The 57,671-nt window shown below is 72.6% G+C and carries 49 protein-coding genes and 1 riboswitch (1 of these 50 running past the window's edge); of the genes, 33 read left to right on the plus strand and 16 right to left on the minus strand.

Annotation, left to right across the window (positions count from 1 at the left end):
• Nucleotides 1-85: 85 nt before the first annotated feature.
• The 3 genes from ADK60_RS08965 to ADK60_RS08975 form a co-directional block, all read right to left on the minus strand.
• Nucleotides 86-1,576, minus strand: a complete 1,491-nt coding sequence (locus ADK60_RS08965; RefSeq protein ID WP_053644689.1) for a maltokinase N-terminal cap-like domain-containing protein — start codon at nt 1,574-1,576, stop codon at nt 86-88.
• Nucleotides 1,577-1,817: 241 nt separating this feature from the next.
• Entirely contained in the window at nt 1,818-3,542 is a 1,725-nt protein-coding gene (gene treS / locus ADK60_RS08970; protein WP_045938969.1) for a maltose alpha-D-glucosyltransferase, read from the minus strand.
• Complete coding sequence (locus ADK60_RS08975) at nt 3,539-5,494, minus strand: alpha-1,4-glucan--maltose-1-phosphate maltosyltransferase (protein WP_053644750.1); 1,956 nt, start codon at nt 5,492-5,494, stop codon at nt 3,539-3,541. Before ADK60_RS08975 ends, treS begins: the two co-directional genes overlap by 4 nt.
• Nucleotides 5,495-6,531: 1,037 nt before the next feature.
• On the opposite strand from ADK60_RS08975, the gene glgP reads away from it, so the two are divergent.
• Entirely contained in the window at nt 6,532-9,195 is a 2,664-nt protein-coding gene (gene glgP, locus ADK60_RS08980; protein WP_053644691.1) for an alpha-glucan family phosphorylase, read from the plus strand.
• An 88-nt stretch (nt 9,196-9,283) separates the two neighbouring features.
• On the opposite strand, the gene ADK60_RS08985 is transcribed toward glgP, so the two are convergent.
• The 4 genes from ADK60_RS08985 to glgX all read right to left on the minus strand — a co-directional run bounded on the left by ADK60_RS08985 (nt 9,284) and on the right by glgX (nt 16,245).
• Nucleotides 9,284-10,036, minus strand: coding sequence for a class I SAM-dependent methyltransferase (locus ADK60_RS08985; RefSeq protein WP_045938967.1), 753 nt, complete (start codon nt 10,034-10,036; stop codon nt 9,284-9,286).
• Between the two features lie 127 nt (nt 10,037-10,163).
• A complete protein-coding gene (locus tag ADK60_RS08990) occupies nt 10,164-12,017 on the minus strand; it encodes an ABC transporter ATP-binding protein (protein WP_053644693.1) in 1,854 nt (617 codons plus the stop codon).
• Nucleotides 12,014-13,873, minus strand: a complete 1,860-nt coding sequence (locus tag ADK60_RS08995) for an ABC transporter ATP-binding protein (protein WP_078896317.1) — start codon at nt 13,871-13,873, stop codon at nt 12,014-12,016. Before ADK60_RS08995 ends, ADK60_RS08990 begins: the two co-directional genes overlap by 4 nt.
• 116 nt (nt 13,874-13,989) lie before the next feature.
• Nucleotides 13,990-16,245 carry a glycogen debranching protein GlgX gene (glgX, locus tag ADK60_RS09000; protein WP_053644695.1) on the minus strand — a complete coding sequence of 752 codons (2,256 nt, stop codon included), beginning with the start codon at nt 16,243-16,245 and terminating at the stop codon, nt 13,990-13,992.
• A gap of 221 nt (nt 16,246-16,466) precedes the next feature.
• On the opposite strand from glgX, the gene ADK60_RS09005 reads away from it, so the two are divergent.
• The 6 genes from ADK60_RS09005 to ADK60_RS09030 all read left to right on the plus strand — a co-directional run bounded on the left by ADK60_RS09005 (nt 16,467) and on the right by ADK60_RS09030 (nt 23,036).
• Nucleotides 16,467-17,924, plus strand: a complete 1,458-nt coding sequence (locus tag ADK60_RS09005) for a L,D-transpeptidase (RefSeq protein ID WP_079008177.1) — start codon at nt 16,467-16,469, stop codon at nt 17,922-17,924.
• 176 nt (nt 17,925-18,100) lie between these two features.
• The gene (locus tag ADK60_RS09010) at nt 18,101-19,390 is read left to right on the plus strand and encodes a L,D-transpeptidase (protein ID WP_234370997.1); all 1,290 of its coding nucleotides are present in this window, start codon (nt 18,101-18,103) and stop codon (nt 19,388-19,390) included.
• Between the two features lie 176 nt (nt 19,391-19,566).
• The gene (locus ADK60_RS09015; protein ID WP_053644699.1) at nt 19,567-20,847 is read left to right on the plus strand and encodes a L,D-transpeptidase; all 1,281 of its coding nucleotides are present in this window, start codon (nt 19,567-19,569) and stop codon (nt 20,845-20,847) included.
• Nucleotides 20,848-21,025: 178 nt separating this feature from the next.
• Nucleotides 21,026-21,523: an ATP-binding protein gene (locus ADK60_RS09020; RefSeq protein WP_233290167.1), complete on the plus strand. Its 498-nt coding sequence runs from the start codon at nt 21,026-21,028 to the stop codon at nt 21,521-21,523.
• 302 nt (nt 21,524-21,825) lie between these two features.
• On the plus strand, nt 21,826-22,290 hold the full coding sequence (locus ADK60_RS09025; protein ID WP_053644701.1) for an AAA family ATPase: 465 nt from the start codon (nt 21,826-21,828) through the stop codon (nt 22,288-22,290).
• Nucleotides 22,287-23,036: an HNH endonuclease family protein gene (locus ADK60_RS09030; RefSeq protein ID WP_053644703.1), complete on the plus strand. Its 750-nt coding sequence runs from the start codon at nt 22,287-22,289 to the stop codon at nt 23,034-23,036. Before ADK60_RS09025 ends, ADK60_RS09030 begins: the two co-directional genes overlap by 4 nt.
• Nucleotides 23,037-23,053: 17 nt before the next feature.
• Here the strand turns inward: ADK60_RS09030 and ADK60_RS09035 are convergent, their stop codons facing one another.
• The gene (locus tag ADK60_RS09035) at nt 23,054-24,421 is read right to left on the minus strand and encodes a helix-turn-helix domain-containing protein (RefSeq protein WP_053644705.1); all 1,368 of its coding nucleotides are present in this window, start codon (nt 24,419-24,421) and stop codon (nt 23,054-23,056) included.
• 210 nt (nt 24,422-24,631) lie between these two features.
• Between ADK60_RS09035 and ADK60_RS09040 the strand changes: the two genes are divergently transcribed.
• From ADK60_RS09040 to ADK60_RS09060, 5 genes are all read left to right on the plus strand, one after another.
• Nucleotides 24,632-25,360 carry a hypothetical protein gene (locus ADK60_RS09040; protein WP_053644707.1) on the plus strand — a complete coding sequence of 243 codons (729 nt, stop codon included), beginning with the start codon at nt 24,632-24,634 and terminating at the stop codon, nt 25,358-25,360.
• A 74-nt stretch (nt 25,361-25,434) separates the two neighbouring features.
• Nucleotides 25,435-26,214: a S1 family peptidase gene (locus ADK60_RS09045; RefSeq protein ID WP_053644709.1), complete on the plus strand. Its 780-nt coding sequence runs from the start codon at nt 25,435-25,437 to the stop codon at nt 26,212-26,214.
• A 145-nt stretch (nt 26,215-26,359) separates the two neighbouring features.
• Nucleotides 26,360-26,782 (plus strand): VOC family protein, encoded by a 423-nt coding sequence (locus ADK60_RS09050; RefSeq protein ID WP_234370998.1) that lies wholly within the window; start codon nt 26,360-26,362, stop codon nt 26,780-26,782.
• 293 nt (nt 26,783-27,075) lie between these two features.
• The gene (locus ADK60_RS09055; protein WP_053644711.1) at nt 27,076-27,345 is read left to right on the plus strand and encodes a hypothetical protein; all 270 of its coding nucleotides are present in this window, start codon (nt 27,076-27,078) and stop codon (nt 27,343-27,345) included.
• Nucleotides 27,342-27,671 carry a hypothetical protein gene (locus ADK60_RS09060; protein WP_053644713.1) on the plus strand — a complete coding sequence of 110 codons (330 nt, stop codon included), beginning with the start codon at nt 27,342-27,344 and terminating at the stop codon, nt 27,669-27,671. Before ADK60_RS09055 ends, ADK60_RS09060 begins: the two co-directional genes overlap by 4 nt.
• A 72-nt stretch (nt 27,672-27,743) precedes the next feature.
• Here the strand turns inward: ADK60_RS09060 and ADK60_RS09065 are convergent, their stop codons facing one another.
• The 4 genes from ADK60_RS09065 to gcvT all read right to left on the minus strand — a co-directional run bounded on the left by ADK60_RS09065 (nt 27,744) and on the right by gcvT (nt 32,242).
• Complete coding sequence (locus ADK60_RS09065) at nt 27,744-29,111, minus strand: L-serine ammonia-lyase (protein ID WP_053644715.1); 1,368 nt, start codon at nt 29,109-29,111, stop codon at nt 27,744-27,746.
• A 190-nt stretch (nt 29,112-29,301) separates the two neighbouring features.
• Entirely contained in the window at nt 29,302-30,570 is a 1,269-nt protein-coding gene (gene glyA / locus ADK60_RS09070) for a serine hydroxymethyltransferase (RefSeq protein WP_045938962.1), read from the minus strand.
• Nucleotides 30,571-30,649: 79 nt separating this feature from the next.
• On the minus strand, nt 30,650-31,033 hold the full coding sequence (gcvH, locus tag ADK60_RS09075; protein WP_045938961.1) for a glycine cleavage system protein GcvH: 384 nt from the start codon (nt 31,031-31,033) through the stop codon (nt 30,650-30,652).
• Between the two features lie 87 nt (nt 31,034-31,120).
• The gene (gene gcvT / locus ADK60_RS09080) at nt 31,121-32,242 is read right to left on the minus strand and encodes a glycine cleavage system aminomethyltransferase GcvT (protein WP_045938960.1); all 1,122 of its coding nucleotides are present in this window, start codon (nt 32,240-32,242) and stop codon (nt 31,121-31,123) included.
• Nucleotides 32,243-32,457: 215 nt separating this feature from the next.
• Nucleotides 32,458-32,564, minus strand: a riboswitch (glycine riboswitch).
• 216 nt (nt 32,565-32,780) lie between these two features.
• On the opposite strand from gcvT, the gene ADK60_RS09085 reads away from it, so the two are divergent.
• From ADK60_RS09085 to ADK60_RS09120, 8 genes are all read left to right on the plus strand, one after another.
• A complete protein-coding gene (locus tag ADK60_RS09085) occupies nt 32,781-33,575 on the plus strand; it encodes an enhanced serine sensitivity protein SseB C-terminal domain-containing protein (RefSeq protein ID WP_053644717.1) in 795 nt (264 codons plus the stop codon).
• A gap of 174 nt (nt 33,576-33,749) precedes the next feature.
• Entirely contained in the window at nt 33,750-34,697 is a 948-nt protein-coding gene (locus ADK60_RS09090; RefSeq protein ID WP_052708929.1) for an enhanced serine sensitivity protein SseB, read from the plus strand.
• A gap of 475 nt (nt 34,698-35,172) precedes the next feature.
• A complete protein-coding gene (locus ADK60_RS09095) occupies nt 35,173-36,162 on the plus strand; it encodes an ABC transporter permease (protein WP_045938975.1) in 990 nt (329 codons plus the stop codon).
• A gap of 56 nt (nt 36,163-36,218) precedes the next feature.
• A complete protein-coding gene (locus ADK60_RS09100; RefSeq protein WP_045938958.1) occupies nt 36,219-38,000 on the plus strand; it encodes an ABC transporter substrate-binding protein in 1,782 nt (593 codons plus the stop codon).
• Nucleotides 38,001-38,100: 100 nt separating this feature from the next.
• The gene (locus tag ADK60_RS09105; RefSeq protein ID WP_030392717.1) at nt 38,101-39,111 is read left to right on the plus strand and encodes an ABC transporter permease; all 1,011 of its coding nucleotides are present in this window, start codon (nt 38,101-38,103) and stop codon (nt 39,109-39,111) included.
• On the plus strand, nt 39,108-40,178 hold the full coding sequence (locus ADK60_RS09110) for an ABC transporter ATP-binding protein (protein ID WP_045938956.1): 1,071 nt from the start codon (nt 39,108-39,110) through the stop codon (nt 40,176-40,178). Before ADK60_RS09105 ends, ADK60_RS09110 begins: the two co-directional genes overlap by 4 nt.
• Nucleotides 40,179-40,212: 34 nt before the next feature.
• Nucleotides 40,213-41,277, plus strand: coding sequence for an ABC transporter ATP-binding protein (locus tag ADK60_RS09115; protein WP_045938955.1), 1,065 nt, complete (start codon nt 40,213-40,215; stop codon nt 41,275-41,277).
• A 43-nt stretch (nt 41,278-41,320) separates the two neighbouring features.
• The gene (locus ADK60_RS09120; protein WP_045938954.1) at nt 41,321-41,980 is read left to right on the plus strand and encodes a trimeric intracellular cation channel family protein; all 660 of its coding nucleotides are present in this window, start codon (nt 41,321-41,323) and stop codon (nt 41,978-41,980) included.
• Here the strand turns inward: ADK60_RS09120 and ADK60_RS09125 are convergent.
• Nucleotides 41,916-42,716, minus strand: a complete 801-nt coding sequence (locus tag ADK60_RS09125) for an IclR family transcriptional regulator (protein WP_053644719.1) — start codon at nt 42,714-42,716, stop codon at nt 41,916-41,918. The genes ADK60_RS09120 and ADK60_RS09125 overlap by 65 nt on opposite strands.
• A gap of 293 nt (nt 42,717-43,009) precedes the next feature.
• On the opposite strand from ADK60_RS09125, the gene ADK60_RS09130 reads away from it, so the two are divergent.
• Nucleotides 43,010-44,191, plus strand: a complete 1,182-nt coding sequence (locus ADK60_RS09130) for a cysteine desulfurase family protein (RefSeq protein ID WP_045938952.1) — start codon at nt 43,010-43,012, stop codon at nt 44,189-44,191.
• Nucleotides 44,192-44,288: 97 nt separating this feature from the next.
• Nucleotides 44,289-45,428, plus strand: a complete 1,140-nt coding sequence (mnmA, locus tag ADK60_RS09135) for a tRNA 2-thiouridine(34) synthase MnmA (protein ID WP_053644721.1) — start codon at nt 44,289-44,291, stop codon at nt 45,426-45,428.
• Here mnmA and ADK60_RS09140 read toward each other — a convergent pair.
• From ADK60_RS09140 to ADK60_RS09145, 3 genes are all read right to left on the minus strand, one after another.
• Nucleotides 45,418-46,593 (minus strand): methyltransferase domain-containing protein, encoded by a 1,176-nt coding sequence (locus ADK60_RS09140; protein WP_053644723.1) that lies wholly within the window; start codon nt 46,591-46,593, stop codon nt 45,418-45,420. The two genes, mnmA and ADK60_RS09140, sit on opposite strands and share 11 nt — an antisense overlap.
• Entirely contained in the window at nt 46,590-46,730 is a 141-nt protein-coding gene (locus ADK60_RS45640) for a hypothetical protein (RefSeq protein ID WP_199839623.1), read from the minus strand. The genes ADK60_RS09140 and ADK60_RS45640 overlap by 4 nt, the downstream gene beginning before the upstream one ends.
• Nucleotides 46,731-46,956: 226 nt before the next feature.
• Nucleotides 46,957-47,538, minus strand: a complete 582-nt coding sequence (locus ADK60_RS09145; RefSeq protein ID WP_053644725.1) for an ATP-binding protein — start codon at nt 47,536-47,538, stop codon at nt 46,957-46,959.
• 175 nt (nt 47,539-47,713) lie between these two features.
• Between ADK60_RS09145 and ADK60_RS09150 the strand changes: the two genes are divergently transcribed.
• The 11 genes from ADK60_RS09150 to ADK60_RS09195 form a co-directional block, all read left to right on the plus strand.
• Nucleotides 47,714-48,835 (plus strand): helix-turn-helix domain-containing protein, encoded by a 1,122-nt coding sequence (locus tag ADK60_RS09150; RefSeq protein WP_053644727.1) that lies wholly within the window; start codon nt 47,714-47,716, stop codon nt 48,833-48,835.
• 13 nt (nt 48,836-48,848) lie between these two features.
• On the plus strand, nt 48,849-49,421 hold the full coding sequence (locus ADK60_RS09155) for an HD domain-containing protein (protein ID WP_053644729.1): 573 nt from the start codon (nt 48,849-48,851) through the stop codon (nt 49,419-49,421).
• Nucleotides 49,422-49,563: 142 nt separating this feature from the next.
• The gene (locus ADK60_RS09160; protein ID WP_234370999.1) at nt 49,564-50,136 is read left to right on the plus strand and encodes a GNAT family N-acetyltransferase; all 573 of its coding nucleotides are present in this window, start codon (nt 49,564-49,566) and stop codon (nt 50,134-50,136) included.
• Nucleotides 50,137-50,209: 73 nt separating this feature from the next.
• Entirely contained in the window at nt 50,210-50,548 is a 339-nt protein-coding gene (locus ADK60_RS43190) for a hypothetical protein (protein ID WP_159400362.1), read from the plus strand.
• Complete coding sequence (locus ADK60_RS09165; RefSeq protein WP_107094556.1) at nt 50,541-50,993, plus strand: NUDIX hydrolase; 453 nt, start codon at nt 50,541-50,543, stop codon at nt 50,991-50,993. Before ADK60_RS43190 ends, ADK60_RS09165 begins: the two co-directional genes overlap by 8 nt.
• Nucleotides 50,994-51,021: 28 nt before the next feature.
• The gene (locus ADK60_RS09170) at nt 51,022-51,225 is read left to right on the plus strand and encodes a Uma2 family endonuclease (RefSeq protein ID WP_053644737.1); all 204 of its coding nucleotides are present in this window, start codon (nt 51,022-51,024) and stop codon (nt 51,223-51,225) included.
• Nucleotides 51,226-51,282: 57 nt separating this feature from the next.
• Complete coding sequence (locus ADK60_RS09175) at nt 51,283-51,807, plus strand: LOG family protein (RefSeq protein WP_045938950.1); 525 nt, start codon at nt 51,283-51,285, stop codon at nt 51,805-51,807.
• A 13-nt stretch (nt 51,808-51,820) separates the two neighbouring features.
• Nucleotides 51,821-52,510, plus strand: coding sequence for an SDR family oxidoreductase (locus tag ADK60_RS09180; RefSeq protein WP_045938949.1), 690 nt, complete (start codon nt 51,821-51,823; stop codon nt 52,508-52,510).
• A 162-nt stretch (nt 52,511-52,672) separates the two neighbouring features.
• Nucleotides 52,673-54,955 (plus strand): right-handed parallel beta-helix repeat-containing protein, encoded by a 2,283-nt coding sequence (locus ADK60_RS09185; RefSeq protein WP_159400363.1) that lies wholly within the window; start codon nt 52,673-52,675, stop codon nt 54,953-54,955.
• 204 nt (nt 54,956-55,159) lie between these two features.
• Entirely contained in the window at nt 55,160-57,487 is a 2,328-nt protein-coding gene (locus tag ADK60_RS41140; protein WP_063783098.1) for a right-handed parallel beta-helix repeat-containing protein, read from the plus strand.
• Between the two features lie 94 nt (nt 57,488-57,581).
• Nucleotides 57,582-57,671: the start of a methionine synthase gene (locus ADK60_RS09195; protein WP_107094557.1), read on the plus strand. 939 nt of this gene lie beyond the right edge of the window; the window shows 90 of its 1,029 coding nt (coding positions 1-90); the start codon lies at nt 57,582-57,584; its stop codon lies beyond the right edge, outside the window.

The following is a 57,671-nucleotide window of genomic DNA, read 5'->3' on the forward strand; positions in this document are numbered from 1 at the left end:
GCGGTGCAACGGGAGAGGGGGAGGAGGGAGGGGGTGGCCCCCGGTGGGGCGGGGGCCGGACCGGCCGGCGAGGGGGCGCGGCGGGTCAGACGGTGAGGGCGAGCCGGTTGATGGCGGCCAGCGGGATCGGCAGCCAGCTCGGCCGGTGCCTGGCCTCGTAGACCACCTCGTACACCGCCTTGTCGATCTCCAGCGCGCGCATCAGCTCCGGCGAGGCCGCCGGGTCGGTGCCGCCGCCCGCGGTGTAGCCGGCGCAGAAGGCGGTGCGGTTGCGCTGCGCCCAGGCGGCGGCGAGGTGCGCGAGTTCCGGGTCGGGCGGTCCGCCGGCCAGTAGGTGGGCGGCGGCGTAGTCGAAGGAGCGGAGCATCGCGGCGACGTCCCGCAGCGCGGTCTGCGGTTCGCGCCGTTCGGCGACCGACTTGGCCGGCTCGCCCTCGAAGTCCAGCAGGACCCAGCCGTGCGGGGTGCGCATGGCCTGGCCGAGGTGCAGGTCGCCGTGGATCCGCTGGACCGCCAGGCCGTCCGGATGGGCGTCGGCCATCTGGCCGAAGGCCGAGCGGAGGGCGCCCCGGTAGCGCATCAGCCCCGGGACGGCGGCGACCGCGCTGTCCAGCCGGTCGGCCATCGCGGTGGCCAGCTGCCGGGTCTGCCCCCGGTCCAGCCGGGCGACCGGCATCGACCGGGCGAGCACCCGGTGGACCTCGGCGGTGGCCCGGCCGAGCCGGTGCGCCTCGATCGCGAAGTTGCCGGGGGAGGGGTCGCCCTTCAGCCGGCCGACCTGGTCGAGGGCGAGCTCCCAACCGTCCTCGGCCTCCGGGAGGTAGCGCTGGAGCAGCCCGAGGGTGGCCGGCTCGGCGCGCTCCAGCCGGCTCTCGAACCAGGCGGCGACCCGGGGGATGCGGGTCGAACCGGCCCGGGAGAGCGCGAGCGAGAGTTCCAGGTCGGGGTTGGTGCCGGGGTGGACGCGGCGGAACAGCTTCAGGATGTAGGAGGTGCCGTAGATGACGGAGCTGTTGGACTGCTCGGCGGTGGAGGCGCGCCCGGGCAGGTTGGTGGGCAGTCCGGAGCCGGGGGTGCGGCGGAACGACAGCGCGCCGAACCGGTCGCCGGTGGCCAGGTGCTCCAGCAGCCGCCCGGTCAGCTCCGGATCGTGCACCGCGTCGAAGAGCGTCGCCCCGTCGTACGGGCCCTGGGTGAGCCGGCCGAGGACGGCGGTCGGCTCGATGCCGGCCGGGCCCTGGGAGCGGATGCCGAGCAGCAGTTGGTACAGGTCGCCGTGCGGCACACCGGTGGTGGCGGCGTGCTCGACCCGGAGCAGCAGGTGCAGCAGGGCGGGGTCGCCGACCTGGAGGGGGGTGCCGACCACGGGGGTGAGGCCGGTGATCGGCCGCCCCTTCCCGGCGTACCAGCGCTGGGTGGGTAGCCACTCGGCGATCAGCGGCAGCGCCGCCTGGACGAGTTCGCTCACCCCCAGGGCGGTCCTCCGGACCCCGGTACCCCGCGGGACGGCCGGCGCGGCGGAGCCGGCGGGGGCGTCCTGGTGCAGGGGGACTTGCGAACGGGAGGTTTCGGACATGACTCCCTTTCCCCGGAGGAGCTGGGCGGATCGCCCGACGGGTCTGGCCGGGTCCGTCAGTCTTCCGGATTGCGGCGGCGCGGCGGCGCGGCACGCGAGCGCTGGGCCCGGGTGTCACGCCTTCGTGTGGGTGGCCGTTGGGCTGTTCTCCGTACGCGGTGGTGCAGAGACGACCGGGGGCGCGGGGTACGAACTCGCGCCCCCGGAGGGTTCGGTGGGATCCGCGGCGGCTGCCGGATCGTTACTTCGGCCGCACGGTTCCGCTCGGCCGGGCGGGCCGACGGAGCTGGAACCAGTAGAAGCCGTGCCCGGCCAGGGTGAGCAGGTACGGCCACTCGCCGATCGAGGGGAAGCGCACCCCGCCGATCAGCTCGACCGGATTCCGTCCGCCGTACCGCCGCAGGTCCAGTTCGGTCGGTTGCGCGAACCGCGAGAAGTTGTTCACGCACATGACCAGGTCTCCCTCGTACTCACGGACGAAGGCCAGCACCGCGGGGTTGCTGGAGGGCAGTTCGGTGTAGCTGCCGAGGCCGAACGCCGGGTTGAGCTTGCGGATCTCGATCATGCGACGCGTCCAGTGCAGCAGCGAGCTCGAACTGCTTTGCTGCGCTTCGACGTTGGTCACCTGGTAGCCGTACACCGGATCCATGATGGGCGGCAGACTGAGCCTGCCCGGGTCGGCGGATGAGAAACCCGCGTTGCGGTCCGGGGTCCACTGCATCGGGGTCCGGACGCCGTCCCGGTCGCCCAGCCAGATGTTGTCCCCCATGCCGATCTCGTCGCCGTAGTAGAGCACCGGCGAACCGGGCAGGGAGAGCAGCAGGGCGGTGAAGAGCTCGATCTGGTTGCGGTCGTTCTCCAGCAGCGGGGCGAGCCGTCGGCGGATGCCCACGTTGGCGCGCATCCGCGGGTCCTTGGCGTACTCCGCGTACATGTAGTCGCGCTCCTCGTCGGTGACCATCTCCAGGGTCAGCTCGTCGTGGTTGCGCAGGAAGATCCCCCACTGGCAGCCGTGCGGGATGTTGGGCGTCTTGGCGAGGATCTCCGAGACGGGGTAGCGGGACTCCCGGCGGACCGCCATGAAGATCCGCGGCATCACCGGGAAGTGGAACGCCATGTGGCACTCGTCGCCGCCGGAGGCGAAGTCGCCGAAGTAGTCGACGACGTCCTCCGGCCACTGGTTGGCCTCGGCGAGCAGCACGGTGTCCGGGTAGTCGGCGTCGATCTCCTTGCGGACCCGCTGGAGGAACTCGTGGGTCTCCGGGAGGTTCTCGCAGTTGGTGCCCTCCCGGGCGAACAGGTACGGCACCGCGTCCAGCCGGAACCCGTCGATGCCGAGGTCCAGCCAGAACCGCAGCCCGGCGATCATCTCGTCCTGGACCCGGGGGTTGTCGTAGTTGAGGTCGGGCTGGTGGGAGAAGAACCGGTGCCAGAAGTACTGCTTGCGCACCGGGTCGTAGGTCCAGTTGGAGGTCTCGGTGTCGACGAAGATGATCCGGGCGTCCGGGTACTGCTTGTCGTCGTCGGCCCACATGTAGAAGTCGCCGTACGGGCCGTCCGGGTCCTCCCGGGAGGCCTGGAACCACGGGTGCTGGTCGCTGGTGTGGTTCATGACGAAGTCGATGACCACGCGCATGCCGCGGGCGTGCGCGGCGTCGACGAACTCCATGAAGTCGGCGAGGTCGCCGAACTCCGGCAGCACCGACTTGTAGTCGGACACGTCATAGCCGCCGTCGCGCAGCGGCGAGGCGAAGAACGGCGGCAGCCAGAGGCAGTCGACCCCGAGCCACTGCAGGTAGTCGAGTTTGGCGGTGAGCCCCTTGAGGTCTCCGACCCCGTCGCCGTTGCTGTCCTGGAAGGACCGCACCAGCACCTCGTAGAAGACCGCACGCTTGAACCACTCCGGGTCCAGGTTCTTCTTCGAGGTCTCGGGGAAGGTGTCGGGGACGGGCTCGTTGACTGTCACGCTGGGTTCCTCCGAACCGTGAGGAGGTGGGCCGGCTCGGCTGAGGGGTCGAGCCGGACATAGTTGTGCCGGCCCCAGGTGTAGGCGGCACCGGTGAGCTCGTCGTGGACCGCGTACGGCCCGTCCCCGTCCAGGGTGACGGTGGCCTCCTGGGTGTGGTGCGGATCCAGGTTGACCACGGTGATGAGGTGGTCGGTGAGGCCGTCGGGCGTCGGGGCGGTCTTGGAGTAGGCGAGCACCTGGTCGTTGTCGGTGGGGTGGAAGCGCAGTGAACGCAGCTGCTGGAGGGCCGGGTGACGGCGGCGCAGCCGGTTCAGGACGGTGAGCAGCGGGGCGAGGGTGTCGGTGCGGCTCCAGTCCCGGGGGCGCAGTTCGTACTTCTCCGAGTGCAGGTACTCCTCGGAACCGGGGTGGGCCGGCTCGTTCTCGTAGAGCTCGTAGCCGGCGTACACGCCGTAGCTGGGGGAGAGGGTGGCCGCCAGGACGGCGCGGATCGCGAACGCGGCCCGGCCGCCGTCCTGGAGGTAGGCGTGCAGGATGTCCGGGGTGCTGGCGAAGAAGTTGGGGCGCATGTAGGCGGCCGCGTCACCGGTGAGCTCGGTGAGGTACTCGGTGAGTTCGGCCTTGGTGTTGCGCCAGGTGAAGTACGTGTACGACTGGTGGAAGCCGATCTTCCCCAGGGTGTGCATCATCGCCGGGCGGGTGAAGGCCTCGGCGAGGAAGACCACGTCCGGGTCGGTGCGGGCGATGTCGGCGAGCACCCGCTCCCAGAAGACCACCGGTTTGGTGTGCGGGTTGTCGACCCGGAAGATCCGCACCCCGTGCGTCATCCAGAACCGGAGGACCCGGATCGTCTCCTTGACGATTCCGTCCATGTCCTGGTCGAAGTTGATCGGATAAATATCCTGATATTTCTTCGGGGGATTCTCGGCGTAGGCGATGGTGCCGTCCGCCCGGTGACTGAACCATTCCGGATGCTTGTTCACCCAGGGGTGGTCCGGCGAACACTGGAGCGCGAAGTCCAGCGCCACCTCCAGGTGCAGCGCGGTGGCCTCGGCGACGAAGTGGTCGAAGTCCTCGATCGTGCCGAGGTCCGGGTGGACGGCGTCGTGGCCGCCCTCCGGGGAGCCGATCGCCCAGGGCGAGCCGACGTCGTGCGGGCCGGCCGTCAGGCTGTTGTCCGGGCCCTTGCGGAAGGCACGGCCGATCGGGTGGACCGGCGGCAGGTAGACCACGTCGAAGCCCATCGCGGCGACCGCCGGCAGCCGCTCGGCGGCGGTCCGCAGGGTGCCCGAGCGCGGCGGCTCCACCCCGGACGGGTCGACCACCGCCCCCTCGGAGCGGGGGAAGAACTCGTACCAGGAGCCGAACAGCGCCCGCTCCCGGTCCACCTGGAGCGGCACCGGCCGGGAGGCGCTCACCAGTTCGCGCAGCGGGAAGCGGCCCAGCAGCTCCTGCACCTCGGGGGCGAGCGCGGCGGCCAGCCGGGACAGCGGCGGCAGGGCCGGGTCGCGCAGTGCCTCGGCGGCGGCCAGCACCAGCGCCCGGCCCTCCTTCTTCGGGACCCCGGCGGCGGCGCGTTCCAGCAGCTGCGCGCCCTCCTCCAGGACGAGCGCGGTGTCGATCCCGGCCGGCAGCTTGATCGCCGCGGCCTTGCGCCAGGTGGCCACCGGGTCGGACCAGGCCTCGACCAGGTACGACCAGCGGCCGGGGGCGGTCGGGGTGACCTGCGCGCCCCAGCGGTCGGAGCCCTCGGCCAGCTCGCGCATCGGTGTCCAGGGGCCGCCGCGGCCGCGCGGGTCGCGCAGCACCACATTGGCGGCGACCGCGTCGTGCCCCTCGCGGAACACGGTCGCGGAGACCGGGAAGGACTCGCCGACCACGGCCTTGGCCGGGCGGCGGCCGGCGTCCACGAGGGGACTGACGTCCAGGACGGGGATGCGGCCGATCACGGTGTCGCTCTCTCTCGTCGTGCGGGCGGTCTTGCGGGTGGTGGCGGGCTTCGCGCGGGCCCGGCCGGCGGCGGGGCGCGCGGCGGGCGCCCCGGCCGGTGCGGCGCCCCCGGCCCGGCCGGTGGCGGGTTCGGAGGCGCTCGCGCCGCGGGCGGTGGTGCGCCCGCGCGAGGTCGCGGCCCTGGTCGGGCCGGGGGCGGTCGGGCTGTCCTCGGCCCCGGGTTGTCGGGCCGGCTCGTCCGGCCGCTCCCTACGGTCTGCCCCGGCGCCCCGGGGCGCCGGCATCGCCGTGTCCGTCCGAGCGTCAGAATCCATCCGTCCGGCGGATTCCGCGACCGCTGCGTCGAGGGTGTCCGCCACCGGTGTGGACTGGTCCCGCGTGTCGCCGTGCATGCCAAGCTCCTGCCCGAGATCGGCGGCAGCTCCCGCGGGCCGGCTCGGCCAGGGGAGTACCGGGAGGACTGCTGGGTGGGGAGGACCTGCGACCGGAAGCCTGCCCGCGCCGCCGTTCCGGGCAACCTGCCCCGCTCCCGCCGAGCCCGTGGCGGAGGGCCCGAGAGCCCGCGCGCGTCCCGGCGCACGCCTCCCGGAGCGCGCCCCTGGAGACCCGACCCACCCGTGAACGAGCGGGATGATCGCGAGGACACGCGGCGGTCGGCGATGGGCGCCGAATGGACCAATCAGGATGACGAACGATCAACACGAAAAGGATTCGGACGTGCTGCTTCGCGGGGGAACGCCACCCGTCTCCGCACTCCCCGCAGCATCGACGACCGCGGTTCATCCTCGCACCCGCGGCGCCGATTCCGCACCGGTCCGGCCGGAGTTTCGGAGGTGATCGGGCGCGGGCCCGCCGGCGGAAATGGATCTGTTCCGCGGTGTTCACGTATTGGTGGCGCGGCGCCCCGGAAAGTGCGCCTCGTGCGCCCCCCGTGCAGTCCAATGCGCCGAATGCGATCTCATCAATAGGCCGAACGGATGCCGAATAGCCCAACTGACGCACCATCATGCCATCGGGCGAGGCTACGCTTCACGCCGTGAAGGCAATCCGCAGATTCACCGTCCGCACCGTCCTGCCCGAACAACTCCAGCCGTTGCACGAGCTGGCTCTCAACCTGCGCTGGTCCTGGCACCCCGAGACCCGGGACCTCTTCCGGTCCGTGGACCCGGACGTGTGGGCCGCGACGGGCGAGGACCCGGTGCGGCTGCTCGGGGAGGTCCCGGCCGCCCGGCTCGCCGCGCTCGCCGCCGACCGCAGGTTCCTGCGCCGGCTCGGCGACCTCGCCGACGACCTGCGGGAGTACCTGGCCGGCCCGCGCTGGTACCAGACGGCGGGACAGCAGGCCGCCGCGCCGCCCCCCGCCGCCATCGCCTACTTCTCGCCCGAGTACGGCATCGCCGCCGCGCTGCCCCAGTACTCCGGCGGCCTCGGCATCCTCGCCGGCGACCACCTCAAGGCCGCCAGCGACCTCGGCGTCCCGATCATCGGCGTCGGTCTCTTCTACCGGCACGGCTACTTCCGGCAGTCCCTCGACCGGGACGGCTGGCAGCAGGAGCGCTACCCGCTGCTCGACCCGGACGAGCTGGCCGTCACCCTGCTGCGCGAACCGGACGGCACGCCCAGCCGGGTCGACCTCGCCCTGCCCGGCGGCCGCACCCTGGCCGCGCACATCTGGAAGGCCCAGGTCGGCCGGGTCCCGCTGCTGCTGCTGGACTCCGGCATCGAGGCCAACTCGCCCGCCGAGCGCGACGTCACCGACCGCCTCTACGGCGGCGGCAGCGAGCACCGGCTGCTGCAGGAGATGCTGCTCGGCGTCGGCGGCGTCCGGGCCGTGCGCGCCTACCAGCGGCTCACCGGCCACCCCGCGCCCGAGGTCTTCCACACCAACGAGGGCCATGCCGGCTTCCTCGGCGTCGAGCGGATCCGCGAACTGGTCGCGGACGCCGGGCTCGACTTCGCGGCCGCCCTGGAGTCGGTCCGGGCCGGCACCCTCTTCACCACCCACACGCCCGTCCCGGCCGGCATCGACCGGTTCGACCGCGAGCTGGTGGCCCGGCACTTCGGCGGCGAGACCGCGCTCCCCGGCGTCCCGGTCGAGCAGGTGCTCGCGCTCGGCGCCGAGACCTGGCGCGGCGGCGACCCGAAGCTGTTCAACATGGCCGCCATGGGCCTGCGGCTGGCCCAGCGCGCCAACGGCGTCTCCACCCTGCACGGCGAGGTCAGCCGCTCGATGTTCAACGGCCTCTGGCCGGGCTTCGACGCCGCGGACGTGCCGATCACCTCGGTCACCAACGGCGTCCACGCGGCCACCTGGATCGACCCGGCGGTCGTCCGGCTCGGCGCCGCCGAGATCGGCGCCGACCGCGCCGAGGAGGCCATGACCACCGGCGAGACCAAGCGCTGGACCGGTCTGGAGCGGATCGGCAACACCGAGGTCTGGGACCTCCGCCGCACCCTGCGCGCCCAGCTGGTCGACGAGGTCCGCCGCCGGCTGCGCGCCTCCTGGCACCAGCGCGGGGCCGGCGAGGCCGAACTCGGCTGGGTCTCCTCGGTGCTCGACCCGGACGTGCTCACCATCGGTTTCGCCCGCCGGGTGCCCTCCTACAAGCGCCTCACCCTGATGCTCCGCGACCCGGAGCGGCTGCGCGCGCTGCTGCTGCACCCGACCAGGCCGGTGCAGATCGTGGTGGCCGGCAAGGCCCACCCGGCCGACGACGGCGGCAAGCGGCTGATCCAGCAGATGGTGGCCTTCGCCGACGACCCCGCCGTCCGGCACCGGATCGTCTTCCTGCCGGACTACGACATGGCGATGGCCCGGCACCTCTACCCGGGCTGCGACGTCTGGCTGAACAACCCGCTCCGCCCGCTGGAGGCCTGCGGCACCTCCGGGATGAAGGCCGCGCTCAACGGCTGCCTCAACCTGTCGGTGCTGGACGGCTGGTGGGACGAGTGGTTCGACGGCCAGAACGGCTGGGCGATCCCCACCGCCGACACCGGCGACGGCGTGCTCGACCCGGACAGCCGGGAGGCCGAGCGGCGCGACGACATCGAGGCCGCCGCGCTCTACGACCTGATCGAGGAGCAGGTCGCCACCCGCTTCTACGACCGGGGTTCGGACGGCCTGCCGCACCGGTGGATCGCGATGGTCCGGCACACCCTGGTCACCCTCGGGCCCAAGGTGCTGGCGGGCCGGATGGTCCGCGAGTACGTCGAACGGCTCTACGCCCCGGCCGCGCAGGCCCAGCGGGAGCTGGCCGGCAGCGGGGCGCACCGCGCCGCCCGGGAGCTGGCCGGGTGGAAGGCCCGGGTGCGCGAGGCCTGGCCGGCCGTCCGGGTGGAGCACGTCGAGGCGGACTGCCCGGACGAGGCGCAGGAGCTGGGCAGCGCCCTGGCGCTGCGGGTGCAGGTGACCCTCGGCCCGCTGGAGCCGGCCGACGTCGAGGTCCAGGTGGTCTCCGGCCGGGTGGACGAGTCGGACCGGATCTCGGACGCCTGCCTGCTCGCCCTCAAGCCGGTCGGCGGGCCCGACCTGGACGGGCGGACCAGGTACGAGGGCTCGCTGGAGCTCGGCCGCACGGGGCCGTTCGGCTACACGGTGCGGGTCCTGCCCGCGCACCCCCGGCTGGCCTCGCCCGCCGAGCTGGGTCTGGTGGCGCTGCCGCCGGAGGTTCCGGGCATGGACGCGGTGCTGCTGCGCTGAGCGCACCGGGCGGGGTGCCGGCCGGACCGGCGCCCCGCCCGGTGGACCGCCCCGCCCGGTGGACCGCCCCGTTGGGTGGACGGCCTGTTCAGCGGACGGCCGCCACCATGGCGTCGGTGACCGAGCGCCAGGCCACCCCGGCCTCGGCGAAGCCGGACGCCACCAGCCGCTCGGTGTGCCAGCCGGCCGGGTGGGACTCGCCGTCGGCGTGCGAGCCGTACAGCGCGTTGCGGGCGGCCACCTGGTCGGCGAGCAGCGGGTCGGCCGCGGCGGCGAGCCACCAGGACTCCCAGTCGAGGACGCCCTCGGCCTTCTCGCGCTCCTGCCGCCCGTGCCGCTGGGCCCGCTCGGCGGCGTTGAGCAGCGGGACCTCCGGGTCCGGCATGTGGTCGGCGTTGAGGAACACCCCGCCGGGGCGGAGCAGTCCGGCCAGGTCCGTGTAGAGCCGGGCCAGGGCGGTGGCGGGCAGCCAGTGCAGGGCGGTGGCGGTCACCACCGCGTCGAACGGTCCCGGCGGGAGGGCGCTTGCCCACTGCGGGTCCTTGAGGTCGGCGGTCACCAGGGTGAACCGCTCGTCCTCGCCGAGCACGCCCCGGGCGATGGTCATCAGCGCCGGGTCCTGGTCCACGCCCACACTGGTGGCGCCGGGCAGCCGGGCGAACAGCCGCTCGGTGATGCTGCCGGTACCGCAGGCGAGGTCGAGGACACGCGGGGCCGGGCCGGTCACGGCCCCGACGAGGTCGATCATCACCCGGAACCGCTCCTCGCGGTCGGGCAGGTACCACTCCTGCTGCCGGTCCCAGCTGCGCTGCCACTGCTCCCAGTGCTGACGGTCGACCATGCTCGTTCCCCTTCGCAGACCCGGAGGCGGTAGGCCCCGGAGATGACCATAGACCCTTTCGGTAATAGACGAAAGGGTCTATGGACTATTACCCGTGCGGGCGTGCGGCAGGGTCGCGAGCGGGGTGTCAGACCAGGCTGTCCCGCCAGGCCCGGTGCAGCCGGGCGAAGCGCCCGGCGCCGTCGATCAGCTCGCGCGGGCTGCCGTCCTCCACGATCCGGCCCTGCTCCATCACCAGCACCCGGTCGGCGATCTCCACGGTGGAGAGGCGGTGGGCGATGATCACGGCCGTCCGTCCGGCCAGCACCGTGCGCATCGCCCGCTGCACCGCCTGCTCGCCGGGAACGTCCAGCGAGCTGGTGGCCTCGTCGAGGATCAGCACCGCCGGGTCGGCGAGCAGCGCGCGGGCGAAGGCCACCAGCTGCCGCTGGCCGGCCGAGATCCGCCCGCCGCGCTTGCGCACATCGGTGTCGTAGCCGTCCGGCAGCTCGGCGATGAAGGCGTGCGCCCCGATCGCCCGGGCGGCCGCCTCGACCTCGGCCCGGGTGGCGCCCGGCCGGCCGATCGCGATGTTCTCGGCGACGGTGCCGGAGAACAGGAAGGACTCCTGGGTCACCATCACCACCCCGCGCCGCAGCTCGGGACCGGCGAGGTCGCGCAGGTCCACCCCGTCCAGGGTGATCCGGCCCTCGGTCGGGTCGTAGAACCGGGCCAGCAGCTTGGCCACCGTCGACTTGCCGGCCCCGGTCGCACCGACCACCGCGACGGTCTGCCCGGCCGGCAGCACCAGGTCGAACGGCGGCAGCACCTCCTTGCCGGTGCGGTACGCGAACCTGGTCCTCTCGAAGCCGACCTCCCGGCCGGTCACGGACGTGGCCGGCAGCTCCTTCGGCTCCGTCGGCTCGGCGACGGTCGGCTCGTGGGCCAGCAGGCCGGCGATCTTCTCCAGGGCGGCGGCGGCCGACTGGTAGCTGTTGAGGAACATCGCCAGCTGGTCGATCGGGTCGAACAGCCGGCGCAGGTAGAGCACGAAGGCGGTCAGCACGCCCAGTTCGACGGCGCCGTCGGTGACCAGCCAGGCGCCGAGCACCAGCACGCCGGTGGTCCACACATTGGCCGTGCCCCGGGAGAGGCCGACGTACCGGGCGATCTCCAGCAGGCCGTCCGCGGTGGCGGTGGCCGACTGCCGGTTCACCACGCCGAACGCCGCGTCGTTGGCCCGCTCGCGGCGGAAGGCCTTGACCGGGCGGATGCCGTTCATGGTCTCGGTGAAGCGGACGATCAGCGAGGCGGCGGCGGTGCGCGAACGCCGGTAGACCCGGCGCGAGCGGCGCCGGAACGAGCGGGCGATCAGCCACAGCGGCAGGAAGGAGGCCAGCGAGGCCAGGCCGAGCCGCCAGTCCAGCACCAGCAGGATGACCGAGATGGAGCAGACCGAGAGGAAGACCGTCAGCAGCTCCTGGAGGCCCTCGGAGAGCAGCTCGCGCAGCGCGTCCACGTCGCTGGTGGCGCGGGAGATGATCCGGCCCGAGGTGTAGCGCTCGTGGAAGTCCAGGCTGAGCCGCTGGGCGTGCCGGAAGATCCGCCCGCGCAGGTCCAGCAGGATGTCCTGGTTGACCCGGGCGCTGATCTTGATGAACGCCCACTGGAGCAGGGTGCCGAGCAGCGCGCAGCCCAGGTAGGCGACCACCACCGCGACCAGCGGTCCGGAGTCGTGCTCGCGCAGGGCGGGGATGCCCCGGTCCATCGCGAAGGCGACCAGCAGCGGACCGGCCTGCAGCGCGGCCTGCTGGAGCAGGATCACCGCCATGGCGGTGGCGATCCGGCCCCGGTGCGGGCCGAGCAGCGAGCGCAGCAGGGCGCGCGGGGCGTCGGGCGGGACGGGGATGTCCTCCTCGTCGGCCGGCGGGGCCGGCAGCTCCTCCTCGTCCGGCGCGGCCGGGTCGGTGCGCGCGGCGGCGGGTTCGACGGTGGTGGTCATCGGGCGGTGCTCCCCTCGGGGACGAGGGCGGCCTCGCCCGACATCAGTTCGCGGTAGCGCGCCGAGTCGCGCAGCAGCTCCTGGTGGGTGCCGACGGCCTCGATCCGGCCCTCGGCGAGGACGGCGACCCGGTCGGCGAGCAGCACGGTGCTCGGCCGGTGCGCGACCACCAGGGCGGTGGTGGCGGCGAGGACCTGGCGCAGGGCGCGCTCGACCAGCGCCTCGGTGTGCACGTCCAGCGCCGACAGCGGGTCGTCGAGCACCAGGAAGGCCGGGTCGCCGACCACGGCGCGGGCCAGCGCGAGCCGCTGGCGCTGGCCGCCGGACAGGCTGAGGCCCTGCTCGCCGACCTCGGTGGCGACGCCCTCCGGCAGCTTCTCGACGAAGCCGGCCTGGGCGGTGGCGAGCGCGGTGAGCAGTCGCTCCTCGTCCGCGCCGGGGGCGCCCATCAGCACGTTCTCCCGGACGGTGGCGGAGAACAGGGTGGGCTCCTCGAAGGCGACCGCGACCAGCTCGCGCAGCCGGGTGCGGTCGAACTCGCGGATGTCCCGGCCGTCGAGGGTGATGCTGCCGCCGGTGGCCTCGTAGAGGCGGGGGAGCAGGGCGGTGAGGGTGGTCTTGCCGCTGCCGGTGGCGCCGACCAGGGCCATCGTCTCGCCGCTGCGGATGTGCAGATCGACGCCGCGGAGCAGGTCGGGGGTGTCGGCCGGGGCGTCGGGGTAGCGGAAGCGGACGCCGGTGAGCCGGATGCCGTCCTGGGCGTCGGTGGAGCCGGCGGGGATGCCCGCGGGGGCCTCGGCGGCCTCCGCCTCGGGCTCGTCCAGCACCTCGAAGAAGCGGTCGGTGGCGGTGGCGGCCTCGTTGGCGTAGGCGAGCAGCCAGCCCAGCGACTCGACCGGCCAGCGCAGTGAGAGCGCGGTGGACAGGAAGGCGACCAGGGTGCCGGCGGACATCTGGTCCTGGGCGACCAGGTGGACGCCGACCGCGAGGGCGCAGCCGAGGGCCAGCTCGGGCAGGCCGACGATGACCGACCACAGGTTGGCGAGCAGGCCGGCCTTCCGCAGCTCGGTGCGGCGCAGCTGCCGGGAGTGCTCGCGGAAACGTTCCGCCATCGAGCGGTGGCGGCCGAAGGCCTTGAGGATCCGGATGCCGAGCACGGACTCCTCGACCACGGTGGCGAGGTCGCCGTTCTGGTCCTGGGCGCGGCGGGCGGCGCCCGAGTAGCCGGCCTCGAAGCGGCGGGTGAGCATCAGCAGCGGGACGGCCGGGCCGAGCACGATCAGTGCCAGCCGCCAGTCCTGGGTGAACATCAGCGCGGTGCCGACCAGGAAGGTCACCGTGTTGACGATCAGGAAGACCAGCGGGAAGGCCAGGAACAGCCGCATGGTGTACATGTCGGAGGTGGCGCGGGAGAGCAGCTGGCCGGAGCCCCAGCGGTCGTGGAAGGACACCGGCAGCCGCTGGAGTTTGGCGAAGAGGTCGCCGCGCATCGCCGTCTCGACGCCGGCCAGCGGCCGGGCCAGCACCACCCGGCGGGTGAAGAACAGGGCGGCCTCGGCGAGGCCGAGCAGGAGCAGCAGGGCCGCCGGGGCCCAGAGGCCGCCGAGGTCGCGCTCGGCGATCGGGCCGTCCACGATCCGGCCGAGGACGGTCGGGACCAGCAGGGCGCTGAGCGAGGCGAGCATCGCGGCGGTGACCGAGACGGCCAGCCGGGTGCGGATCGGGCGGACGTAGGGCCACAGGCGCAGCAGCGAGCGCACCGTCGACCGGCGGGGGGCGGGCGGCTCGCTGCCGGGCTCGGGGTCGGAGCCGGTCTCGGAGTCGGGGGCGGTGTCGGGGGCTTGGTTCTCGGCCATCGCGGTGAGGGTAGGCCGGGTACGTGTCATTTCTCATCCGGTTTTTCGGACCTGTCGTCGAGAACCGGCCAACCGGGGCCGCCCGTGGGGGACGGCCCGAGCAGGGGACGGCCGGGTCAGGGGACGGCCCGGAGCAGGTGCAGGGCGCGGGCGCCGAGCGGGACCGGGTCGCCGGGGAGGTGCCGCCCTGCAGGGCCGCCGTCCGCCGCCGCCGTGTCGACCACGGTCTCGTAGCCGGTGCCGTCGGCCGCCCGAGGAGTGCCGGGCAGGACGAAGGGGACCGGTTCGGGGCCGGCGTTGAGCAGCAGCAGGAAGCTGTCGTCGAGCAGCGGGCGGCCGCGTGCGTCCCGTTCCGACATCGCGGTGCCGGCTAGCAGCATGCCCACGGCGGCGGTCGGCGCGAACCAGTCGGCCTCGGTCATCTCCTTGCCGAGCGGGGTGAACCAGGCCAGGTCGGGCCGGCCGCCGGGGGCGGTGGCGCGGCCGGAGAAGAACGCCCGCTGCCGCAGTACCGGGTGCTCGCGGCGGAGCCGGACCAGCCGGGCGGTGAAGTCGTACAGGCTCCGCCAGGCCGGGTCGTCGAGCAGCGACCAGTCCAGCCAGCTCACCTCGTTGTCCTGGCAGTAGGCGTTGTTGTTGCCGCCCTGGGTGCGGCCGAACTCGTCCCCCGCGGTGATCATCGGGACCCCGGCGGAGAGCAGCAGGGTGGCGGTGAGGTTGCGCAGCTGGCGCCGGCGCAGGGCGGTGACGGCGGGGTCGGCGCTCTCCCCCTCGGCGCCGTGGTTCCAGGAGCGGTTGTCGTCGGTGCCGTCCCGGTTGGCCTCGCCGTTGGCCTCGTTGTGCTTGCGGTCGTAGGAGACGAGGTCGCGCAGCGTGAAGCCGTCGTGCGCGGTCACGTAGTTGACGGAGGCGTACGGGCGCCGGCCGTCCCGCTGGTAGAGGTCGGAGGAGCCGGAGAGCCGGTAGCCGAGCTCCCGGACGTCCGGGCGGGCGCCGCGCCAGAAGTCCCGCACGGTGTCGCGGTAGCGGTCGTTCCACTCGGCCCAGGGCGGCGGGAACCCGCCCACCTGGTAGCCGCCCGGCCCGACGTCCCAGGGCTCGGCGATCAGCTTCACCCGGCTGAGCAGCGGGTCCTGGGCGACGGCCGAGAGCAGCGGGTGCTCCATCGTGACCCCGCCGTCGGCGCCGCGGGCGAGGGTGGCGGCGAGGTCGAAGCGGAAGCCGTCCACGCCCATCTCGTGCACCCAGTAGCGCAGCGAGTCGGTGATCAGCCGGACGACCTGGGGGCGTCGGGTGTCGAGGCTGTTGCCGCAGCCGGTGTAGTCGGCGTAGCCGCGCGGGCGGTTGGGCGGCAGCCGGTAGTAGCCGGCGTTGTCGATGCCGCGCAGGAGCAGCGCGGGGCCGAGTTCGGCGCCGTCGGCGGTGTGGTTGTAGACGACGTCGAGGATCACCTCGATGCCGGCGGCGTGCAGGGCCCGGACCATCCGCTTGAACTCGCCGACCTGGCCGCCGCGCGAGCCGGCGGCGGAGTAGCCGGCGTGCGGGGCGAAGTAGCCGACGGTGTTGTAGCCCCAGTAGTTGACGAGGCCGCGGGCCTGGAGGTGGTCCTCGCTGACGTGGTGGTGGACCGGGAGCAGCTCGACCGCGGTGACGCCCAGGCCGGTGAGGTGGGCGATCGCGGCGGGGTGGGCGAGTCCGGCGTAGGTGCCGCGCAGCTCCGGCGGGACCTCGGGGTGGCGGCGGGTGAAGCCGCGCACGTGCAGCTCGTAGAGGACGGTCTCGGCCCACGGGGTCTTCGGCCGGTGGTCGTCGGACCAGTCGTCGTCGTCCCGGACGACCACGGCTCTGGGCACGTACGGGGCCGAGTCGCGGTTGTCCCGGACGGTGTCGGCGACCTCGGCCTCGGGCCAGTTGCGGACGGCGGAGCAGACCGCGTCGTGCGCGGTGTAGCCGCCGTCGACCGCCCGGGCGTAGGGGTCGAGCAGCAGTTTGGCCGGGTTCCACCGGGCGCCGGTCCACGGGTCCCAGCGGCCGTGCACCCGGTAGCCGTACCGGGTGCCGGGCAGGACCCCGGGGACGAAGCCGTGCCAGGTGTGGGCGTCCTGCTCGGTGAGGCGCAGCCGGCTCTCCCGGCCGTCCTCGTCGAAGAGGCAGAGGTCGACGGCCTCGGCGCCGCCGGCCCAGAGCGCGAAGTTGGTGCCGGGGCGGCCGTCCGGGCCGGGGTGGAAGCGTGCGCCGAGCGGCAGCCGGCTGCCCGGCCAGGGCGGTTCGCCGTCCGGCCGCTCGCCGGGGTGTCCGTGCGCGCGGTGCCCGTTGACGGCCGTGGGGGCGTGCGCGCGCACGGCGGCCGCCGACTCCTGCCCTGACGCCATGGCGGTGCCCTCCCTGACGGGGTGTCCCGGACCCCGTGCGGTGTCTCATTCCCTGATCGCACCGGACGGAAGCGGCTTAACACCGTGTTACCGGCGGATGGCGCCCGGGCGCGGCCGCGTTGCTGGGCCGTCGGAGTGGGTGCTTCCGGCGTGTCGGCGTGTCCTGCCGGGACCGCCCTCGTTGTGCGGGGTATCGGACGGCTACGGCGGGAGGTCCCGGGATGCGGCCCCGAGGACGGATGTGGGCACGGCGGCTGGCGGCGGTGGGCTGCTGCCTGGCCGTGCTGGCCGGGTGCTCCGGCGGTGGCGGCGAGCCGGGGAGCACGAGCGCGGACGCCGTCCGGGCGGAGCCGTCCGGTCCGCCGCCGGCCTCCAGGGCGTCGATCACCGCGCTGCCGGCCGACGACACCCAGAACCTGCCGCCCGAGGGCCCGGTCCGGGTGACCGTCGCCCAGGGCCGGCTGGTGTCCGTGCGGCTGGCCGACAGCAGGGGCGGCGAGGTGCCCGGCTCGCTCTCCGCCGACGGCACCGGCTGGGCGCCGGACGGCCCGCTGCCGCTGGGCACGAAGTTCACCCTGGACGCGGTGGCCGAGGACGACCAGGGGCAGCGGGCGGTCCAGCACGCCGACTTCTCGACCATGGCCCGGGCGCACACCTTCGTCGCCTTCTTCACCCCCGAGGACGGCTCCACGGTCGGGGTGGGGATGCCGGTCTCGCTGCGGTTCAGCCGCCCGGTCACCGACCGGGCGGCGGTGGAGCGGGCGATCGCGGTGACCGCCGACCCGCCGGTGGAGGTGGCCGCGCACTGGTTCGGCGGCCAGCGGCTGGACTTCCGCCCCCGGGCGTACTGGGCGCCGGGCACCAAGGTGGCGGTCGCGCTGCGGCTCAAGGACGTCCAGGGCGCCCCGGGCGAGTTCGGCACCCAGAACAAGGACGTCCGGTTCACCGTCGGCCGGTCCCAGGTCTCCACCGTCGACCTGGACGCCCACACCCTCACCGTCCGGGCCGGCCAGGGCGGCCGGGTGGTGCGCACCCTCAAGGTGTCCGGCGGGGACGCCAAGCACACGACCTACCGGGGCGTGCTCGTGGTGTCCGAGAAGTACCGGGTGACCAGGATGAACTCGCAGACCGTCGGGATGGGCGACGAGTACGACATCAAGGACGTGCCGCACGCGATGCGGCTGACCAACTCCGGCACCTTCGTGCACGGCAACTACTGGGCCAACCCGTCGGTGTTCGGCACCGCCAACACCAGCCACGGCTGCATCGGGCTGGCCGACGCCAAGGGCGGGGCGAGCGGGGAGACGCCGGCGGGCTGGCTGTTCGAGCACACCATCCCGGGGGACGTGCTGGAGGTCAGGGCTTCGACGGGGGACGCGGTGCCGCCGAGCAACGGGCTGAACGGCTGGAACCTGCCCTGGGCGCAGTGGGTGGCCGGGAGCGCCCTCCAGCCCGCCGCGAGCCCCTCCGGCGCTCCGGCCGCCGGGCCGTCCGCCGGTTCGTCCCCGAGTGCGCCGCCGGGCGCGTCCCCGGGTACCCCGCCGAGCGTGTCGCCGGGCGCGTCCCCCGGTGCCCCGTCGAGCGTGTCGCCGAGTCCGGTGCCGAGTCCCTCCCCGGGCCTCCCGCCGGGTGTTCCCCCGGCCGTTCCGCCGGCTCCGTCGCCGGGGGCCAGGCCCTGACCGCCATGTGCGGATGATCTTCACTCTCGTTCACCGGTAGCCCTCCCAGGATTCACCCGATCGGCCCAGCTATCCTGCTTGCCGCGCCGAAGCCCGGCGCGGAAGATCGCCGGTCCGGTGCAACCCGTTCGGGCACCAGCGCGTCCACAGTGATGGACACCGGGAGGGGAGAGACCGTGAAGCCGGTTAGGGCGGCCGACGCCGCGATACGTACCACTGTCACCAGCCGCCGTCTGCGCCAGAGCGCGGTGGCGTTGGCGATGGGTGGGGTGCTGCTGCTCACTGCGGCCTGCAACAGCGGGGGTGACGACAAGGCCGCCGGCGGGGGTGACGCGACGGCCGGCGCGGGCGCCTCGGACGCTGGAGCCGCGGGCAACGGCGGGACGCCGACTCCCGGCCAGAGCTCCGCCACGCCGAAGACCTCGGCCGCCGTGGTGAACGTCGAGCCCAAGGACGGCGCCCAGGACGTCGCCCCGGACGGCGCGCTGAAGGTCGGGGTGACCGGCGGCAAGCTCACCACGGTCGAGGTGACCGACAAGGAGGGCAAGCCGGTCACGGGTGCCATCACCGCGGACGGCAGCGGCTGGAAGCCCAGCGCCCCGCTGGCCGTCGGCATGGCGTACAAGGTGAACGCCCAGGCCACCGACGCCGAGGGCCTGGTGGCCGCGTCGACCACCTCGTTCACCACGCTGACCCCGGCGAAGAAGATCTCCACCAACGACAACATCGCCGACAACGCCACCTACGGCGTCGGCATGATCGTCTCGGTGGTCTTCAACAAGGACGTCAAGAACAAGGACGCGGTCGTCCAGGGCATCACCTTCGAGGCCAGCGACGGCACCACCGTGAAGGGCCACTGGTTCGGCACCAAGCGGCTGGACTTCCGCCCCGAGAAGTACTGGGCCCCGGGCACCAAGGTCGTCATCAAGTACCGCCTGAAGAACGTCGAGGTCTCCCCGGGCGTCTACGGCGACATCGACAAGGACGAGCCGTTCACCATCGGCCGCTCCCAGGTCTCGGTCGCCGACTCGGCCACCCACCAGATGACGGTGACCCGTGGCGGCGACAGCCGCACCGTGCCGGTGACCCTGGGCGACGAGAAGAACCCCTCCTGGAACGGCACCATGGTGGTGATGTCCAAGGAGAAGGTCACCCGGATGAACTCGCAGACCGTCGGCCTCGGCGGCGAGTACGACATCCCGGACGTGCCGCACGCGATGCGGCTGACCAACTCGGGCACCTTCGTGCACGGCAACTACTGGGCCAACCCGTTCGGCAAGTCCAACGCCAGCCACGGCTGCATCTCGATGCAGGACGAGAAGGGCGGCAGCGACGCCTCGGTGGCCGGCAAGTTCTTCAACGATTCGATGATCGGTGACGTCATCACCATCAAGAACTCCAAGGAGAAGGTCGTCGCCCCCGACAACGGCCTGAGCGGCTGGAACATCGCCTGGGCGAACTGGTAGTCGTACCCGCCAGTAGCCCCCGTTAGTCACGGAACTGCCACGACCGGCCCGATCCTCACTCGTTGGGGTCGGGCCGGTCGCGTTTTCGGGGCCGATGCCCCCCCGAACGGCGCAACCTTTCCGGGACACGGCGCGTGTAAATGTCGAACACCGTGACACGAACGAGGGGGACGACGGTGAAGTCGATACGCAAGGTGGTGGCCGCGGGGCTGGTCGGCGGAGCGCTGGTGCTGACCAGCGCCTGCGGGGGGAGCGGCGGGTCCGGGGGCGGGACGGCGGCCAAGGCCGAGCTGGGGGCCGGCGGGACCGCGGGGGTCCCGTCGTCCGCCGCCCCGGCCGGCGGGCAGGCTTCCGGGGCCCCGGCCCCGGCCCCGGCCGCGGGTGCCGCCACCGCCGCCGCGCCCAAGGTCTCGCAGGCCGTGGTGGACATCCAGCCGAAGAGCGGCGCCGTGGACGTCGCCCCGGACGGTTCGCTCAAGGTCGCGGTGTCCGGCGGGAAGCTCACCACGGTCAAGGTGAGCGACCGGACCGGCAAGGAGGTGGCCGGCACCCTCGCCGCCGACGGCGCGAGCTGGAGCCCGTCCGGCCCGCTGGCGGTCGGCACCGCGTACCAGGTGAGCGCGCTGGCGGCGGACGCCGGCGGCGTGGTCGCCTCGGCCGACAGCAGCTTCACCACGCTGACGCCCGAGCGGGAGGCGAAGGCCAGCGACAACATCCAGGACAACGCCACCTACGGCGTCGGCATGATCGTCTCGGTCGCCTTCGACAAGGACGTGAAGAACAAGGACGCCGTGGCCCGCGGCATCTCCTTCGAGACCAGCGACGGCACCGTGCTGAAGGGCCACTGGTTCGGCAACCGCCGGCTGGACTTCCGCCCGGAGAAGTACTGGACCCCGGGCACCAAGGTCACCGCGAAGTACCGGCTGAAGAGCGTGGAGATCGCGCCGGGCGTCTACGGGGGTGTGGACCGGGACGAGCCCTTCACTATCGGGCGATCCCAGGTTTCGACTGTTGACGCCAAGACGCACCGGATGACGGTGGTCCGGGACGGGCAGAGCTCGGAGGTGGAGATCACCTCCGGCTCGGCCGAGCACCCGACCTGGAACGGCACCATGGTGGTGATGTCCAAGGAGGGCGTGGTGCGGATGCAGTCCAGCACCCTGCCCGGGATGACCGGCGCCCCCTACGACCTGCAGGTTCCGCACTCCATGCGGCTGACCGACACCGGCACCTATGTGCACGGCAACTACTGGAGCAACGCCTTCGGCGAGGACAACGTCAGCCACGGCTGCGTGGGCCTGAAGGACGTCAAGGGCGGCGGAGCGGCCACCTCGGCGGGTCAGTTCTACGACGGTTCGATCATCGGGGACGTCGTCACGGTGCGGAACTCCACCCGCGGGCAGGTCGCGCCGGACAACGGCCTCAGCGGCTGGAACGTGGACTGGAGCGCCTGGTAGACCCTCGGCGGGCCGGCGGCCCGGGCCTTGCGAACGTAGGTTCGGGTTGCACCCGGCATATGCCGAAAGAGTAGTGATCGTTTGTTCATTGTCCGTACGCGGCCGCTTGCGTTCCGCAATGATGGGGCGCATGGCGGGTTGGGGCGAAACAGATCAGTCATCGATTCCGGGTTCCAGCTTGGTCGCCGAAGCGTCGTGGGGGTCGTTCCAGGACTCCCTGGCGGCGCTGGAACGGCTCAGCTGCGACGAGCTGGAGCGGCTGTACGCCGGCAGGCTGTGCGACCGGACGACGCCGGGTGAGGTGCGGCTCCCGTCCCGGCCGGAGACCGGACCGGTGGCGCGCCGACTGGTGCTCGCGGTCCTGGGTGCCTGGGAGCTGCACCAGCACCTGGAGGTGTGCGAGTTACTCACCAGCGAGCTGGTCGCCAACGCCGTGCGGCATGCCGCGGGGCGGACGATCGGGCTCCAGGTGGTGCGGAAACCGGGCTGGCTCCGGGTCGAGGTGCGGGACTCCTCGCGGGCGCTGCCCTGCATGATCCTGGCCGAGCCGCTGCCGGTCACCGAGCGCGGGCGCGGGCTCCAGGTGGTCGACGACCTGGCGGACCGCTGGGGCGCCGACCTGCTGCCGCGCGGCAAGGGCGTCTGGTTCGAGCTGAAGGTCCGCGAGCGGGTCTGAGTCCGGCCGGGAAACACGCAGGGCCCCCGATGTCGCCGTGGTCCGGCGGGCTGGGGGCCCTTGCAGGTCATCGCGCGGCCAAGGGGGTGCGTGCCGTGCGATGGGCGTCGGCCGTGCCAGGTCGGGCGGGCCGAGGATCAACTGTCCGCGAGGCGGTGGGCCAGCTGGTGGCAGCCGCCGTCGGACAGGTCGACTATCGCATGGATCTCAGCATGTGGGCAAACCGGGTGGCTTCGAATGGAAGGTTTGTAACTTAGTTCACCTTCGGAATTTGCATAGGTTCACGTCAGCGCCTGAGATTATTGCTGATCGACGAGGTGGACGCCCACCTGCACGTCTCCTGGCAGCAGCGCATCGGTGAATGGCTGAAGCAGCACTTCCCGCAGGTGCAGTTCATCGTCACCACGCACAGCCCCTACATCTGCCAGGCGGCCGACCAGAACGGCCTGATCAGGCTCCCCGGCCCGAGCGAGGAATCGGCGCCGTGCGTGGTGGAGCCGGACCTCTACCGCCGGGTCGTCCACGGCACGGGGGACGATGCCGTCATCTCCGACCTGTTCGGCCTGGACACGCCCTACTCGCCCGAGTCCCAGGAACTCAGGCGGAGGCTCGTGGCCCTGGAGCGGGAACTCGTCCTGGGCCGGGCCACCGAGGAGGACAGGCGGAATCTGCGGGCCCTCAAGACGCGGCTTTCGAGTTCGCCGGTCACCAGAGTGGACGAGATCTCGGCGAGGCTCCTCGGTGACGGTGACGGTGACGCGCCGTGATTCCGGTGCAGAGATCGGTGCTGCCCGAGGACGTGGAGGCGCGGCTCGCGGCCCTCACCGAGGAGGTGGCGGACGGCGCCGACAGTCTGCAGGTCGCCAAGCGGGCATGGAAGCGGCACTACTTCCGCCGTGACACCTACCCGCCCGTCCTCTCGCACTTGAAGGAGATGGCGCCCGGGATCGACTGCTGCATGTACTGCGGGCAGGGGTTGGCCGACACCGTGGACCACTACGTGCCGATGGACGCCGACCCGGTCAGGGCCTTCTCCTGGTCGGACTACCTGCTGGCCTGCAGCGCCTGCAACAGCAGGTTCAAGCGTCAGCTCCACGCTGTCGACGCGCTGGGTGCTCCCCTGCTGATCGACCCCACGGTCGACGACCCGTTCCGCCACATCCACCTGGTGCTGAACACCGGGGAGTACCTCGGAATCACCGACCGGGGCGACTGCACCATCGCCACGGTGGGGCTCAACGAGGACAAACGGCCCGAGGCCCGGCGGCAGGCCCTGTCCGTGATGGCCCTGGTGATCGAGAAGTGGTGGAGCGCCACCTCGTCCGGGAACCGGGCGGGCGTCGCCACCGCCGTCAGCGTCCTCCGGGACCAGCCGTTCGCCGGGGTGTTCCAGGCGATGCTCCGGCAGGCCGTCCGGGAGGAGGCGGACCTCTTCTTCGAAGGGATCGAGGACGGCGTCAGGCTGCTGGAGCTGTTGCGGAGGCCCGAGCTCAGGGCGGGGCTCTCGGCCTGAACCGGCAGGCGCCGGGGTCAGCCGTCGGTGGGGGTGCGGGTCCAGCCCCGGGTGTCGTCCGCCCAGAAGTAGCCGGGGGTGCCGCGCAGGCCGACGGTGCGGAAGGGCTTGCCGTGGTCGTTGACCAGGAAGGTGCCCTGGCGGTCGCCACTGCTCCACACCACCTCCAGGTACCAGCTGACGTCCTGGCCGGCCGTCGAGGCGTCGACGTTCAGCACCTGCGGATCGGTGGAGGAGACCCGGAACGGGAAGTCCGACGTCCGGCCCTTCCTGTTGCCCTCCATCGCCGGGACGGGCACGGGCCGGGGCGCGGTCGCGTCCAGGTCGACGGCGAAGGCCGCCGGGGTGAGGGCGCCGCCGCAGCCCGAGCCCATCATGTAGGCGTTCGACTTGGGCGCCGGGCGGGTGCTGACCACCTGGACGTAGAGGGCGTGCAGGACGACGGGCTTGTCCTCGGCCCCCTGCGCGGTCAGCTGCAGCCGAAGGTGCCCGCCGGGGACGGCGTGCTGGGCGGCGGCCCAGGCGTCCGTCCGCCGGCCCGTCGGGGGCGCGGGCGTCGTGCCGGGCGGCTGGGCGGACACCAGCCACTGGCCGCAGGAGCTGCCCCAGTTGTCGGTCAGGACGTTCACGTGGAACGGCGCCGCGTCGTCGGCGGCCGGGGGCGTGGGGGTCGGCACGGGGGTCGGGTCGGCGGTGGCGGCGGGCGGCGCGGCGGGGGCAGGGGTCGTGGTCGGCTCGGTCGGCGGACCGGTCGGGCCCGCCGGGTCGGGCGCGGCGGAGACGGGGGCCGTGACGGAGGCCGACGCCGACGCCGAGGCCGAGGGGCCGGGCCCGGCGGCCCGGGTTCCGGAGCGTCCGGACAGGACCACGACCGGGACCAGCGCGGCGACCACGGCCACGGCGGCGGCGCTGAGCAGGATCCGGGTGGTGCGCCGCCTGCGGTGGGGCTCCTCCACCGGCTGCTCCACCGGCTGCTCCTCCGGCTCCTCGCCGGTCGGGGCGGGCGGCCGTTCGACGCTCGGGGGGCTCGGTGAGTCGGCTGCCACGGACACGACCGGGGGCTCGGGCTCGGGCTCGGTGGCGGTGGTACTGGGCGTGTTCTCGGCCGCCGGGGGAGCGGGCGGCGCGGCCGACTCACGGCGGCGGGACGCGTCCGCGAGGATCCACCGGCGGTGCAGCTCGACCAGCTCGTCGGCGCTCGCCCCGCAGGCCCGGGCCAGCCGCTCGACCGGCGCGTACTCGTTGGGGACGGCCGCGCCGTTGCAGTAGCGGTGCAGGGTGGACGTGCTGACGTGCAGCCGGGCGGCGAGCACGCCGTAGCTCCGCCCCGAACGGTCCTTCAGCGCACGCAGCAGCTCGGCGAAATTTGCTGTCTCGACACTCATCCAGGCGCCCCCTCGTCCCGCAGCGGCGTTCCAGGCTCCGCCGAATCCGCAGCTCAGAGTACCTGTAGGCGTTCCAGCGTCCCGAATCGGCCGGGAGACCTGGCGGCCGGGACAGGACCCGGGCGAGTCTTCGGTCCGGCGGCAGAACGCACCCCGGCCGGGGAGCCGCCCGACCGGCCGGGGCCCTCCAGCGGAGAAGAGGACCCACCCATGACGATCCACCGGATCCTGATCCCCAGCACGTTCCTCGTCCTCGGCGCCGCCGCCCTGGCCGGATGCTCCGGCAGCCCGGCGGGCGGCGCCGCGGCCGGGGCGGCGGCCCTGCCGGCTGCGGTGGTCACGTCCGCCGCTCCGGCTCCGCCCTCGGGCGGAGCCGTCGACGGGGCGGCTGCCGCTCCGGCTGCCGCTCCGGCCGCAGGTGGTGCGGGAGGGGCGGGCGCGGCGGGTGGTGCGCCCCGCCCGACCTCCTCTGCGCCGGGCACGCCCGCAGCCGCCGCCCCGCGCCCCGCATCCCCGGCGGCCCGGCACCCGGGGCCCGCAGCCGTGCCCGACCGGGCGCCGTCCTGCACGCCCGGGCAGCTCGCCGTCACGGCGAAGCCCGTGTCCCGCCCGGCGGGGCGCCTGCTGCTGACCGCCCGGAACACCGGTACCGCCCCGTGCGACCTGGGGCTCGTCGGCACCGTCACCTTCACGGGCAGCGTCGAGGCGACCATCCCCGAGGGGATCGGCGGCGGCCCGAATGTCCTGATGCCGGGACAGGCCAACCACGAGGCGGTCACGCTGGTCCGTGGTGGCGCCCCGGGCAGCGGCACCACCACGACGGAACTCACCGTCGCCCTCGACAGCGGCGCCACGGTGACCGTCCGCACCACGTCCTTCGTCCACGCCCCCTCGGTCGGCCTGTGGCGGTCGACCGAGGCCGAAGCCCTCCGGCAGTGACCGGTACGGCGAACGAACCCGGCAGAGAGCCCAGCAGTACTCAGCTGATCCCAGAGGAAAGAGGAACACCCACCATGCGCATCCCGAACCGTCGCCCGAACCGCACCGCCCGCCGCCCGCTCGCCGTCCTGGCGGCCGCCGCCGGCCTGGTCGCGGTGGCCGCCGGGCCCGCCGCCGCCGTCCACGGCGGGTCGGACACGACGACCAGGGCCAACCCGTTCGTCATCGCCCTGCAGACGGCGGACGGCCAGCAGTGGTGCACCGGCGCGCTGATCGCCCCCACCAAGGTCCTCACCGCCGGCCACTGCGTCACCGAGGCCGACGACCCGACCACCCTGCGGGCGATCGCGGGCCGGACCGACCTCACCGGCACCGGCGGCCAGGAGCGTCGGGTGAAGAGCTTCAAGGTCGACCCCCGCTTCACGACCGGCCTGGACCACGACTCGGCGGTGCTCACCCTCGACCGGCCGCTCCCGCAGCGGACGGTCCGGGTGGCGGGGAAGGGCGACGAGAAGCTCTACCGCTACGGCCGCACGGCCACCGTGTACGGCTACGGGCGGACCGGGGACACCCCCGGCCCGGGCACGCACCTGAAGCAGGCGGTGCTCACCCTCGCGGCACCGGCCGGCTGCGAGCCGTTCGTGGAGCCGGACGCCTCGCCGCTGCTGAAGGTCTGCGGCCTGCCGGGGGCCGGGACGACCGACAGCATCTGCAAGGGCGACTCCGGCGGTCCGCTGGTCGTGGACGGTGTGGTGATCGGCGTCGTCTCGACCGGCAACAAGTACTGCGACACCCAGTTCCCGGTCTCGGTCTTCACCCGGGCCACCGACATCCCCCGGTCGATCCTCAAGTAGCCGCCGGGCCCCGGCGGCGGGTGGTCCTCGCGGGTGTCCCGACCGCGAGGACCACCCGGCCTTGACCTGAAGCCGACTTCAATTCCTGCCTCGGTCCCGAGGCCGCCGGGCGCACCGCCGGCGGCGACATCGAGGGGGACCCGCCATGACTGCTGCCACCACCGCCGCCACCGACGCCGTCGTGCCCGACCGCTACCGCTACGCCGTCGTCCCGCACATCATGGTCGACTGCACCGCGGCGGCGATCGACTTCTACCGGCGGGCCTTCGGCGCCCGGCAGGACTTCCGGCTCGACGCCCCCGGCGGCGGGATCCTGCACGCGGAGATCAGCATCGGGGCGTCGGTCCTGATGCTGGGCGACACCGGCGCGGACGCGGCGCCCTTCACCGTCCCGACGGCCCTCGGCGGCACCAGCGTCGCCCTGCACGTCTTCGTCCCGGACGCCGAGGCCCTGGCCGCGCGGGCCGAAGCCGCCGGCGCGGAGATCCTCCAGTCCCGACCGACATGTTCCACGGCGACCGCACCGTCATCCTCAAGGACCCCTTGGGTCACCTGTGGGTCTTCCTGACCGACCTGGAGCGCCTCACCTCCGAAGAAGTCCACCACCGCACCCCCACCGCCTGAGGCACCAAGGCCGGCCGTCCTGCACCGCCGGGCCTGCCCACAACCGGGGAGGAAAACGCCCGCGCCCCCGCCGGGTGGGCGGGGGCGCGGGCCTGAGCGGGGGGTTGTCAGCACTCGACGGCCGGGTTCTGCGGGCGTTCGGGAGAGGCCCCGACGTCGGGTGCTCCTCGCTAGAGTGGAACCGGTCGGCGAGTGCACATGGCGCGGATGTCGGCCGCAGTGCAGGAGGAGGATGCGATGTCCGCACAACCGGTCGAGCCGCACCGCCCGCATCCTCGGACCCAGGACGAGATCGGCGCCGCGCTGCCGCCGTCGCAGCGGATGGCCTTCTACCGCGACATGGGATCGGCGGACGAGCACGAGATCGCCGGTGTGCTGCGCCGCTGGCGGCTGCGGCTGGAGCTCTACAACGATCCCGCCACCGCGCGCACGCACGCCGAGGTCCAGCAGGGCGTCGCGCCGGGCCGGGCCCTCTCCGCCGTCCTGCGGGAGCTCGACCGACCGTGAGCGACTGGGACGATCCGTACGACGGCGACGAGGAGCACGATCCGATCGTGCTGTCCCCCCAGGTCGAGGCCGTGTTCGACTTCGCGGTGACGCCGCCGGACGTCGTGTCGGCGATCGCCGCGTTCCTGGTGGGCCTGCGCGAGGTGCTCGACGGCGGCCCGCACCCGGACCACACGGAGGCCATCCCCGGACTACCGGGCGCCTACTCGGCTCCGTTGGCCCGTGACCTCGGACTGGTCCAGTACCACGCGACCGAGACCCCGTACGGGCCCGGCTTCTACGTCGCCCGGGTCGTGTGGACGGACGGCTTCGCCAGGGAGTCCTGAGGGAGCGCCGAGGGAGAGAACGCCCGCGCCCCCGCCGGGTGGGCGGGGGCGCGGGCGTGAGTGGGGCCGGTGTCAGCACTCGATGACGTTGACGGCGAGGCCGCCGCGCGAGGTCTCCTTGTACTTGATCTTCATGTCGGCGCCGGTCTCCTTCATGGTCTTGATCGCCTTGTCGAGGGAGACGTGGTGGCGGCCGTCGCCGCGCAGGGCCATCCGGGCGGCCGTGACGGCCTTGACCGAGGCCATGCCGTTGCGCTCGATGCAGGGGATCTGGACCAGGCCGCCGACCGGGTCGCAGGTGAGGCCGAGGTTGTGCTCGATGCCGATCTCGGCGGCGTTCTCGACCTGCTCGGGCGAGCCGCCGAGGACCTCCGCGAGGCCGCCGGCCGCCATCGAGCAGGCCGAGCCGACCTCGCCCTGGCAGCCGACCTCGGCGCCGGAGATGGAGGCGTTCTCCTTGAAGAGCATGCCGATCGCGCCCGCGGCGAGCAGGAAGCGGACGATGCCGTCCTCGTCCGCGCCGGGGATGAAGTTCAGGTAGTAGTGCAGGACGGCGGGGATGATGCCGGCCGCGCCGTTGGTCGGGGCGGTGACCACCCGGCGGCCGGAGGCGTTCTCCTCGTTGACCGCCATCGCGTAGAGGGTCACCCACTCCATCGCGTTGGCCGGGCCGATGCCCTCGGCGCGCAGCGCGCGGGCGCCCGAGGCGGCGCGGCGGCGCACCTTGAGGCCGCCGGGGAGTATGCCCTCGCGGGACATGCCCGCCCGGACGCACTCCTGCATGACCTGCCAGATCTCCAGCAGCCCGGTCCGGATCTCCTCCTCGCTGCGCCAGGCCTTCTCGTTCTCCAGCATCAGGCCGGAGATGGACAGGCCGGTCTCCCGGCTGAGCCGGAGCAGCTCGTCGCCGGTGCGGAAGGGGTACTTGAGCGAGGTGTCGTCGGGCTTGACCCGGTCCGCGCCGATCGCGTCCTCGTCCACGACGAAGCCGCCGCCGACCGAGTAGTAGGTCTTCTCCAGCACGGTGGAGCCGTCGGCCCGGAAGGCCCACAGGGTCATGCCGTTGGCGTGGTACGGCAGCGAGCGCCGCCGGTGCAGCACCAGCTGGGTGTCGCGGTCGAAGTCGATGGGGTGCGTGCCGAGCAGGTTGAGCCGCTTCTCGGCGGTGATCCGCTCGACGTCGAGGTCGGCCCGGTCGACGTCCACGGTGCGCGGGGAGTAGCCCTCCAGGCCCAGCAGGACGGCCTTCGGCGTGCCGTGGCCGTGGCCGGTGGCGCCCAGCGAGCCGAACAGCTCGGCCCGGACGGCGGTCACCTCGTCCAGCAGGGCCTCGGACTTCAGGCGGCGGGCGAACATCCGGGCGGCGCGCATCGGGCCGACGGTGTGGGAACTGGACGGGCCGATGCCGATGGAGAAGAGGTCGAAGACGCTGATGGCCACGGAGTGACGTCCTTGTCTGGTCTCGTGGGTGGTGCCGGCGGGGAGGGAGGGACGGCAGTGGCGGAGGTGGTGGGTCGGGCGACCGACACGGGTCGGGGCACCGCGCGCACCTTCCAGTGTGCGCGGTGCCCCGGAATCCCCGGTGTCCGGGCGGCGTGAGCCCGGTCACCCGCGGCCGAACAGGAGGGACCTACAGGTTCGGGTACAGCGGGTACTTCTCGGCGAGGGCGGTGACCCGGGCCTTCAGGGCGGCGGCGACGGTCTCGTCGTAGGCCGGCTTCAGGGCCTCGGCGATGATGTCGGCGACCTCGCGGAAGTCCTCGGCGCCGAAGCCGCGGGTGGCGAGCGCCGGGGTGCCGATCCGCAGGCCGGAGGTGACCATCGGCGGGCGCGGGTCGTTCGGGATCGCGTTGCGGTTGACGGTGATGCCGACCTCGTGCAGCCGGTCCTCGGCCTGCTGGCCGTCGAGCTGGCTGTTGCGCAGGTCGACCAGGACCAGGTGGACGTCGGTGCCGCCGGACAGCACCGAGACGCCGGCCTCGGTGACGTCGGCCTGGAGCAGGCGCTCGGCCAGGATCCGGGCGCCGTCCAGGGTGCGCTGCTGGCGCTCCTTGAACTCCTCGGAGGCGGCGACCTTGAAGGCGACGGCCTTGCCGGCGATGACGTGCTCCAGCGGGCCGCCCTGCTGGCCGGGGAAGACCGCGGAGTTGATCTTCTTGGCGTGCTCGGCCTTGGAGAGGATGACGCCGCCGCGCGGGCCGCCCAGGGTCTTGTGGGTGGTGGTGGTGACCACGTCCGCGTACGGCACCGGGTTGGGGTGCAGACCCGCGGCGACCAGGCCGGCGAAGTGGGCCATGTCGACCATCAGCAGCGCGCCGGTCTCGTCGGCGATCCGGCGGAACTCGGCGAAGTCGAGCTGGCGCGGGTAGGCGGACCAGCCGGCGATGATCAGCTGCGGGCGGTGCTCCTTGGCCAGCCGCTCGACCTCGGCCATGTCGACCTGGCCGGACTTCTCCTCCACGTGGTACGGCACCACGTTGTAGAGCTTGCCGGAGAAGTTGATCTTCATGCCGTGGGTCAGGTGACCGCCGTGGGCCAGGTTCAGGCCCAGGATGGTGTCGCCCGGCTTGATCAGCGCGAACATCGCGGCGGCGTTGGCCTGCGCGCCCGAGTGCGGCTGGACGTTGGCGTGCTCGGCGCCGAACAGGGCCTTGATCCGGTCGATCGCGATCTGCTCGACCACGTCGACGTGCTCGCAGCCGCCGTAGTAGCGGCGACCGGGGTAGCCCTCGGCGTACTTGTTGGTCAGGACCGAGCCCTGGGCCTCCATGACCGCCACCGGGGCGAAGTTCTCGGAGGCGATCATCTCCAGGGTGGTCTGCTGGCGGTGCAGCTCGGCGTCGACCGCGGCGGCGATCTCCGGGTCGAGGGAGTGCAGGGACTGGTTCAGAACCGTCATGGTGGAGTCTTCCCGGAAGTGAGAGGGAGGAGGGCCGGCGGGCGGGGCGGCCGCTGCGGGCGGGCCGCCCCGGCGGGGCTCAGGCCGAGGGGTTGGTGAGCGCGGTGTACTCGTCGGCGGTCAGCACCTTGCCGGTCGCCTCGACGCGGACCTTGAACAGCCAGCCGCCGTTGAAGGGGTCGCTGTTGACCAGGGTGTTGTCGTTCTTGACGTCCTCGTTGACCTCGGTGATCTCACCGGTCACCGGCGAGTACAGGTCGCTGACCGACTTGGTCGACTCCAGCTCGCCACAGGTCTCGCCGGCCGTCACGGTGGCGCCGACCTCGGGCAGCTCGACGTAGACGATGTCACCGAGGGCGTCGGCGGCGTGCTGGGTGATGCCGATCGTGGACACACCGTCGGCGTCGGCGGCGGTCAGCCACTCGTGCTCCTCGGTGTACTGCAGGTGCTGGGGGTTGCTCATGGCGTCATTCTCCAGGATGGGAAGCGGGTACGGCGAAGCGGCCCGAGGGGCGGACGAGCCTCGCGAGGGAAAGGTGGGGGAGCGGCGTCAGCGGGCGCGCTTGTAGAACGGCAGCGCCACGACCTGCACCGGCTCGTGCTTGCCGCGCACGTCCACCGCGACGGTGGTGCCCGGGGCGGCGTGGGCCGCGTCCACGTAGGCCATCGCGATCGGCTTCTCGAGGGTGGGGGAGGGCGAGCCGGAGGTGATCCGGCCGATCGGGGCGCCCTCGGTGGAGACCACGGTGTACTCGGCGCGCGGCACCCGCTTGCCGTCGGAGACCAGGCCGACCAGGACCCGCGGCGGGTTGGCCTCGGCCTCGGCGGCGGCGCGCTCCAGGGCCTTGCGGCCGACGAAGGCGCCCTCGTTGGTGGTCTTGTCGAAGCGCACCACCCGGCCGAGGCCGGCGTCGAACGGGGTCAGCTCGGTCGACAGCTCGTGGCCGTACAGCGGCATGCCGGCCTCCAGGCGCAGCGTGTCGCGGCAGGACAGGCCGCAGGGGATCAGGCCCCGGTCGGTGCCGGCCGCGGTCAGCGCCTGCCAGATCTGCTCGGCGTCGCCCGGGTTGCAGAAGATCTCGAAGCCGTCCTCGCCGGTGTAGCCGGTGCGGGCGAGCAGCACGTCGCGGCCGGCCACCTGGGCCGGGAGGATCGCGTAGTACTTCAGGCCGGGCAGGTCGGCCTCGGTGGTGTCGGCCAGGATCGCGGTGGACTCCGGGCCCTGGACGGCGATCAGCGCGTAGGCGTCGCGGTCGTCGGAGACGACGGCGTTGAAGCCCTTGGCGCGGGCGATCAGCTCGTCCAGCACCAGCTGGGCGTTGGAGGCGTTGGCGACGACCAGGAAGGCGTCCTCGCGCAGGCGGTAGACGATCAGGTCGTCCAGGATGCCGCCGTCCTCGGCGCAGATCATGGTGTAGCGGGCGCGCAGCACGCCGAGCGCGGAGACGAAGCCGACCAGGGCGTGGTCCAGCATCTCGCCGGCCTGCGGGCCGGTGACGGTGATCTCGCCCATGTGGGACAGGTCGAACAGGCCGGCCTTGGTGCGGACGGCGAGGTGCTCCTCGCGCTCGCTGCCGTAGCGCAGCGGCATGTCCCAGCCGGCGAAGTCGGTCATGGTGGCGCCGAGGGCGCGGTGCAGCGCGTCGAGCGCGGTGAGGCGGAGGGACGACATGGCCAGGAACTCCTCGGTCGGGGCACTCAGGGGTGCGCACGCCGGGACCGGCCCGGGCACGGGGCGGACCCTGCGCGCGGGCATGCGGCGGCTGGGTCTCCCCATCTGTCGTCGTACCTGAGAGCTTCACCGTCCACTGCCCTGCAAAGGACAGCATGGCGGCTTGCACCGTGGGTGGGCGGACGGCAGGGCCGTGCACCGCTTTCCAGATCTGCCTAACCCGTGCGGTAGGGGGGCCTGAGAGATTCCGGGGAGGACTTGCTCCTTCGGCGCCGGCTGTGCCGCCAGGACGGGGCACTCCGGACTCTCCCGCGCGGGTTCGAGCGGCCGGTATGGAGTTGGAGGGCCTGGGTGGATGCCACCGCAGACGCGCACATCATGGCACGTCCGCACCGATGACGGGAGAGGGGGCCGCCTTCTGCGCCCCGCTCCGCTCCCGGGTCCGTTCGCTTCCGATCGCTTCCGTTCCGCGTCCCGTTCCGTCCCGCCCGGACGCTAGGCTGCGGGAATCGGCGAGCGGAGGGCGGTACAGGGGCGGATGGGCAACCCGGTGGAGCAGCAGGGCTGGGGCGGGGCGCAGTCGGCGCCGGCCGGCGGCACATGGCCGGCCAACGAGCTGGAGCAGGTGCTCACCGCCGCGCTCGGCGACCCGGGCGCGACCCCGCGGGTGATCGAGGTGCTGGCACGCAGCCAGGTGTGGATCCCGCTGCCGTCCGGCGGCGACCCGCAGGGGCGGGCGCTGGACCTGCCGACCCTGGAACTGGCCGGCGGCCCCTATGTCCCGGTGTTCTCCTCGCAGGAGGTGCTGCTCCAGCAGGCGCCGGGGATGGCGTTCGCGGTCGCGCCGGTGTGGGAGTTCGCCCGCGGCCTGCCGCTGGGCGTCGGCATCGCCGTCAACCCCGAGGCCCCGGTGGGCATCCCGGTCCCGCCGGAGGGTGTGGCCGAGCTGCGCCGCGGACCGCGCGAGGACCGCTGGGACGCCGCTCAGGAGGCGCCGTCCGGGGGCCGGGTGGCGCTGCGCGAGCCGGTGCCGGGCGAGGACCCGGAGCTGTTCCTGGCCGCCTGCCGTGCCGAACTGGCGCTGCTGCCCGGAGTACTGAGCGCCCGGCGGGCGCTGGCCAGTGTCGAGGGCGAGCCGACCGTGATGTTCGTGGGCGTCCAGCTGGACCCGGCGGCCCCGGCCGACCCGGGGGCGGTGAACGAGGCGCTGGGGCGCGCGCTGGGAACCGCGCCGCTGCCCGGTGGCGTCCACCTCGTACTGCTCGACCTCGCGGACGATCCGGTGGTCGAGTGGATGGTGAACCGGGTCGCGCCCTTCCACGTACGGGGCTGAGCCGGTTCCCGGCCGTCCGTCCGGCGCCTTTCGGGCCGGACGCGGGCGGGGGAGCGGCAGGGGCCCTGGCACGTCGGCGTGGCGGTGGCCGACGGTGCCCCATAAGGTGCGTGCTGACGGCCGCCGGGCCGCCGGTGACGGACGAGGAACGAAGAGGCGCAACGAGGTGGGCGCATGAGTGCGGGATCGGTAGCTGGCGGCGCACCGGGGCCCTGGGGCCAGGGGCCCACCGGACGCCCGGATCCGGGCGCGCTGGAACGCGCCCTGCGCGAGGTGGCGCCGGAGCGCTACGAGGCCTACGAGACGATGCTGAACGCGCTCGCCGAGGGCCGGGTCTGGATGCTGCTGTGGCACGGCACGCCGGGCAGCGCCGACGCCCAGTACGGGAACATGGAGATCAGCGGCCACGGCTACGCGCCGGCCGTCACCTCGCCCGAGCAGCTGGCGGCGTCCGGCTGGGCGCGGGCGCACGAGGTGATCTCCGGCCGGGAGATCGCGGCCTCGCTGTACCGGACCCGCTGGGGGCTGTGGCTGAACCCGCACGCCCCGGGCGGCGGAGTCGGGGTGCCGTGGGCGGACCTGCGCCGGGTGGCGGCGGGGCTGGACCGGCTGCCCGCCGGTCCGCTGAAGCTGAGCGAGCCGCAGGTGCCGGCCCAGCAGTTCTTCGCGCTGCTGGAGCGGCAGGCGGCCGAGGTGCGGGCGGTACGGGCGCTGCGCCGGGCCTGGGTGCGGCCGTCGGTGGGCGAGCCGTACCTCGCCATCGGTCTTGAGCTGTACGAGAGCTCGCCGCCCACGGTGGAGGCGGTGCGGGCGCTGATGCAGCGGGCGATCGCGGTCGCGCCGGAGGGGCTGGCGGTCTCGACGGTGGCGATGGCGGACGAGTTCGACCCGGTGGCGCTGTGGATGCGGGCCCACGCGCGCCCGTTCTACGACCGGGAGGCGGCCGGGCACGGCCGTCCGCAGACCGGCCCGTACCCGCCGGTGCCCCCGCCGCCGTACGCCTCGCAGCAGGGCCCCGCCCAGGGGCAGGGCTTCGGCTACGGCACCCAGCCGCCGGCCCCGGCCTGGCCGGGGCAGCAGCCGCCGCCGCAGCAGCCGTGGCCCGGCTACCCCGGTCGCTGACCGGGGCGCAGGCCCCGAATCCCGCGCCACGAAACCGGCTTGACGCCTTGTCAGGCCGGTTTCGGCGTTTTTTCGGACGTTCTCCCCGAAACGGATGGAACCCATCTTGACATGGCTGTTACAGCTGTGTGAAGAGGGATATGCCGATGGTCGGGGAGGTGCATGCACACAGATCACAGTTGGGCATCTGTCGGTGGTCAGGGCTGGCGTAAGCCAGTTCGGATGGCAGAGAGTTCTGCAACAGCCCGCCGCGCGTGGTTGGCGTCCCACAAGGGCGAACGCGCTGGCGGACCGCATGATCCACGTGACGCCCATCCCGCGTGGCAGCAGTACTGAGCCAGTCGTACCGCTGGAAACACCCCGCTCCTGTACCTCCGCACGTCCGCACCCAAGCACGTCCGCACCAGCCGCGCCGCCGATCCCGGTGCCCGGCACCCGTGGGCCGGCCACCGTCGGCGAGGGGACCGAACTGACCATGACCGCACCCATCAAGACCGCCGGCAACGCACCGGAGGCAGACGCCGCCGCGAGCCCGGCCAAGAAGATCGAGGGCCGCTCGCTCGGCCGGATCGCCTGGACCCGCTTCAAGCGGGACAAGGCCGCCGTCGCCGGCGGCGTCGTGGTGATCCTGCTGATCCTGCTCGCCGTGCTGGCCAAGCCGATCGAATCGGCCTTCGGCCTCGACCCCGACGCCCTCCACCAGGACCTCCTGGACGCCGACCTCGGCGGTCTGCCGTTCGGCGACTGGGGTGGCATGAGCTGGGACCACCCGCTCGGCGTCGACCCGCTGCAGGGCCGTGACCTGCTGACCCGCGTCATCGAGGGCTCCTGGGTCTCCCTGCTGGTCGCCTTCGGCGCGACCGTGCTGTCCAACACCATCGGCACCGTGCTCGGCATCATGGCCGGCTACTACGGCGGCTGGGTGGACACCCTGATCAGCCGGGTGATGGACGTCTTCCTCGCCTTCCCGCTGCTGCTGTTCGCGATCGCGATCTCGACCTCGCTGCAGGGCGGCGCGTTCGGCCTGCACGGCCTCCCGCTGCACATCATGGTGCTGATCTTCGTGATCGGCTTCTTCAACTGGCCCTACATGGGCCGGATCGTGCGCGGTCAGACCCTCTCGCTGCGCGAGCGCGAGTTCGTCTACGCGGCCCGGAGCCTCGGCGCCCGCGGGCCGTTCATCCTCTTCAAGGAGCTCCTGCCCAACCTGGTCGGTCCGATCCTGGTCTACTCGACCCTGCTGATCCCGACCAACATCCTCTTCGAGGCCGGGCTGAGCTTCCTCGGCGTGGGCATCCAGCCCCCACAGGCCTCCTGGGGCGGCATGCTCCAGGACGCGATCCGGTACTACCAGGTGGACCCCCAGTACATGGTGGTCCCCGGTGTGGCGATCTTCGTCACCGTACTCGCCTTCAACCTGCTCGGCGACGGGCTGCGTGACGCCCTCGATCCCAAGAGCAACTGACGCCGCGTCAGGATCCCTCGTTCGGCCAACACTTCCTCAAGGGGTTGATCTCACCCATGCGTAGGTCCCGTACCGTCGCACTGACCGCCACGGCCGCAGCCGCGGTCCTGGTCGTCACCGGCTGCTCGTCCAGCGCGAAGAGCACCGACGCCAAGTCCACCGCCTCCGGCTCCGCCACCGAGGCCGCCGGCGGCACCGGTGCCAACGCGGCCACCAAGGGCATCGTCAACGCCTCGGACAAGAAGGGCGGGACGGTGACCTTCGAGATGAAGGGCACCCCCGACTCGCTCGACCCGGGCAACACGTACTACGCGTACATCTACAACTTCTCGCGTCTGTACGGCCGTCCGCTCACCACCTTCCAGCCGGGCGCCGGCGAGGCGGGCAACAAGCTCGTCCCGGACCTCGCCGAGTCGCTCGGCCAGGTCAGCGCCGACGGCCTGAGCTGGACGTACAAGCTGCGCAAGGGCCTGAAGTACGACGACGGCACCCCGATCACCTCGAAGGACGTCAAGTACGCCGTCGAGCGCTCCAACTTCGCGCCGGACGTGAACTCCAACGGCCCGACGTACTTCAAGGAGCTGCTGGTCGACAACCCCACGCCGTACGAGGGTCCGTACAAGGACAAGACCGGCGACCTGAAGTCGATCGAGACCCCGGACGACACCACCATCGTCTTCCACCTGACGCACGCCTTCGCCGACTTCGACTACCTGGTCAGCGCCCCGCAGACGGTCCCGGTCCCGCAGGCCAAGGACACCGGTGCCGAGTACGTCAAGAAGATCGTCTCCTCCGGCTCCTTCAAGTTCGAGTCCTACGAGGACGGCAAGCAGGCCGTCCTGGTCCCGAACACCAACTGGGACCCGAGCACCGACCCGATCCGCAAGCAGCTGCCGGACAAGATCGTGCTCCGGATGAACATCGACCAGGCCACCATCGACAAGGACCTGCTGGCCGGCAACGCCCAGGTCGACCTGGTGGGTGGCGGTGTCGACCCGCAGACCCAGGCGCAGATCCTGCAGAACCCGAAGCTGAAGGCCAACACCGACAACGCCTACGGCGGCCGTCTGGTCTACATGGCCATCAACACCGATGTCGCGCCGTTCGACAACATCGAGTGCCGCAAGGCCGTCCAGTACGCGGTCGACAAGGTCTCGGTGCAGACCGCGCTCGGCGGCCCCGTCCGCGGCCAGGTCGCCAACACCGTGCTCCCGCCCGACATCCCGGGCCACCAGGACTTCAACGTCTGGGAGACCAAGGACAACAAGGGTGACGAGGCCAAGGCCAAGGCCGCGCTGAAGGCCTGTGGCAAGGACAGCATCACCACCGTGCTCTCCGCCCGCACCGAGCGCGCCACCGAGGTCGCCGCGGCCACCTCGATCCAGGCCGCGCTGAAGAAGGTCGGCATCAACGCCGAGATCCAGCAGTTCCCGCAGGGCAAGTACCTGGCCGACAGCGCCGGCGCTCCGAAGTTCGCCAAGGAGCACAACATCGGTCTGATGATGATGCAGTGGGGCGCCGACTGGCCGACCGGCTACGGCTTCCTGCAGCAGATCGTCGACGGCCGCGCGATCAAGGCCTCCGGCAACAGCAACCTGGCCTCGCTGAACGACCCGGCGGTCAACAAGCTGCTCGACGACGCCGCCACCAACCCGGACCGCGCGGCCCGCGAGAAGATCTACGGCGACATCGACAAGAAGGTCATGGAGCAGGCGGTCTACGTCCCGCTGACCGACTTCAAGGTCTTCCTGTACCGCCCGGACAACGCCACCAACCTCGCGTCCACGCCGGCCTTCTCGGGTGAGTACGACTACCTGAACATCGGCACCACCAAGTAAGAGCCTGGCTCCGCATCCCTGAAGGCAGGTGAAGGCAGCGGCAGGCCCGCCGCCGTCCGGAGGACCCCGGACGGCGGCGGGCGGCCGGAGCCGACCAACTGTGTTTGCCTACATCATCCGCAGGATCCTCGCCGCGGCGGTGCTGCTGCTGGTCGTCAGCGCGGTCACCTTCGCGATCTTCTTCCTGCTCCCGCGCCTCGCCGGCGAGACGGTCGACCAGCTGGCCACCCAGTACATCGGGAAGAACCCCTCTCCCGACGCGATCGCGGCGGTCAAGAAGAACCTCGGCCTCGACCAGCCGCTGTACACCCAGTACTGGAACTTCCTCAAGGGGCTGGTCAGCGGCGCCGAATACAAGTTCGGACCGGAACCGGCCACCTGCCACGTGCCCTGCTTCGGCTACTCCTTCAAGAACCACCTGGAGGTCTGGCCCGAGCTGTCCAAGCGGATCCCGGTCACGCTGTCGCTCGCCATCGGCGCGGCCACGCTCTGGCTGGTCTCCGGCGTCGCCACCGGCGTCGTCTCCGCCCTCAGGCCGCGCTCGATCTTCGACCGGATCTCGATGGGCATCGCGCTCGCCGGCGTCTCGCTGCCGGTCTTCTTCACCGGCGCGCTGCTGCTCACGGTGTTCAGCTACGAGTGGCCGATCCTGGACAACCTGCAGTACGTCAACTTCACCGACGACCCGCTGATGTGGGCCCGCAACCTGATCCTGCCCTGGATCTCGCTGGCCTTCCTCTACTCCGCGCTCTACGCCCGGCTCACCCGCGCCGGAATGCTGGAGACGATGAGCGAGGACTACATCCGCACCGCCCGGGCCAAGGGCCTGGCCGAGCGCAAGGTCGTCACCCGGCACGGACTGCGCGCCGCGCTCACCCCGATCGTCACCATCTTCGGCATGGACCTCGGTCTGCTGCTCGGCGGTGCGCTGATCACCGAGCAGGTCTTCTCGCTCCAGGGCGTCGGCCAGTTCGCCGTCCAGGCGATCTCCGACAACGACCTGCCGAAGATCCTCGGCACCACGCTGCTCGCCGCCTTCTTCATCGTCCTCTGCAACCTCGTGGTTGACCTCCTGTACGCCGCTGTCGACCCCCGAGTGAGGCTGTCGTGACCGAGCTCCAGAAGACCCCGGCCCGCGCGGCCGCCCCGGCCGGAGGGGACCCGTACCTCTCCGTCCGGGACCTGCGGATCCACTTCGACACCGACGACGGCCTGGTCCGCTCCGTCGACGGGGTCAGCTTCGACCTGGCCAAGGGCCGCACCCTCGGCATCGTCGGCGAGTCCGGCTCCGGCAAGTCCGTCACCTCGCTCGGCATCATGGGCCTGCACCGCTCCAAGCGGGCCCGGATCACCGGCGAGATCCGGCTCGACGGCGAGGACCTCGTCGCGGCCGGGCCGGACCGGGTCAGGGAACTGCGCGGCCGCCAGATGGCGATGATCTTCCAGGACCCGCTGACCGCGATGCACCCCTACTACACGGTGGGGCAGCAGATCGTCGAGGCCTACCGGGTGCACCACCCGCAGGCGAACAAGAAGCAGGCCCGCGCCCGCGCCGTCGAGATGCTCGACCGGGTCGGCATCCCGCAGCCCGACCGCCGGGTCGACGACTACCCGCACCAGTTCTCCGGCGGCATGCGCCAGCGCGCCATGATCGCCATGGCCCTGGTCAACGACCCCTCGCTGCTGATCGCCGACGAGCCCACCACCGCCCTGGACGTCACCGTGCAGGCGCAGATCCTGGACCTCATCCGGGACCTCCAGGAGGAGTTCGGCTCGGCCGTCATCATCATCACCCACGACCTCGGGGTGGTCGCCGAGCTCGCCGACGACATCCTCGTCATGTACGGCGGCAAGTGCGTCGAGCGCGGCCCGGCCGAGACCCTCTTCGACTCGCCGGAACACCCCTACACCTGGGGCCTGCTGGGCTCGATGCCGCGCCTCGACCGGGAGCTCCAGGAGCGGCTCGTCCCGGTCAAGGGCACCCCGCCCAGCCTGATCAACGTGCCGTCCGGCTGTGCCTTCCACCCGCGCTGCCCCTACGCGGCGCTGACCGGCGGGCGCTCCACCGAGGAGACCCCGGGGCTCACCGAGGTCGCGCCCGGCCACCACGCGGCCTGCCACCTCGCGCTCTCCGAGCGGCACCGCATCTTCACCGAAGAGATCGCGCCCCGGCTGTGAGCCCGGACTCGTACCACCTTTCTGGAGAGAACCGATGACGGACACCCAGGCGGCGACCATCCCCGCGCCGGCGCCCGCCCCGGATCGGCAGCCGCTGCTCCGGGTGACCGGCCTGACCCGGCACTTCCCCATCCACAGCGGCCTGATGCGGCGCCAGACCGGCGCCGTCCGGGCGGTCGACGGCATCGACTTCACGGTCAACGCCGGTGAGACCCTGGGCGTCGTCGGCGAGTCCGGCTGCGGCAAGTCGACCATGGGCCGGCTGGTCACCCGGCTCGACGAGCCGACCGCCGGGACGATCGAGTTCGAGGGCACCGACATCACCCACCTGGGCGTCGGGGCGATGCGACCGCTGCGCCGCGACATCCAGATGATCTTCCAGGACCCGTACTCCTCGCTGAACCCGCGGCACACCGTCGGCACCATCGTCGGCGCGCCGTTCCGGCTGCAGAAGGCCGAGCCCGAGGGCGGGACCAAGAAGGCCGTCCAGGAACTGCTGGAGCTGTGCGGGCTCAGCCCCGAGCACTACAACCGCTACCCGCACGAGTTCTCCGGCGGCCAGCGCCAGCGCATCGGCATCGCCCGGGCGCTCGCCCTGCGGCCCCGGATGATCGTCGCCGACGAGCCGGTCTCCGCCCTGGACGTCTCCATCCAGGCCCAGGTGGTCAACCTGCTCGACGACCTCCAGCGGGAACTCGGCCTGACCTACCTGATCATCGCGCACGACCTCTCGGTGGTCCGGCACGTCTCCGACCGGGTCGCCGTGATGTACCTCGGCAAGATCGTCGAGATCGCCGACCGGGACTCGCTCTACCGCAGCCCGATGCACCCGTACACCACCGCGCTGATGTCGGCCGTCCCGGTGCCCGACCCGCGCCGGCGCCAGCGCGGCGGGCGCGAGCGGATCCTGCTCAAGGGCGACGTGCCCTCGCCGATCAACCCGCCCAGCGGCTGCCGCTTCCGCACCCGCTGCTGGAAGGCCCAGGAGATCTGCGCGAGCCAGGAGCCGCCGCTCGTCGCGGCGACGGCCGGCCACCAGGTGGCCTGCCACTTCCCGGAGAACGCCGTCACCGGCGCCGGGGCGCCGGCCTCCGCCTGACCGGGCGGTCGGAGGGGAGGACCGGCCGGGTCACACTGGTGCGGTGACCTCGCAGATCTTCCCCTCCGACGTGCAGCAGTCGCTGGACCTCGTCGGCATCTTCGTCTTCGCCCTCTCCGGAGGGCTGCTCGCCGTCCGCAAGAACATGGACATCTTCGGCATCTGCGTCCTCGCCGAGGTCACCGCGCTCGGCGGCGGCGTGATGCGCGATCTCGTCATCGGCGCCACCCCGGTCGCCGCGTTCAGCAACCTCGGCTACTTCGTCACCCCGCTGCTCGCCGGGCTGGTGGTCTTCTTCCTGCACCCCGAGGTCGAGCGGATCAACCGCGCCGTGCAGACCCTCGACGCGCTCGGCCTCGGCCTGTTCTGCGTCACCGGCACCGCCAAGGCCCACGACTACGGGCTCGGCGCGGTCTCCTCGGTCGCCCTCGGCATGGTGACCGCCGCCGGCGGCGGGGTGATGCGCGACGTCCTGGCCGGCGAACTCCCCTCGCTGCTGCGCTGGGACCGCGAGATCTACGCCGTGCCGGCCCTCGTCGGCGCCGCCCTGGTCGCCGTGCTGATCGCCCTCGACAGCCTCACCGCCGCCACCGGCACCGCCGCCGCGCTGACCGCGTTCATCCTGCGGATGCTCGCCCTCAAGTACGGCTGGCGCGCGCCGCGGGCCTGGCACCGCAACGGTTCTCGCACCAGCGAGGAGTAGGCGAGCCGCCGTACGCCAGCGAGACCGCCTCCGCGGTGCAGAGCAGCTCCGGCACCAGCCGCAGCAGCTCGGCCGACGGCATCCGGTCGGCCGGCGCCGAGATCGCGCAGGCCGCGACCGCCCGCCCGTCGCTGCCCGCCACCGGTGCCGCCACGCAGGTGACCGCCTCCCGGTGCTCGGCCGACTCCGCCGCCCAGCCCCGGTGGCGCACCGCCGCCAGTTCGGCGGCCAGGGTGTCCGCCGCCGCACCGCTCGCCGCCGCACCGGTTGCCGTCGCACTGCTCGCCGTCGCACCGGTCGGGGGCAGCCCGGCCAGCAGCACCCGGCCGATCGCCGTCCCGGCGGCCGACGCCCGCCGCCCGATCCGGGTCGGCCGGCCCGGATCGGTGCTCCAGCGGCCGGCCAGCTCGTCCAGGTACAGCACCTCGTCGTCCTGCAGCACGGCCAGCTGCACGGTGCAGCCGCAGCGCTCGTTCAGCGCGGCCAGGTACGGGGCGGCGACCTGCCGGACGTCGATCTCCTGGAGCGCCCGTTGGGCCAGCGACAGCACCCGGCCGCCGAGCCGGTAGCGGCGGTCGGACAGCCGGTGCACGAAGCCGTGCTCCTCCAGGGTGCGCAGCAGCCGCAGGGCGGTGGACTTGTGCACCCCGATCGAGCCGGCGGCCTGCTCCAGGGTCACCGGTCCGTCGCCGAGCGAGCCGAGCAGGGTCAGCGCCCGATCGACCGACTGCGACATTGCGCTCCCCCGTTCCTGGTTCCGGCCGGGCCGCGTGGCGGTGGCCTTCGCGCCGGGTGGTGGTGGCCGTCCTGCCGGGTGGTGATGGCCGTCGGGCCGCGTGGCGATGGCCGTCCGGCCGCGTGCTGGTGGCCGTCAGGCTAACCGTTCGGGGGCCGAATCCCGTACCGGGGCTGCCCCGAGGGGCACCGCCCCGGTGACCGCCGTCCGGTGGCCGGATCGGTGCGGTGCTCCCGGCCGTGCCGGACACGCCGGTCCGGTGCAGGCCGGAGGGCCACTACAATCGCATGGTTATGCCATACCTGGACCATGCGGCGACCACGCCGATGCTGCCCGAGGCGATCGCCGCGATGACGGCACACCTGGGGGTCGTCGGCAACGCCTCCTCCCTGCACGCGGCCGGCCGCCGGGCCCGCCGGGTGGTCGAGGAGGCCCGCGAGTCGCTCGCCGAGTCGCTCGGCGCCCGGCCCAGCGAGATCGTCCTCACCGGCGGCGGCACCGAGTCCGACAACCTGGCGGTCAAGGGCCTGTACTGGGCCCGCCGCGGCGCCGACCCGGCCCGCACCCGGGTGCTGTGCAGCCCCGTCGAGCACCACGCGGTGCTGGACGCCGTGCACTGGCTCGCCGAGCACGAGGGCGCCACCGTCGACTACCTGCCGGTGGACGCGCTCGGCCGGGTGCACCCGGCGGCGCTGCGCGAGGCGATCGAACGCGACCCCGCCTCGGTCGCGCTGGTCACCGTCATGTGGGCCAACAACGAGGTCGGCACCGTCCAGCCGGTCGCCGAACTCGCCGCCGTCGCCGCCGAGTACGGCATCCCGATGCACGCCGACGCGGTGCAGGCGCTCGGCCAGGTGCCGGTCTCCTTCGCCGGCTCCGGACTCACCGCGCTCACCGTCACCGGCCACAAGATCGGCGGCCCGTTCGGCATCGGCGCGCTGCTGCTGTCGCGCGGCGCGACGCCCGTCCCGCTGCTGCACGGCGGCGGCCAGGAGCGCGACGTCCGCTCCGGCACCCTGGACGCGCCCGCCGCCGCCGGCTTCGCGGCCGCCGCGGCCATCGCCGTCGAACGCCGCGAGGAGCACGCCCTCGCCCTCGGCGGGCTGCGGGACGAACTGGTCGCGAGCGTGCTCGCCGCCGTCCCGGACGCGGTGCTCAACGGCGACCCGGCGGGGGAGGGGCGGCTGCCCGCCAACGCGCACTTCTCCTTCCCCGGCTGCGAGGGCGACGCGCTGCTGATGCTGCTCGACGCCCGGGGCATCGAGTGCTCCACCGGCTCGGCCTGCTCGGCCGGCGTCCCGCAGCCCAGCCACGTGCTGCTGGCGATGGGCGTCGACCCGCTGCTCGCCCGGGCCTCGCTGCGCTTCTCGCTCGGCCACACCTCCACCCGCGACGATGTCACCGCCCTCGCGGAGGCCATCGCCCCGGCCGTCCAGCGCGCCCGCAACGCCGGTCTCGCGGCCGTCCGGCGCTGAGCGGGAAGGCCGTCCGGTGCCGAGCGGGAAGGCCGTCCGGCGCTGAGCCGGAACCCCGGCGGAATGCCGGGCGGCACCACGTACGCTTGTTGTCATCATGACTGACTTCCCGGGTGCCCCGACCGCTCCGTCCCCCACCGGCCGCCTGCGTGTGCTCGCGGCGATGTCCGGCGGGGTGGACTCCGCCGTCGCCGCGGCCCGCGCGGTCGAGGCAGGCCACGAGGTGACCGGTGTGCACCTGGCCCTGTCCAGCAACCCGCAGTCCTTCCGCACCGGCGCGCGCGGCTGCTGCACCATCGAGGACTCCCGGGACGCCCGCCGCGCCGCCGATGTGATCGGCATCCCGTTCTACGTCTGGGACCTCGCCGAGCGCTTCCGCGAGGACGTCATCGACGACTTCGTGGCCGAGTACGCGGCCGGGCGCACCCCCAACCCGTGCCTGCGCTGCAACGAGAAGATCAAGTTCGCGGCGCTGCTGGACAAGGCGGTCGCCCTCGGCTTCGACGCCGTCTGCACCGGCCACTACGCCCGGATCGTCGACCGGCCGGACGGCGCCCGCGAACTCCACCGGGCCGTCGACGCGGCCAAGGACCAGTCCTACGTGCTCGGTGTGCTCGACGCCGACCAGCTCGCCCACTCGCTCTTCCCGCTCGGCGACACCACCAAGGACGTCATCCGCGAGGAGGCCGAGCGGCGCGGCCTGGCCGTCGCCAAGAAGCCCGACTCGCACGACATCTGCTTCATCGCCGACGGCGACACCCAGGGCTTCCTGGCCCGCCACCTCGGCACCGCCACCGGCGACATCCTGGACGTCGACGGCACCAAGCTCGGCGAGCACGACGGCGCCTACGGCTTCACCATCGGCCAGCGCAAGGGCCTGCGGATCGGCCGCCCGGCCGCCGACGGCAAGCCGCGCTACGTACTGGACATCTCGCCGGTGAACAACACCGTCACCGTCGGCCCGGTCGAGGGCCTCGACGTCACCGGCCTCACCGCGATCCGCCCCCGCTGGTGCGGCACCGAGCCCCTGGCCGACGGCCGCTACACCGCCCAGCTGCGCGCCCACGGCGAGGAGGTCCCGGTCAGCGCCTCGGTCACCGACGACACCCTCCGCGTCGACCTCGACACCCCCGCCCGCGGCATCGCCCCCGGCCAGGCCGTCGTCCTCTACGACGGCACCCGCGTCGTCGGCTCCGCCACCATCGCCACCACGGAACGCCCGGCCGTCAACGTCTGAGGACGACAGGGTTGGCGGGACCGTCCAGCCACACCCACTGCCGACCCGCGGTCATCGTCAGCCCGAACCGCTCCGCCCCGGGCCGGCCGTGCTCCTCCCACCAGCGGTGGGCCTCTTTCACCTCCTCCCAGAGCCGACGTGGGCCGTACTGCCAGACGGTGAAGCGCTTGGTGTCCTCGGAGCCGTCCCAGTCGACGGCGGCCCAGGAGGACGCGTCGGTGGTGGCGAGCCAGAGCCGAACCGCGACCCCGTCGACGTCCGGGTCATGCTGGCGGGCGTGCCAGACGTCCCCGAGACGGGAGCCGATGGCGAACTGGGCATCGTCGTCCTGCCCGGCCACCGTCCACGGGTCCAGCTCGGTCACCGACTCGTCCGGTACGTGCTCATCCCGCACCACGTCACGGAAGATCCGCAGGCCGGAACGGTGGCCGCGCATCAGCATGAACGCGCCGTACGGCAGGAACCAGCCCTCCGCACGTCCGTCGCGCACCGTCAGGCGGAGGGTCCCCCAGCCGATCCAGGGGTTGTCCCACGGTGTGAGGAGGACGCCGCCCGGACGCATCTGATCGAGCCATGCGGTCGGTACCCGGTTCACGGCGCAGGTGGAGATGATCCGGTCGAACGGTCGACCCGGGGGCCATCCGGCGCCACCGTCGGCGCAGACCACCTCGGGGTGGAGCCCGGACCGCGCGAGCGCGGTCCGGGCAGCGGTGGCCACCTGCGCGTCCACCTCGATCGTGGTCACCCGGGTGTCGCCGAGGCGGTGGGCGAGGAGGCCCGCGTTCCAGCCGGTGCCGCTCCCGATCTCCAGCACCTTCATGCCCTCGTGGACATCGAGGTCCTGGAGCATGCGGACGACGACCGACGGCATCGATGCCGACGACGACGGCCATACCTCACCGTCCACCGGCTCGGCCCCGTCGTTCACCTGCGTGACCACGGGCGCGTTCGCGTAGGCGGCGCTCAGCCAACCGGCGGGATCGTCGGCGCGGTTCAGCGGCTCGTTGTCCTCGCCGACCCAGATCAGGTCCGGGACGAACCGGTGCCGGGGGACGGCGGCGAGCGCCTCCACCCACTCGTCCGGGATCTCGTGCCCGAGCTCGCCGGTGACGGAGCGGAGCAGGCCGCGCAAGGCGGCCTGCTCCTCGTGCCGGGGGCGCGTCACTTCTTCTCGCCGCCCTTGTGCTTCGGCTCCGGTGCCGGTCGCGAGCCGTCCTTCGACGGCTTGTCCTTGCTGAAGTCCTTGGCCCCGCCGTGCTTCCCGTCGCCGGAGCTTCCGCCGTTACCGGTTCCCCATGCCATGGGTGTTCCCTTCTCTCGTTCCTGATGTGTGTTTGTCGCCGGGCACTGCTGCCCTGCCGTCGGCTGCGGCGCTACCGCTCCGGCGGCCGGGGCGTCGGCGGGTTCGCCGGCTTCGGCCGGGGCGGCCTCGGTTCGGGCGTGGACACAGCGGCACTCCTTTCGAGTCGGGGGAAAGCGAGGTTGTCGATCCCGCCCGCGCCGCCGACCCGGCGGCGCGGGCGGGAGTTCAGCGGACGCGGTTGATCAGCACCACAGCAGCCGCCACCACATGCAGCGCGGCCGCCACCGACACCCCGTAGGCAGCCCATACCCGTACGGGATCGGGGGTCGGAACGGGGCCGATCACGGCCCACACGCATTTGCCAACGGCGTTGGGCTCGTAGCCCGTCGATTCGGCGTAGGCGTTGATCAGCTCAAGGCCCCGCCCGGACTCGTCACCGAAGCCAGCCTTACGCATGACCGGGACCTCGGCGACGCTGTCCGTGACCGCAACGATGACGCGGTCGCCGTCGAGCCACATGTCGACATCGATCAGCCCGAGAGCGGGCCGTCCGTGCCGGCTCGCGTTGGTCACCAACTCGGTGAGGACCAGAACTGTGGCGAACACCTGGTCGTCGTCCGGGTCGAGCCCCCACGAGCGAATGACCTCGACGGCATTCCTGCGGAGGGTGGGGACGGCATTAGGCGCCCGATCAACCGCCCACGCGACCCGCTTCGCACCGATCGGAGTCTGAGGGCAGGGTTGCGACTTGCTGGTTGGCTCCTCGCACTCCGGCGTGCTTGCCCCGGGGAGGGGGATTGGACCCATCGCGGCACCTCCGAGGGGAAAATACGACGAACTCTCCGTCACCCGTTCGGGGAAGAGGGAGGCACCTCACGGGGGCCTCCGGCTAGCCTCGACCGGGACGACTACGACGGTAGAAGTTCGAAATCAGAACGTGCAGTGACTGTGGGTACGAGTACATCGGTGTGATCTCCCGAAGGTGGGGGTTCCTGTGCGATCCAGGTCGATTCAAACCCTGACTGCCAGTCGGCAAAGTTCGTGTCGCCCACGCTCGGGGGTTGTCTCCGGGTACGTCCTGCGGGTGGTACGCGAGCAACAGGGCCACACTCAGGAAGGATTCGCGGAGCAACTCGGAGTCTCGGCGGACACCATCGCGGGATGGGAGAGCGGTCGTAGGCCGCTCACTGCCGTGCCCGTCGGACAGATGCTCACGACCCGGCACCGGCTCATGCAACTGGGTGCTGCAGCTACTCTTCTCCACATCTTTGAACGCGCTCTTGAAGCGGATGTGCTCCTCGCTGGTGCGCTCGAAGGCGAGGCGCCGGTGACGGCAGGACCGCTTGGATCGATGGTGATGCAGCGTGACCTCGCCGAGGTCCTGGCATGGCCGCTCAACGGCCAAGCCCCCCGAGGTATTCGTGAGCTTCCAGCACCCGCCCGATCACGGCGAGGGCCTGCACCAGCCGGACCGGAGCTCTCCGGAGCCGAACGTGCCCGCTTCTTCGCCAACATGAGGCGCACCGCTGAGGAGTCTCGCGGAAGCGATCAGTTTCTGCTCCGCCGCCAGGCGCTCTACCTTGCCGGCCTCGACGACCGTGACGACACCGGCTCGTGGCTCGCCCATCAGCAGCGAACTGAAAGGCCGCGCGATTGGCTGAGCAACTGGCTCAACCTGCGCTCTGTTGCCATGGTCTGTGCTCGACACGGTGATCAGGACCGTCTGGCTTACTTCATCGACACTGCTCTTGCCGATGACGCCGGCGCAGCTGCGAACCTCAACTACTGGGCGTACTGGCTGGGTGAGCTTCCGCTTGAACTCTCCGACGGGTTCATCGTGGACTCGACGCCGGCTCCCTGGCCCGGACACAAGCTGCTTTCGCACCTGGCCAACGGTCTGAGCGTCGACCACGGCTACCTCGATCTGAACATCCACACGGTGTGGTCCCTGCTCCAGGTGCGGCCGAACCTGCTGCGCTCGGGAGTGGCGACAACTGTCCTGCGCGAACGGCTTCCCGTGATGTTGGATAGCGCTGAGGTTTCGACGCGGGCGCGGCGTGAGCTCGAAAGCGTTCGTTACGCAATTCGCCTCGCCGAGGCGTGAGAGGAGTCCGAGGGTGTCCGACGATCTGTCCCCGGTGGCGCGATTCCTGTTCGAGGCCGGGACGCTCAAGCACACCAAGCGCACCGGCTGGTGGATGGCCGGCGTCCGCGATCCCGAGTCGGTTGCCGAGCACTCCTGGCGGACCTCGCTCCTCGCGTCGATCATCGCCAAGCTCGAAGGCGCGGACCCCGCGCGGGCCGCGTTCCTCGCCACCTGGCACGACGTCGCGGAGACGCGGACCGGCGACGTGAACTACGTCGGGAAGAAGTACGCAACCAGCGCCGATGCGGAGGCGGTCACGGCCGACCAGGTCGCGGGCATGCCGGAGGTCCTGGCATCGACAGTGCGGGACCTCGTCGCCGAGTACGAGGCCAAGGAATCCCCCGAAGCGGTCTGCGCCAGGGATGCCGACAAGCTGGAGTGCATGATCCAAGGCGTCGAGTACCTGGCCCAGGGCTACGAGAACGCCCAGCGGTGGATCGACAACAGCCGCAGGCGGTTGACCACGAAGACCGCCAACGACCTGGCCGAAGCGATCCTGGCAACCGACTCGCTCGACTGGCTCCGCCACGCACTCGGGGAATAGTCGGTTGAATCGGCGGCCCACTGGAACCACGGAGCTGGTTCGTCTTGTCGACGGCCCGCAGTCAGCGGCGGTTGAGTGCCAGCTGAGGGAGGTGTTCGCGGAAGCTTTCGCTGAGCCTCCCTACGGCGAGGGGCTGGCCGACGTGGAGCGGGCGTTTCGGCGGTTCCGCTCCCAGGTACGTCGGCGGGGCTTCCGGGCGGCGATCGCGTTCGATGGCGACGTGGTCGTGGGGATGGCGTACGGGTACCCGCTGTCGGCGACCACCCGGTGGTGGGACACCCTGACCGACCCGGTGTCGAGCGAGCTCCGGCACGAGGACGGGAAGCGCACGTTCGGCCTCTTCGAGCTGGCGGTCCGGCCCGGGTGGCGCCGCCGAGGCGTCGCCACCCGGATGCACCACGCTCTCGTCGCGGGTCTCGACAACGCCCGGGTGATGCTCAACAGCCGACCGGAGGCGGCCGCCGCCCAGGCGGCCTACCTCTCCGTCCGGGTGCGCGGCTACGCCGTCACCATGCCCCTGGGCGGCGTCCCCGACTGGGACGCCGCCCTCGCCGTCCTGCGTGCCGACGCCCGGCGTGTCAAGCAGGAGCAGCTCCGCTGCGACGCGGGTAAGTCCGCACGCGCGGAGTCGGTCAGGTCCGCGCGTGCTGCTGCCGCAACCGCGCTGCGGCGAGAAGAGGTCCGCACGTGCGGATTCGGGCAAGTCCGCACGTGAAGGCTCGAAGCTCCGCACGTGCGGATTCAACCAGGAAGTCCCTTACCAGGCAGAGAAGATGGTTGCTGTTGTGGTGACAGGTACCACTTCGCGCGCGAGCGAGCAGCCCGCACCGCCCGACCCCACGGGCTGGGAGCGGATGACCGAGCACCTGCCGCCCGGCCTCCAGGAGTCCGCCCGCGCCGTCCCGAGTGACGACCTGCTGCGCCGGGTCACTGCCACGGCCATCGAGGCCGGCTGGGCCTCCCCGGGTTGGCTCGCCGCCCGCCTGGCGTCCCACCGGTCGGCGCAGGCCCCCGACGAGCCCACCCCTGCGGACCGTCTTGCCGCAGGTCTGGTCGCCGTCCTGGGTGTCCTCTCGGACCGACATGCCCAGGTGGGTCGGGGGTCGTATGCTCCAGCGCATGAGTGACCGCACCGGGAATCGCCGGTCAACGCCGCTCCACTCGGTGTCCGTCGCCGGGGTGGTGGTGCGGGAGGACGGCCGGGTGCTGGCGATCAGGCGGGCCGACAACGGGACCTGGGAGCCGCCGGGCGGAGTGCTGGAGCTGACGGAGGCGGTCGAGGACGGCGTCCGGCGCGAGGTGTTCGAGGAGACCGGGATCAAGGTCGGCGTGGAGCGGCTGACCGGCGTCTACAAGAACGTGAACCGCGGAATCGTCGCCCTGGTGTTCCGCTGCCGACCGGAGAGCGGGAGCGAGCGGCTCTCGGAGGAGTCGACCGCCGTCGCCTGGCTCGCACCGGCCGAGGTGTCCGACCGCATGGCCGAGGTGTACGCGGTGCGAGTGCTGGATGCGCTCCGGGACAGTGCCGCACCGGCCACGCGGTCCCATGACGGGCGGCAACTGCTCGGCTGACGGTCGCGAGTCGCCTGGAGGGCGTGGCGTGAAGCTGCACGACTACGCCGTGATGCAGATCCCGCTCTACCTGATCGTGGACCCGCGCGAGCGGACGGTGACGCTGTTCTCCGAGCCCGACCACGACCGCTACCACACCCGCACGGACCGGAAGTTCGGTGACGGGATCGGCATTCCGGAGCCGTTCGGCTTCACGCTGGACCTGGCGGTGCTCGTCCCGTACAAGGACTGAGGCGGCGGACAAACCCGGTGAGCGGGGGTGCGGGGGCGTGATAGACCGGGAAGCACTATGAATATCTGCGTCTTCTGCTCCGCGTACTCGCTCGACGACCGCTACTCGGCCCCCGCCGCCGAGTTCGCCCGGCTGCTCGGGGAGGGCGGGCACACCCTGGTGTGGGGCGGGTCGAACGCCGGGCTGATGGGGCTGCTCGCCGACGGGGTGAAGGCTGCCGGGGGGCGGCTGGTCGGCATCTCCGTCGAGTTCCTGAAGCACAAGGCGTACGACGGGGCCGACGAGCTGGTCACCACCGCCGACCTGGCCGAGCGCAAGGCGCAGCTGCTGATGCGCGCGGACGCGGTGGTGGTCCTGGTCGGCGGGCTGGGCACCCTGGACGAGGTGACCGAGGTGCTGGAGCTGAAGAAGCACGCGCTGCACGACAAGCCGGTGGTGGTGCTGGACACCGAGGGCTTCTACGCGGGGCTGCGCACCCAGCTGGAGCGGATGGAGGCCGAGGGCTTCCTGCCCCGCCCGCTGGGCGAGCTGATCACCTTCGCCGACGCCCCGGCCCAGGTCTTCGAACAGCTCAAGGGCTGAGAGGATCACGGTCATGGCCTCTCATCTGATCACTGGCGCCGGCTCCGGCATCGGCGCCGTCCTCGCCACCCGTCTCGCCGAGCGCGGGGACGAGCTCTGGCTGCTGGCCCGCGACGCCCGCCGCGCCGCCGAGCTGCGCGAGCGCTTCCCCGGCGCGCGGACCCTGGTCGGCGACCTCGCCGACCCGGCGAAGCTCTCCTGGGCCCTCGGGCACCAGACGCCGCCGGTCGAGCTGGACTCGCTGCTGCACGTGGCGGGCATGGTCGAGCTGGCCCCGGTCGGCGAACTGCCGGTCAAGGCCTGGCAGGAGACCCTGAACGTCAACCTGGTCGCCCCCGCCGAGCTGACCAGGCTGCTGCTGCCCTCGGTGCGGCTGGCCAAGGGCCATGTGGTGTTCGTCAACTCCGGTGCCGGGCTGCGGGCGAGCGCCGACTGGTCGGCGTACGCGGCGAGCAAGCACGGGCTGCGGGCCCTCGCCGACTCGCTGCGGCTGGAGGAGCACGGCAACGGCGTGCGGGTCACCTCGGTGTACCCGGGCCGCACTGCCACCGCGATGCAGGTCAAGGTGCACCAGCAGGAGGGCCGGGTGTACGACGCCGGCCAGTGGATCGAGCCGGAGTCGGTGGCGAAGGCGGTCCTGGCGGCGCTGGACGCCTCCCGGGACGCGGAGATCACCGACATCACCGTCCGCCCGGGGCGGTAGGAGGTCCACGAACGGGGCGCCGGCAGGTCCGGCGCCCCGGCTTTTCGGCGGGGGAACCGTGAAGGCGCGAAGGTCGTCCTTGGGTTCGTCCGTTCGTCCTCGGCCTGTCCGGGTGCAGAGGATTGACATGTTGTCAGGCCGTCGGCCTGTCAGGGGGGTTCCATGTCCAGAATTCGCACGACACTTGCGGTCGGCGTGACGCTGCTCGGAACGGTCGGCCTGCCGGCCGTCGCGACGAGCGGCGCGCAGGCGGCCGCCACCACTCTTTACGTCAACAACTCGGCCAAGGCCGCCTGCGCCGACGACGGCACGGGCACCCTGGCCCGGCCCTACTGCACGGTGGCCGCCGCGGCCGCCGCGGCCCGGCCCGGCCAGACGGTCCAGATCGCCGACGGCACCTACGTCGAGCCCGTGACCGTCGACCACTCGGGCACGGCCGAGGCACCCATCACCTTCCGCGGCCCGACGGCCGGACAGCCCGCGCCGTACAACTCGGGCTGGGCCTACCTCGGCACCTCCGACAAGCCCGGCGGGGGGCTCACCGTCAAGGGGGCCCAGCACGTCCGGTTCGAGCTGCTGAAGGTTCTGACCGGACCGCAGAACACGGCCGTGCTCGTCGACGGCTCGCGCGACGTGTCCTTCTCGGAGGTCGGTCTGGCCGGCGGCCCGGCGCTGCGGGTCACCAACGGTTCCGAGCGGGTCAGTGCCGTCCGCAGCGGCTTCTCCGACATCACGGTGGACGGCGGCTCGACCGGGACCCTGCTCAGCACCAACACGGCCGGCTCCGTCCGGGTCGACGGCGCCCCGGGCACCGTCGTCGTGAGCAACACCCTCGGGGACTGCTCGAAGGGCCTCGTCCTGACCGGTGCCTCCGCCGGCACCACGGTCGAGAACAACGTCATCAACACCGTGAACGAGCGCGGCGACCGCTGCGACGCGAGCACCCCGGCCGTCGGCATCACCGTCGACCGGAGCGCCACGGCCGGTCTGAAGCTCGACTACAACGTGGTCGACTCGCGCAGCGGGTCGGCCGCCTACGACTGGGCCGGCACCGGCTACACGGACCGGGCGGCCTTCACGGCGGCCAGCGGACAGGGCGCCCACGACTTCGTCGAGCCCACGTCCAGGGACGCGCGGAACCGGCCCGACGCGCCCAAGCACCAGTTCGACTCGGCCGACGAGAACGCGCCCGGCATGCTGACCGTCGACCTCAAGGGGAACACGGCGCAGGACGACCCGACGGTGCCCAACACCGGTACCGGCAGCGGAATCCGCGACCGGGGCGCGTACGAGGACCGGACCGGCGGCAGCGCGTACACGCCGGTGGGCCCGGTGCGGCTGCTGGACACCCGGGCGCCGATCGGGGTCCCGCAGGCGCGGGCCGTGGCGCCGGGGGAGACGGTCAACCTGCCGGTCACGGGCGTGGCCGGGGTGCCGGCCGACGGTGTGACGGCCGTGACGATGACCGTCACCGCGACCGAGCCGACGCGGGACGGCGACCTCGCGGTACGCCCGTTCGGCTACGCCTGGTCGAGTCCCTCCTCGATGATCGACGAGAGGGCGACCACCTCCACCCTGAACTGGGTCGCGGGCCGGACGGTCCCGAACCAGGTGACGGTGCCGGTGAAGGACGGCAAGGTGTCGTTCTACAACCACTCCGGCGGCACCGTGCACGTGATCGCGGACCTGGCGGGCTACTACAGCACCAAGGGTGCCCTCTTCCAGCCGCAGGACCCGGTCCGGGTGCTGGACACCCGGGAGCCGATCGGGGTACCGCAGGTCCAGGCCGTCCCGGCCTTCGGCACGCTGGAGCTGCCGGTCGCGGGCGCGGCCGGGGCCACTGCCGTGACGATGAACGTGACGGTCACCGAGCCGGAGCAGGAGGGGCACCTGACCGTCTACCCGCACGGTGACGCCGCGCCGAACACCTCGAACCTGAACTGGACGGCGGGCCGGACCGTCGCCGGCCTGGTGACGGTGCCGGTGAAGGACGGCAAGGTGTCGTTCTACAACCACTCCGGCGGGACGGTGCACCTGGTCGCCGACCTGAGCGGCCACTACGGCGCCGACGGGCGGGCCGCCTACTACCCCTCCGGCCCGTCGCGGATCATGGACACCCGGGAGTACTGGAGCCGCCCGCAGTACCGCTTGCCGGCTGTCGTTCCGGCCTGGGGTTCCGTCACCGTCTACCCGTCCTGGGGCAGCTACCCGGCCGACGTGACCCTGAACGTCACCGTGACCGAGCCGGGTGCCGAGGGGCATCTCAAGGCGTACTCGGCGGGCAGCCCGAACGACACGTCCGTCCTCAACTTCGCGCCCGGCGACACCGTCGCCAACCAGGTCGTGGTGCCGATGAAGAACGGCAGCGACCAGGTCACCTTCTACAACGCCAGCGGCGCGCCGCTGCACCTCGTGGTCGACCGCTACGGCGTCGAGCGCTACTGACCGGTCCCACCCGGCCCGCCCCACCTCGCGGCCCCGCCACCGAGCGCTCGTGCTCGGTGGCGGGGCCGCTGCGCTGGGGCGTGCGGGTGGAGTGCGGGCCTCCGTGGTTCGGGGGCGGCCGTCCGTGGCATCATCCGTGCGTCCTCCGGGGCCGACCGGGACCGGAGGACGGGACACGGCACCGGGCCCGTCAGGGGGAGTTCCATGCACAGCATCCGAACCAGCATCCGCACCGGACTTCGCACCAGGCTTCGCACCGCGCTGGTCGTCGGCGCGACACTGCTCGGGACGGTCGGCCCGCCGGCCGTCGGCGCGGGCGGCGCGCAGGCCGCCGTCACCACGCTCTACGTCGACATCACCTCGGCCGGCTGCGCCGACGGCGGCCCCGGCACCCGGGCCGTCCCGTACTGCCACGTGGCCGCCGCGGCGGCGGTGGCCGGGCCGGGACAGACGGTCGAGATCGCCAGGGGCGAGTACGAGGAGACCGATCTGACGATCACCCGCTCCGGTACGGCCGGGTCGCCGATCACCTTCCGTGGTCCGTCGCCGTACGAGCCGGGCTACGGCGGCAGCGCCGTGATCGGCTCCTCCGCCCACCCCGGCGGCGGCCTCACCGTCCGGGGCGCCCGCTACGTCGTGTTCGAGTACCTGGAGGTCGAGGCGGCCGCCGGCCGGCCGGTGGTGCTGGCCGACGGGGCGCGGGACGTCTCGTTCACCGGGGTCAGCGGCACCGGCGGCACCGGTGTGCGGGTCACCGGCGGTTCCGAGCGGGTCCGTTACGCCCGGGCCAGCGTCCATGGCGCGCAGGGGCCGGTGGTCACGGTGGACGGCGGCTCCACCGGGACCGTCGTCAGCACGAACTCCATCATCTCCAGCACCGGCGAGGACCACGCGTCCGTCCTGGTCGACAGCGCCCCGAACACCGTGGTGGTCGGCAACAGCACCCTCGGGTCCTGCTCCCCGGGCATCGTGCTGACCGGGGCCTCGGTCGGGGCCACGGTCGAGAACAACGCGGTCAACGCGGGACGCGACATCGATTCGCCGTGCGACACCTGGAGTTACCGGGCGACCGGCATCACGGTCGCCGCGAGCGCCGTCGCCGGGACGAAGGTGGACTACAACGTCGTCGACTCGCGCAGCGGCGGCACCCCCTACAAGTGGGCCGGCACCGAGTACGCCGACCAGCCGTCGTTCACGGCGGCCGGCGGTCAGGGCGCCCACGACTTCGTGTCGCCGACGACCTTCTGGCGGGGGCCGAACGAGCCGCTCAACCACCTGATCGACTCGGCCGACGAGAACGCCCCCGGCATGCTCGCCACCGACCGCCAGGGCAGGACCCCGGTGGACGACCCGACGCTGCCCAACACCGGTACCGGCCACGGCACTCGGGACCGGGGCGCGCAGGAGTTCCTCGGGGTGGGCAGTGCGTACACGCCCGCGGGCCCGGTGCGGCTGCTGGACACCCGCTCGGCGATCGGGGTCCCGTCCGCGCAGGCGGTGCCGGCCGGGGGGACGCTCGACCTGGCGGTCACGGGGGTGGCCGGGGTCCCGGCGACCGGTGTCACCGCGGTGACGATGACCGTGACGGCGACCGAGCCGACGCGGGACGGCGACCTCACGGTCTACCCGCACGGCCAGGACCGGCCGGGCGCCTCCACCCTGAACTGGGTCGCGGGCCGGACGGTTCCGAACCAGGTGACGGTGCCGGTGAAGGACGGCAAGGTGTCGTTCTACAACCACTCCGGCGGGACCGTGCACGTGATCGCCGACCTGGCGGGCTACTACGGCGTCACGGGCGAGCTCTTCCACCCGCAGGGCCCGACCCGGGTGCTGGACACCCGGGCGCCGATCGGGGTGCCGCAGGCCCGGGCCGTCCCGGCCTTCGGCACGCTGGAGCTGCCGGTCGCGGGTGCGGCCGGGGCCACGGCCGTGACGATGAACGTGACGGTCACCGAGCCGGAGCAGGACGGCCATCTGACGGTCTACCCGCACGGTGGCGCGGCGCCGGACACCTCGAACCTGAACTGGACGGCCGGTAGGACTGTCGCCAACCTGGTGACGGTGCCGGTGAAGGACGGCAAGGTGTCCTTCTACAACCGCTCCGGCGGCACCGTGCACCTGATCGCCGACCTGGCCGGCCACCACAGCGCCGAGGGCCGGATCGCGTTCTACCCGGGCGGGCCGACCCGGATCATGGACACCCGGCTGAGCTGGGGGCGTCCCTACTACCGCCCGGCGGGCACCGTCCCGGCCTGGGGCTCCCTGACCGTCTTCGCGGGCGCGGGGAGCTACCCGGCCTCGGCCACCCTGAACGTCACGGTGACCGAGCCGGGGGCCGCGGGCCACCTCACGGCGTACTCCGGCGTCGGACCGGTCCCGGACACCTCCACGCTCAACTTCGAGGCCGGGCAGACCGTCGCCAACCAGGCCGTGGTCCCGGTCGATCCGGCCAACAGGACGGTCGTGCTCCACAACGCCAGCGGTGCGCCGGTGCACCTCGTGGTCGACGACAGCGGCAGCGAGAGCTACTGACCGCCACCCGGCCCGCACCCTCCGGCGGCCCCGCCACCGAGCCCCGCGCCCGGTGCCGGGGCCGTCGGCGTTCCCGACCCCATAGGCTTCGGCCGTGAGCAACGGACTTCCCTTCCCCGAACTGGTCGGCGCCGCCACCGGCGTCGGATCGCTGCCCGGCACCGACGCCCGGGAGGCCGCCCGG

It is taken from the genome of Streptomyces sp. XY431, assembly GCF_001279805.1.
Classification (GTDB): domain Bacteria; phylum Actinomycetota; class Actinomycetes; order Streptomycetales; family Streptomycetaceae; genus Kitasatospora; species Kitasatospora purpeofusca.

Coding starts and splice junctions, on each gene's coding strand:
- ADK60_RS09050 (WP_234370998.1), top strand. CDS start 26,360: ATGACTGCTGCCACCACCGCCGCCACCGACGCCGTCGTGCCCGACCGC.
- ADK60_RS09165 (WP_107094556.1), top strand. CDS start 50,541: ATGAGTGACCGCACCGGGAATCGCCGGTCAACGCCGCTCCACTCGGTG.
- ADK60_RS09180 (WP_045938949.1), top strand. CDS start 51,821: ATGGCCTCTCATCTGATCACTGGCGCCGGCTCCGGCATCGGCGCCGTC.
- gcvT (WP_045938960.1), bottom strand. CDS start 32,242: ATGTCGTCCCTCCGCCTCACCGCGCTCGACGCGCTGCACCGCGCCCTC.
- ADK60_RS09085 (WP_053644717.1), top strand. CDS start 32,781: ATGGGCAACCCGGTGGAGCAGCAGGGCTGGGGCGGGGCGCAGTCGGCG.
- ADK60_RS41140 (WP_063783098.1), top strand. CDS start 55,160: ATGCACAGCATCCGAACCAGCATCCGCACCGGACTTCGCACCAGGCTT.
- ADK60_RS09090 (WP_052708929.1), top strand. CDS start 33,750: ATGAGTGCGGGATCGGTAGCTGGCGGCGCACCGGGGCCCTGGGGCCAG.
- glgX (WP_053644695.1), bottom strand. CDS start 16,245: ATGGCGTCAGGGCAGGAGTCGGCGGCCGCCGTGCGCGCGCACGCCCCC.
- ADK60_RS09130 (WP_045938952.1), top strand. CDS start 43,010: ATGCCATACCTGGACCATGCGGCGACCACGCCGATGCTGCCCGAGGCG.
- ADK60_RS09045 (WP_053644709.1), top strand. CDS start 25,435: ATGCGCATCCCGAACCGTCGCCCGAACCGCACCGCCCGCCGCCCGCTC.
- ADK60_RS09095 (WP_045938975.1), top strand. CDS start 35,173: ATGACCGCACCCATCAAGACCGCCGGCAACGCACCGGAGGCAGACGCC.
- ADK60_RS09115 (WP_045938955.1), top strand. CDS start 40,213: ATGACGGACACCCAGGCGGCGACCATCCCCGCGCCGGCGCCCGCCCCG.
- glyA (WP_045938962.1), bottom strand. CDS start 30,570: ATGACGGTTCTGAACCAGTCCCTGCACTCCCTCGACCCGGAGATCGCC.
- ADK60_RS09185 (WP_159400363.1), top strand. CDS start 52,673: ATGTCCAGAATTCGCACGACACTTGCGGTCGGCGTGACGCTGCTCGGA.
- ADK60_RS09035 (WP_053644705.1), bottom strand. CDS start 24,421: ATGAGTGTCGAGACAGCAAATTTCGCCGAGCTGCTGCGTGCGCTGAAG.
- ADK60_RS09040 (WP_053644707.1), top strand. CDS start 24,632: ATGACGATCCACCGGATCCTGATCCCCAGCACGTTCCTCGTCCTCGGC.
- ADK60_RS09125 (WP_053644719.1), bottom strand. CDS start 42,716: ATGTCGCAGTCGGTCGATCGGGCGCTGACCCTGCTCGGCTCGCTCGGC.
- ADK60_RS08965 (WP_053644689.1), bottom strand. CDS start 1,576: ATGTCCGAAACCTCCCGTTCGCAAGTCCCCCTGCACCAGGACGCCCCC.
- ADK60_RS08990 (WP_053644693.1), bottom strand. CDS start 12,017: ATGACCACCACCGTCGAACCCGCCGCCGCGCGCACCGACCCGGCCGCG.
- ADK60_RS45640 (WP_199839623.1), bottom strand. CDS start 46,730: ATGGCATGGGGAACCGGTAACGGCGGAAGCTCCGGCGACGGGAAGCAC.
- ADK60_RS09175 (WP_045938950.1), top strand. CDS start 51,283: ATGAATATCTGCGTCTTCTGCTCCGCGTACTCGCTCGACGACCGCTAC.
- ADK60_RS09145 (WP_053644725.1), bottom strand. CDS start 47,538: ATGGGTCCAATCCCCCTCCCCGGGGCAAGCACGCCGGAGTGCGAGGAG.
- ADK60_RS09005 (WP_079008177.1), top strand. CDS start 16,467: ATGCGGCCCCGAGGACGGATGTGGGCACGGCGGCTGGCGGCGGTGGGC.
- ADK60_RS09055 (WP_053644711.1), top strand. CDS start 27,076: ATGTCCGCACAACCGGTCGAGCCGCACCGCCCGCATCCTCGGACCCAG.
- mnmA (WP_053644721.1), top strand. CDS start 44,289: ATGACTGACTTCCCGGGTGCCCCGACCGCTCCGTCCCCCACCGGCCGC.
- ADK60_RS09100 (WP_045938958.1), top strand. CDS start 36,219: ATGCGTAGGTCCCGTACCGTCGCACTGACCGCCACGGCCGCAGCCGCG.
- ADK60_RS08995 (WP_078896317.1), bottom strand. CDS start 13,873: ATGGCCGAGAACCAAGCCCCCGACACCGCCCCCGACTCCGAGACCGGC.
- gcvH (WP_045938961.1), bottom strand. CDS start 31,033: ATGAGCAACCCCCAGCACCTGCAGTACACCGAGGAGCACGAGTGGCTG.
- ADK60_RS08985 (WP_045938967.1), bottom strand. CDS start 10,036: ATGGTCGACCGTCAGCACTGGGAGCAGTGGCAGCGCAGCTGGGACCGG.